This is a genomic window from Massilia sp. LC238, from assembly GCF_000735635.1.
Lineage (GTDB): Bacteria > Pseudomonadota > Gammaproteobacteria > Burkholderiales > Burkholderiaceae_D > Telluria > Telluria varians.
Map to the genome: position 1 here is coordinate 1 of NZ_JNNN01000005.1, position 54,993 is coordinate 54,993.

The 54,993-nt window shown below is 65.6% G+C and carries 59 protein-coding genes, 1 tRNA gene and 1 riboswitch (1 of these 61 only partly in view); of the genes, 30 read left to right on the forward strand and 30 right to left on the reverse strand.

Going from position 1 to position 54,993, the window contains the following annotated elements; all coding sequences use genetic code 11:
* Positions 1-153 precede the first annotated feature (153 nt).
* Positions 154-2,073, reverse strand: coding sequence for a lytic transglycosylase domain-containing protein (locus FG94_RS00870; protein ID WP_036205925.1), 1,920 nt, complete (start codon positions 2,071-2,073; stop codon positions 154-156).
* Between the two features lie 215 nt (positions 2,074-2,288).
* Here FG94_RS00870 and FG94_RS00875 point away from each other — a divergent pair, with 215 nt between their 5' ends.
* On the forward strand, positions 2,289-2,828 hold the full coding sequence (locus FG94_RS00875) for a 5-formyltetrahydrofolate cyclo-ligase (RefSeq protein WP_036205926.1): 540 nt from the start codon (positions 2,289-2,291) through the stop codon (positions 2,826-2,828).
* Between the two features lie 205 nt (positions 2,829-3,033).
* On the opposite strand, the gene metF is transcribed toward FG94_RS00875, so the two are convergent.
* The 4 genes from metF to metK all read right to left on the reverse strand — a co-directional run bounded on the left by metF (position 3,034) and on the right by metK (position 7,228).
* Positions 3,034-3,864 (reverse strand): methylenetetrahydrofolate reductase [NAD(P)H], encoded by an 831-nt coding sequence (gene metF / locus FG94_RS00880; RefSeq protein WP_027868192.1) that lies wholly within the window; start codon positions 3,862-3,864, stop codon positions 3,034-3,036.
* Entirely contained in the window at positions 3,851-4,207 is a 357-nt protein-coding gene (locus FG94_RS00885; protein ID WP_027868191.1) for a phage holin family protein, read from the reverse strand. The genes metF and FG94_RS00885 overlap by 14 nt, the downstream gene beginning before the upstream one ends.
* Positions 4,208-4,326: 119 nt before the next feature.
* Positions 4,327-5,739 carry an adenosylhomocysteinase gene (gene ahcY / locus FG94_RS00890; RefSeq protein WP_036205927.1) on the reverse strand — a complete coding sequence of 471 codons (1,413 nt, stop codon included), beginning with the start codon at positions 5,737-5,739 and terminating at the stop codon, positions 4,327-4,329.
* 28 nt (positions 5,740-5,767) lie between these two features.
* A riboswitch (S-adenosyl-L-homocysteine riboswitch) is annotated at positions 5,768-5,840 on the reverse strand.
* A 221-nt stretch (positions 5,841-6,061) separates the two neighbouring features.
* Positions 6,062-7,228, reverse strand: a complete 1,167-nt coding sequence (gene metK, locus FG94_RS00895; protein WP_036205928.1) for a methionine adenosyltransferase — start codon at positions 7,226-7,228, stop codon at positions 6,062-6,064.
* A 176-nt stretch (positions 7,229-7,404) separates the two neighbouring features.
* Between metK and FG94_RS00900 the strand changes: the two genes are divergently transcribed.
* The 4 genes from FG94_RS00900 to FG94_RS25735 all read left to right on the forward strand — a co-directional run bounded on the left by FG94_RS00900 (position 7,405) and on the right by FG94_RS25735 (position 11,008).
* Positions 7,405-8,268, forward strand: coding sequence for a lysophospholipid acyltransferase family protein (locus tag FG94_RS00900; RefSeq protein WP_267872323.1), 864 nt, complete (start codon positions 7,405-7,407; stop codon positions 8,266-8,268).
* Complete coding sequence (locus tag FG94_RS00905; RefSeq protein WP_036205930.1) at positions 8,265-9,128, forward strand: lipid A biosynthesis acyltransferase; 864 nt, start codon at positions 8,265-8,267, stop codon at positions 9,126-9,128. Before FG94_RS00900 ends, FG94_RS00905 begins: the two co-directional genes overlap by 4 nt.
* Positions 9,129-9,176: 48 nt before the next feature.
* Positions 9,177-10,028 (forward strand): diaminopimelate epimerase, encoded by an 852-nt coding sequence (gene dapF / locus FG94_RS00910; protein WP_036205931.1) that lies wholly within the window; start codon positions 9,177-9,179, stop codon positions 10,026-10,028.
* 449 nt (positions 10,029-10,477) lie between these two features.
* Positions 10,478-11,008 (forward strand): lysozyme inhibitor LprI family protein, encoded by a 531-nt coding sequence (locus tag FG94_RS25735; protein WP_051995938.1) that lies wholly within the window; start codon positions 10,478-10,480, stop codon positions 11,006-11,008.
* 39 nt (positions 11,009-11,047) lie between these two features.
* Here the strand turns inward: FG94_RS25735 and FG94_RS00920 are convergent, their stop codons facing one another.
* Entirely contained in the window at positions 11,048-12,667 is a 1,620-nt protein-coding gene (locus tag FG94_RS00920) for an SEL1-like repeat protein (protein ID WP_036205932.1), read from the reverse strand.
* Positions 12,668-13,140: 473 nt separating this feature from the next.
* Here FG94_RS00920 and FG94_RS00925 point away from each other — a divergent pair, with 473 nt between their 5' ends.
* The 13 genes from FG94_RS00925 to FG94_RS00985 all read left to right on the forward strand — a co-directional run bounded on the left by FG94_RS00925 (position 13,141) and on the right by FG94_RS00985 (position 25,289).
* Positions 13,141-14,193 (forward strand): porin, encoded by a 1,053-nt coding sequence (locus tag FG94_RS00925; protein WP_036205933.1) that lies wholly within the window; start codon positions 13,141-13,143, stop codon positions 14,191-14,193.
* A gap of 216 nt (positions 14,194-14,409) precedes the next feature.
* Entirely contained in the window at positions 14,410-15,690 is a 1,281-nt protein-coding gene (locus FG94_RS00930; RefSeq protein WP_036205934.1) for a porin, read from the forward strand.
* Positions 15,691-15,897: 207 nt separating this feature from the next.
* Complete coding sequence (locus FG94_RS00935; RefSeq protein WP_036205935.1) at positions 15,898-16,563, forward strand: DUF484 family protein; 666 nt, start codon at positions 15,898-15,900, stop codon at positions 16,561-16,563.
* A 20-nt stretch (positions 16,564-16,583) separates the two neighbouring features.
* On the forward strand, positions 16,584-17,504 hold the full coding sequence (gene xerC / locus FG94_RS00940; protein WP_081925704.1) for a tyrosine recombinase XerC: 921 nt from the start codon (positions 16,584-16,586) through the stop codon (positions 17,502-17,504).
* Positions 17,505-17,730: 226 nt separating this feature from the next.
* Positions 17,731-18,795 (forward strand): GTP-binding protein, encoded by a 1,065-nt coding sequence (locus FG94_RS00945; protein WP_036205937.1) that lies wholly within the window; start codon positions 17,731-17,733, stop codon positions 18,793-18,795.
* Positions 18,796-19,047: 252 nt separating this feature from the next.
* On the forward strand, positions 19,048-19,500 hold the full coding sequence (gene dksA / locus FG94_RS00950; RefSeq protein WP_027867513.1) for an RNA polymerase-binding protein DksA: 453 nt from the start codon (positions 19,048-19,050) through the stop codon (positions 19,498-19,500).
* Positions 19,501-19,698: 198 nt separating this feature from the next.
* Positions 19,699-20,979, forward strand: coding sequence for an STAS domain-containing protein (locus tag FG94_RS00955; RefSeq protein WP_036205938.1), 1,281 nt, complete (start codon positions 19,699-19,701; stop codon positions 20,977-20,979).
* Positions 20,980-21,152: 173 nt separating this feature from the next.
* Entirely contained in the window at positions 21,153-21,689 is a 537-nt protein-coding gene (gene hslV / locus FG94_RS00960) for an ATP-dependent protease subunit HslV (protein ID WP_036205939.1), read from the forward strand.
* Positions 21,690-21,703: 14 nt separating this feature from the next.
* On the forward strand, positions 21,704-23,038 hold the full coding sequence (gene hslU / locus FG94_RS00965) for an ATP-dependent protease ATPase subunit HslU (protein ID WP_036206001.1): 1,335 nt from the start codon (positions 21,704-21,706) through the stop codon (positions 23,036-23,038).
* A gap of 37 nt (positions 23,039-23,075) precedes the next feature.
* Entirely contained in the window at positions 23,076-23,279 is a 204-nt protein-coding gene (locus FG94_RS00970; protein WP_036205940.1) for a hypothetical protein, read from the forward strand.
* Between the two features lie 182 nt (positions 23,280-23,461).
* The gene (locus FG94_RS00975; protein ID WP_036205941.1) at positions 23,462-24,196 is read left to right on the forward strand and encodes a helix-turn-helix transcriptional regulator; all 735 of its coding nucleotides are present in this window, start codon (positions 23,462-23,464) and stop codon (positions 24,194-24,196) included.
* Positions 24,193-24,603 carry an ASCH domain-containing protein gene (locus FG94_RS00980; protein ID WP_229445804.1) on the forward strand — a complete coding sequence of 137 codons (411 nt, stop codon included), beginning with the start codon at positions 24,193-24,195 and terminating at the stop codon, positions 24,601-24,603. Before FG94_RS00975 ends, FG94_RS00980 begins: the two co-directional genes overlap by 4 nt.
* A 50-nt stretch (positions 24,604-24,653) precedes the next feature.
* Positions 24,654-25,289: an SAM-dependent methyltransferase gene (locus FG94_RS00985; RefSeq protein ID WP_036205942.1), complete on the forward strand. Its 636-nt coding sequence runs from the start codon at positions 24,654-24,656 to the stop codon at positions 25,287-25,289.
* Here FG94_RS00985 and FG94_RS25740 read toward each other — a convergent pair.
* The 19 genes from FG94_RS25740 to gpmA all read right to left on the reverse strand — a co-directional run bounded on the left by FG94_RS25740 (position 25,273) and on the right by gpmA (position 43,005).
* The gene (locus FG94_RS25740) at positions 25,273-25,953 is read right to left on the reverse strand and encodes a hypothetical protein (protein ID WP_152570800.1); all 681 of its coding nucleotides are present in this window, start codon (positions 25,951-25,953) and stop codon (positions 25,273-25,275) included. The genes FG94_RS00985 and FG94_RS25740 overlap by 17 nt on opposite strands.
* Before the next feature lie 51 nt (positions 25,954-26,004).
* A complete protein-coding gene (locus FG94_RS00995; protein WP_051995943.1) occupies positions 26,005-26,502 on the reverse strand; it encodes a TMEM175 family protein in 498 nt (165 codons plus the stop codon).
* 212 nt (positions 26,503-26,714) lie between these two features.
* Positions 26,715-26,987: a hypothetical protein gene (locus tag FG94_RS01000; protein ID WP_036205943.1), complete on the reverse strand. Its 273-nt coding sequence runs from the start codon at positions 26,985-26,987 to the stop codon at positions 26,715-26,717.
* 91 nt (positions 26,988-27,078) lie between these two features.
* Positions 27,079-27,813 carry a hypothetical protein gene (locus FG94_RS01005; RefSeq protein WP_036205944.1) on the reverse strand — a complete coding sequence of 245 codons (735 nt, stop codon included), beginning with the start codon at positions 27,811-27,813 and terminating at the stop codon, positions 27,079-27,081.
* 22 nt (positions 27,814-27,835) lie between these two features.
* The gene (gene gspF / locus FG94_RS01010; protein WP_036205945.1) at positions 27,836-29,056 is read right to left on the reverse strand and encodes a type II secretion system inner membrane protein GspF; all 1,221 of its coding nucleotides are present in this window, start codon (positions 29,054-29,056) and stop codon (positions 27,836-27,838) included.
* Positions 29,057-29,074: 18 nt separating this feature from the next.
* Positions 29,075-30,496 carry a type II secretion system ATPase GspE gene (gene gspE / locus FG94_RS01015; RefSeq protein WP_036205946.1) on the reverse strand — a complete coding sequence of 474 codons (1,422 nt, stop codon included), beginning with the start codon at positions 30,494-30,496 and terminating at the stop codon, positions 29,075-29,077.
* A 7-nt stretch (positions 30,497-30,503) separates the two neighbouring features.
* The gene (gspD, locus tag FG94_RS01020) at positions 30,504-32,864 is read right to left on the reverse strand and encodes a type II secretion system secretin GspD (RefSeq protein ID WP_051995945.1); all 2,361 of its coding nucleotides are present in this window, start codon (positions 32,862-32,864) and stop codon (positions 30,504-30,506) included.
* Positions 32,864-33,637 (reverse strand): type II secretion system protein N, encoded by a 774-nt coding sequence (gene gspN / locus FG94_RS01025; RefSeq protein ID WP_036205947.1) that lies wholly within the window; start codon positions 33,635-33,637, stop codon positions 32,864-32,866. The genes gspD and gspN overlap by 1 nt, the downstream gene beginning before the upstream one ends.
* Positions 33,634-34,176, reverse strand: coding sequence for a type II secretion system protein GspM (gene gspM / locus FG94_RS01030; RefSeq protein ID WP_051995948.1), 543 nt, complete (start codon positions 34,174-34,176; stop codon positions 33,634-33,636). The genes gspN and gspM overlap by 4 nt, the downstream gene beginning before the upstream one ends.
* The gene (gene gspL / locus FG94_RS01035; protein ID WP_051995950.1) at positions 34,173-35,417 is read right to left on the reverse strand and encodes a type II secretion system protein GspL; all 1,245 of its coding nucleotides are present in this window, start codon (positions 35,415-35,417) and stop codon (positions 34,173-34,175) included. Before gspL ends, gspM begins: the two co-directional genes overlap by 4 nt.
* A 16-nt stretch (positions 35,418-35,433) precedes the next feature.
* The gene (gene gspK, locus FG94_RS01040; protein ID WP_036205948.1) at positions 35,434-36,468 is read right to left on the reverse strand and encodes a type II secretion system minor pseudopilin GspK; all 1,035 of its coding nucleotides are present in this window, start codon (positions 36,466-36,468) and stop codon (positions 35,434-35,436) included.
* Positions 36,468-37,103: a type II secretion system protein J gene (locus tag FG94_RS01045; RefSeq protein ID WP_036205949.1), complete on the reverse strand. Its 636-nt coding sequence runs from the start codon at positions 37,101-37,103 to the stop codon at positions 36,468-36,470. Before FG94_RS01045 ends, gspK begins: the two co-directional genes overlap by 1 nt.
* Entirely contained in the window at positions 37,100-37,471 is a 372-nt protein-coding gene (gspI, locus tag FG94_RS01050) for a type II secretion system minor pseudopilin GspI (RefSeq protein ID WP_027867498.1), read from the reverse strand. The genes FG94_RS01045 and gspI overlap by 4 nt, the downstream gene beginning before the upstream one ends.
* Positions 37,472-37,482: 11 nt before the next feature.
* Positions 37,483-37,971: a type II secretion system minor pseudopilin GspH gene (gspH, locus tag FG94_RS01055; protein ID WP_051995952.1), complete on the reverse strand. Its 489-nt coding sequence runs from the start codon at positions 37,969-37,971 to the stop codon at positions 37,483-37,485.
* 8 nt (positions 37,972-37,979) lie between these two features.
* A complete protein-coding gene (gene gspG, locus FG94_RS01060; protein ID WP_036205951.1) occupies positions 37,980-38,423 on the reverse strand; it encodes a type II secretion system major pseudopilin GspG in 444 nt (147 codons plus the stop codon).
* Positions 38,424-38,559: 136 nt separating this feature from the next.
* Entirely contained in the window at positions 38,560-39,324 is a 765-nt protein-coding gene (locus FG94_RS01065) for a molybdopterin-synthase adenylyltransferase MoeB (RefSeq protein ID WP_036205952.1), read from the reverse strand.
* Positions 39,325-39,337: 13 nt separating this feature from the next.
* Entirely contained in the window at positions 39,338-40,819 is a 1,482-nt protein-coding gene (locus FG94_RS01070) for a S41 family peptidase (protein WP_036205953.1), read from the reverse strand.
* Positions 40,820-40,836: 17 nt separating this feature from the next.
* Entirely contained in the window at positions 40,837-42,249 is a 1,413-nt protein-coding gene (locus FG94_RS01075; RefSeq protein WP_036205954.1) for a murein hydrolase activator EnvC, read from the reverse strand.
* A 9-nt stretch (positions 42,250-42,258) separates the two neighbouring features.
* Positions 42,259-43,005 carry a 2,3-diphosphoglycerate-dependent phosphoglycerate mutase gene (gene gpmA, locus FG94_RS01080; protein WP_027867493.1) on the reverse strand — a complete coding sequence of 249 codons (747 nt, stop codon included), beginning with the start codon at positions 43,003-43,005 and terminating at the stop codon, positions 42,259-42,261.
* Between the two features lie 87 nt (positions 43,006-43,092).
* Between gpmA and FG94_RS01085 the strand changes: the two genes are divergently transcribed.
* The 5 genes from FG94_RS01085 to FG94_RS01105 all read left to right on the forward strand — a co-directional run bounded on the left by FG94_RS01085 (position 43,093) and on the right by FG94_RS01105 (position 45,950).
* Positions 43,093-43,494, forward strand: a complete 402-nt coding sequence (locus tag FG94_RS01085) for a rhodanese-like domain-containing protein (protein ID WP_036205955.1) — start codon at positions 43,093-43,095, stop codon at positions 43,492-43,494.
* A gap of 20 nt (positions 43,495-43,514) precedes the next feature.
* Positions 43,515-43,784: a glutaredoxin 3 gene (grxC, locus tag FG94_RS01090; RefSeq protein ID WP_036205956.1), complete on the forward strand. Its 270-nt coding sequence runs from the start codon at positions 43,515-43,517 to the stop codon at positions 43,782-43,784.
* Positions 43,785-43,915: 131 nt separating this feature from the next.
* A complete protein-coding gene (secB, locus tag FG94_RS01095) occupies positions 43,916-44,374 on the forward strand; it encodes a protein-export chaperone SecB (protein ID WP_027867490.1) in 459 nt (152 codons plus the stop codon).
* 78 nt (positions 44,375-44,452) lie between these two features.
* Positions 44,453-44,893 (forward strand): SH3 domain-containing protein, encoded by a 441-nt coding sequence (locus tag FG94_RS01100; protein WP_036205957.1) that lies wholly within the window; start codon positions 44,453-44,455, stop codon positions 44,891-44,893.
* A 25-nt stretch (positions 44,894-44,918) separates the two neighbouring features.
* Positions 44,919-45,950, forward strand: a complete 1,032-nt coding sequence (locus FG94_RS01105) for an NAD(P)H-dependent glycerol-3-phosphate dehydrogenase (protein WP_036206016.1) — start codon at positions 44,919-44,921, stop codon at positions 45,948-45,950.
* Between the two features lie 191 nt (positions 45,951-46,141).
* Here FG94_RS01105 and FG94_RS01110 read toward each other — a convergent pair whose 3' ends face one another.
* Genes FG94_RS01110 through mscL form a run of 4 tightly spaced genes read right to left on the reverse strand, consistent with a single transcriptional unit; the run spans position 46,142 to position 48,896 of the window.
* A complete protein-coding gene (locus FG94_RS01110) occupies positions 46,142-46,516 on the reverse strand; it encodes a cupin domain-containing protein (protein ID WP_036205958.1) in 375 nt (124 codons plus the stop codon).
* Between the two features lie 11 nt (positions 46,517-46,527).
* On the reverse strand, positions 46,528-47,241 hold the full coding sequence (locus FG94_RS01115; RefSeq protein ID WP_036205959.1) for a DUF2461 domain-containing protein: 714 nt from the start codon (positions 47,239-47,241) through the stop codon (positions 46,528-46,530).
* Between the two features lie 18 nt (positions 47,242-47,259).
* Positions 47,260-48,435, reverse strand: coding sequence for a Do family serine endopeptidase (locus FG94_RS01120; RefSeq protein ID WP_036206018.1), 1,176 nt, complete (start codon positions 48,433-48,435; stop codon positions 47,260-47,262).
* Between the two features lie 47 nt (positions 48,436-48,482).
* The gene (gene mscL / locus FG94_RS01125; protein WP_036205960.1) at positions 48,483-48,896 is read right to left on the reverse strand and encodes a large conductance mechanosensitive channel protein MscL; all 414 of its coding nucleotides are present in this window, start codon (positions 48,894-48,896) and stop codon (positions 48,483-48,485) included.
* Between the two features lie 228 nt (positions 48,897-49,124).
* On the opposite strand from mscL, the gene petA reads away from it, so the two are divergent.
* The 7 genes from petA (at position 49,125) to FG94_RS01160 (ending at position 54,477) form a co-directional block, all read left to right on the forward strand.
* Positions 49,125-49,739 (forward strand): ubiquinol-cytochrome c reductase iron-sulfur subunit, encoded by a 615-nt coding sequence (petA, locus tag FG94_RS01130; protein WP_036205961.1) that lies wholly within the window; start codon positions 49,125-49,127, stop codon positions 49,737-49,739.
* A gap of 1 nt (position 49,740) precedes the next feature.
* A complete protein-coding gene (locus FG94_RS01135) occupies positions 49,741-51,156 on the forward strand; it encodes a cytochrome b N-terminal domain-containing protein (protein WP_036205962.1) in 1,416 nt (471 codons plus the stop codon).
* 22 nt (positions 51,157-51,178) lie between these two features.
* Positions 51,179-51,940 (forward strand): cytochrome c1, encoded by a 762-nt coding sequence (locus tag FG94_RS01140; protein WP_027867482.1) that lies wholly within the window; start codon positions 51,179-51,181, stop codon positions 51,938-51,940.
* Positions 51,941-52,039: 99 nt separating this feature from the next.
* Positions 52,040-52,651, forward strand: a complete 612-nt coding sequence (locus tag FG94_RS01145) for a glutathione S-transferase N-terminal domain-containing protein (protein ID WP_026354566.1) — start codon at positions 52,040-52,042, stop codon at positions 52,649-52,651.
* Positions 52,652-52,780: 129 nt separating this feature from the next.
* On the forward strand, positions 52,781-53,263 hold the full coding sequence (locus FG94_RS01150) for a ClpXP protease specificity-enhancing factor (RefSeq protein WP_036205963.1): 483 nt from the start codon (positions 52,781-52,783) through the stop codon (positions 53,261-53,263).
* Between the two features lie 25 nt (positions 53,264-53,288).
* Positions 53,289-53,364: transfer RNA gene (locus FG94_RS01155), tRNA-Thr, on the forward strand.
* A 189-nt stretch (positions 53,365-53,553) separates the two neighbouring features.
* A complete protein-coding gene (locus FG94_RS01160; RefSeq protein ID WP_081925706.1) occupies positions 53,554-54,477 on the forward strand; it encodes an ATP-binding protein in 924 nt (307 codons plus the stop codon).
* Positions 54,478-54,493: 16 nt separating this feature from the next.
* On the opposite strand, the gene FG94_RS01165 is transcribed toward FG94_RS01160, so the two are convergent.
* Positions 54,494-54,993, reverse strand: partial view of a glycoside hydrolase family 104 protein gene (locus FG94_RS01165; protein WP_229445805.1) — the 3' portion only. 49 nt of this gene lie beyond the right edge of the window; the window shows 500 of its 549 coding nt (coding positions 50-549); the start codon falls outside the window, past its right edge; it ends in the stop codon at positions 54,494-54,496.

Below are 54,993 nucleotides of genomic sequence, written 5' to 3' on the forward strand. Positions count from 1 at the left end.
CTCCCAGCGCTGTAGCGTCTTGACCGTGATTCCCAGCAGCTTCGCTGCGTGTCCAATCGCTAAAGTGCTTTCCATGATCATTATTCGACACTTGGGTGCACATTAAGTTCGACTAGGGTCTAGCTCCTTCATTGGGGCCGAGGGCCCCGTGCGTCAGGGGAGGATGGACGCCCGCTCGCGCGGCTGCACGGGACGCAGGCGCGTCCGGATCGACTGCGGCTTGTTCTCGAACATGGCGGCGTAGTTGGTGGCGTTGGCCAGCACGTTGCGCACGTAGCCGCGGGTTTCGGAGAACGGGATCGATTCGACGAAGATCGCCCCTTCCATTGGCTGGTCCAGCACGCCGCGCCAGGCGCGCGAACGCGAGGGCCCGGCATTGTAGGCGGCCGTGGCGAGGATTTCGTCGCCGTCGAAGTTCTCCAGCACCATGTTCATGTAGTTGGCGCCGAGCGTGATATTGGTCCGCAAGTCGTTTAGCATGCTGTGCACGAAATTGTCCATCCCGATCTTGGCCGCCACCCACTTGCCGGTGGCCGGCATCACCTGCATCAGGCCGGAGGCGCCGACGCCGGAACGCGCATCGGTAATGAAGCGCGATTCCTGGCGGATCAGGCCGTAGACCCAGGCTTTATCGAGGCCCAGGCCCTGCGCGGTCGGGTGCAGGACGTCCAGGTGCGGCGCCGGGAAACGCTGTGCGTAGTCGAGCTCGGTACGCGTGCGCAGTGAGGTTTCGACGGTACGGTCGAGCAAATCGTTGCGGCGAGCGATCTCGCCGGCAGCCAGCAACTGACGGTCAGACATGCCGCGCAGCGCCCAGTTCCATTCGCGGTTGCCGTCGGCGCGCAGGCGCAGGGCGTAGAACTTCAGGGCGCGTTGCAGGCTCGGGTTGGCATTGCTGGATGCCAGTTCTTCGTTGCTGATCGGCTGGGCCGGCGGCGGCGCCACCACCTGGCGGCCGAGGTCGTCCAGCGCGAGCTGGCCGTAGAAATGGTGCTGGCTGGCGATGCGCTCGAAACCGGCATTCGCCTCCGCCATGCGGCCGTCGTGCTTGTCGGCGCGCGCCAGCCAGTAGACCCAGGCGCTGTCGGCGCGCAAATTTGGCGGCATCGCCTCGATGGTGGCGCGTACGGTTTTCCAGTCGCTGCGGCGCAGGGCGATGCGGGTCTTCCACTGCAATTGCTCATTGGTGAGCTGGATGCCGTTGGCGCGCTGCCAGTAGGTGGCGGCGTCCGGCGACAGGGCAATCGAGGCGGCGTGGGCGATGCTGGCCCAGCCGGTCGCGCGTTCCTGCGCGCTCAATTGCGGGCTGTTCTTTTCCAGGGCGACCGTGGCCAGCTTGAGGCTGGTGCGCGCCATGCGGCCGACCGCCACCAGGTAGACGGCGCGCTCGGCGCGGGTCTTGCCGATGCCGCGCGCCATCGCCACCGCCGGCGTGTCCACCGCCTGGGCGGCGCGGGTATCGGAGGCGCCGAGCAATGCGGCGGCGCGCCGCGCCGGACCGGTGGCATTGGCCTCTCCCGCCAGGCGCAGCTGCCACAGCAGGTCGTCTTCGCTGAACTGGCGGCTTTGCGCCAGCTGCGCGATCAGGGCGGCGCAGGCCTCGCCGTAATTAGCCGGGCTGAGCAGCACAGCGCGCGCTTCCTGCGCCACCGCTTCGCCGCGGCTGGCGCGCGCCAGCAGGGTATAGCAGCGCAGTTGCAGGTTGCTGCCGGCCAGCTGGCCGACTTCGCGCTCGAACGTGGCCCAGTCACCGCGGCGTCCGAGTTCGAGCAGCCACTCGCTGCGCATCAGCTCGGCGGCGGCCGTGCCCTCGTGGCGGCGCAGCACCTCGCGGATTTCCTCGGCCGTGGCGTTGGCGCCGGCGCCGCTCATCCTGGGTTTCAGCCGATAATAGTCGACATAGGACGCCAGCGGATAGTCGGGCGGCAGGCGCGATGCGAGGGCATTGGTGCGCGCGGCGTCATTCTGGCGCGCGGCTTCGCGCAGCAGCAGGAAGGTGTCGTCGTCGGCACGATTGTCTTGGGCCGGCGGGGCGCCGGGTGCGCCCGGCACGGTCGGTGCGCCGGATGGCACCGGCGGTACGGCCTGCGGCGCAGATTCTGCGTGGACTGTGCTAGAAGACAGCGTCCACAACGAAAACACAACAGCAAGGGCGACCGGCAGCGAGCCGGTTGTCAATCTCGATTGAAACATCCACAACTCTCAATATACGCTGCATTCAAACCATGACCGGCGAATCAAGAATACCATGTGCCCCCGGGCTACTACCAGAAACAGGCGCAAGCGCCATGCTCGATAAGCCACAGTTGCGCCGGACGCTCAAGGAGCGGCGCCGCGCCATCGACCACGCCACCAGGCTTGCCTGGGACGACCGCATCGGAGCGCGCGTGCTGGCATGGTGGCATGCCCGTCCCGGGACCACGCTGGGTGTGTACTGGCCGCTGGCGGGCGAACCCGACCTGCGTCCAGCCTACGCGGAATTGGCGGACGCAGGCGTACGGCTGGCCTTGCCTGTCGTGCTGGCGCGCGATACGGCGCTCGGATTTGCCGAATGGGTGCCGGGCGAGCCGACCGTGGCGGACAGCCTGGGCGTGGCGGTGCCGGCGGAATTGCGGATGGTGGACAGGCCGGATGCGCTCCTGGTGCCCTGCCTGGGTTTCGATGCGCGCGGCTACCGGCTGGGGTACGGGGGCGGGTTTTACGACAGGACGCTGGCCCTTGAACCGCGTCCGAGAACCTTGGGGATTGCTTATTCCTGCCAGCTGGCGGAATTCGAGATCGGGGAGTATGACATCCCGCTCGATCAGATCATTACGGAAGTGGAATGAGGTTGATCGCCTGAACACCCAACCGTAGGGTGGGCGGCTCCACCCGGTGTGTGATCAGTTCAGACGGTAGCGCCGCCCACGCGTTCAACCAGCGGAAGAATCGACGCGCGGGCAGCATTACCGAAGTTTGAACGCGTGGGCGGCATTTGCGATAGCTTGATGCAGCTATCTCGATGTAGCCGCCCACCCTACAAAAACAAACAGCCTACTTCACCAGCCTTTGCCAGATCGCGGTGGTCGCCGCGGCCTGGTTCATGCTGTAGAAATGCAGCCCCGGCGCGCCGCCCGCCAGCAGGCGCTCGCACAGGCTGCTCACCACGTCCAGGCCGAAAGCCTTGATCGAGGCGGTATCGTCACCGAAGCTGGCCAGCTTGTTGCGTACCCAGCGCGGGATCTCGGCGCCGCACATGTCGGAGAAGCGCATCAGCTGCGTGTAGTTGGTGATCGGCATGATGCCCGGCACCACCGGCACGTCCACGCCCAGCTTGCGGGCGTTGTCGATGAAATCGAAGTAGGCGTCCGCGTTGTAGAAATACTGGGTGATGGCGGAATTCGCGCCGGCCTGGATCTTGCGCGCGAAGGCCTGCAGGTCGTCCTGGGGCGAACGGGCCTGCGGATGCATTTCCGGATAGGCCGCCACTTCGATGTGGAACCAGTCGCCGGTTTCCTTGCGGATGAACTCGACCAGCTCGTTGGCGTAGCGGAACTCGCCGCCGCCGCCATAGCCGCTCGGCAGGTCGCCGCGCAGCGCCACCACGCGGCGGATGCCATTGTCCTGGAACTGCTGCAGGATAGCGCGCAGCGATTCGCGGGTGCCGCCGACGCAGGACAGGTGCGGGGCCGCTTCATGGCCGGCCGATTTGATCTCGAGCACGGTCTGCAAGGTGCCCTGCTGGGTGGTGCCGCCGGCGCCGAAGGTCACCGAGAAATAGGTGGGCTGCAACTCGGCCAGCTTCTGGCGCACGACGCGCAGCTTTTCCGCGCCTTCCCCGGTCTTCGGGGGGAAGAACTCGATACTGAAATTAGGAGTTTCCATCTTTGTCTTTGAGGAGCAAGGTAGAAAGCGCCCACGAAATGATGCTGTACAAAATCGCTGCAATGAAGGCCGACCAGAATCCGGCAACATTGAACCCGTCGATCCACTGCGACACCAGCCAGAACAGGAAGGCGTTGATGACGAGGATGAACAGGCCCAGCGACACCACCGTCACCGGCAGAGTCAGGATCACCAGGATGGGACGGATCAGGGTATTGACCAGCCCGAGCACGAGCGCAGCGATCAGCGCGGTCGTGAAATTGGTGACGGCGACGGAGGACATCAGGAACGGCAGGGCCATCAGGGCCACGGCATTGATCAGCCAGGTAATGAGCAAGCGCATCGTATCGACTTTCGTGGTACGCGGGCGCTTTTACCACTTGCGTGGTGAAAACGCCCGGCTGTTGAAAAAACGGGCGCTGGTTCGTGGAAAACGCAGCGCCCGCATTGACTACCTATTGATTAATAACGGTAGTGGTCCGGTTTGTACGGACCTTCCTGCTTCACCGAGATGTAGGCGGCCTGCTCTTCGGTCAGCGTGGTCAGCTGGGCATTGAGCTTCTTGAGCTGCAGGCGGGCGACCTTCTCGTCCAGGTGCTTCGGCAGGGTGTAAACGCCGACCGGGTACTTGTCGGTGTTGGCGAACAGTTCAATCTGGGCGATGGTCTGGTTCGCGAACGAGGAGCTCATCACGTACGACGGGTGGCCGGTGCCGCAGCCCAGGTTCACCAGGCGGCCTTCGGCCAGCAGGATGATGCGCTTGCCATCCGGGAAGATCACGTGGTCGACCTGCGGCTTGATGTTTTCCCACTCGTATTTCTTGAGTGCGGCGACTTCGATCTCGTTATCGAAGTGGCCGATGTTGCAGACGATGGCCTGATCCTTCATCTTGAGCATGTGCTGCTCGGTGATGACGTGGTAATTGCCGGTGCAGGTGACAAAGATGTCGCCGTGTTCGGCGGCGTAGTCCATGGTCACGACGCGGTAGCCTTCCATCGCGGCCTGCAGGGCGCAGATCGGGTCGATCTCGGTAACCCACACTTGGGCCGACAGCGCGCGCATGGCCTGGGCCGAACCTTTACCCACGTCACCGTAGCCGGCGATCACGGCGATCTTGCCGGCGATCATGACGTCGGTCGCGCGCTTGATGCCGTCCACCAGCGATTCGCGGCAGCCGTACAAGTTGTCGAACTTCGACTTGGTGACCGAATCGTTGACGTTGATCGCCGGGAAGGCCAGCTTGCCTTCCTGGTGCATCTGGTACAGGCGGTGCACGCCGGTGGTGGTTTCTTCGGTCACGCCGAGGATGCACGGCAGGCGCTTCGAGTACCAGGCCGGATCACGTGCCAGGCGGCCCTTGATCGAATTGAACAGGCAGATTTCTTCTTCCGAGCCCGGCTTGTCCAGCACCGAGATGTCCTTTTCCGCACGCACGCCCAGGTGCAGCAGCAGGGTGGCGTCGCCGCCGTCGTCCAGGATCATGTTGGCGTGGTTGTCCGACGGCCATTCGAAGATGCGGTGGGTGTATTCCCAGTACTCGTCCAGGGTTTCGCCCTTGACGGCGAACACCGGGGTGCCGACCGATGCGATGGCGGCGGCGGCGTGGTCCTGGGTCGAATAAATGTTGCACGATGCCCAGCGTACTTGCGCGCCGAGGGCTTCCAGGGTGCGGATCAGGACCGCGGTCTGGATGGTCATGTGCAGCGAACCGGCGATGCGCGCGCCCTTGAGCGGCTGGGCAGCAGCGTATTCCTCACGGATCGCCATCAGGCCCGGCATTTCGGTTTCTGCAATGCGGATTTCCTTCTCGCCCCAGGATGCCAGGGAGATGTCTGCGACGTGGAAATCGTTGATGTCTTTGAGTACGGCGCTCATCACGCCCTCCTTTCAATGGTTGAAAAAAGTAACGTGAGCGCGGTTGCTGATATCCGAGCCTGGCGAAGATGGGAATCTTCGTCGCAACGCTCCTCGGAATTCATAAGTTTAACACGAGTGGCTACGCGATGTGGCCGCTGGCGTTGTTTGGGAAGCTTTGGTTTATGGTGTAAGGATGCTAAATCACTGCGCCAGGGAATTGGGTTCCGGCCTTCGCCGGAACGACGTGCTTACAGTACCACTTAAGGATGAGCCGTCGTCCCGGCGCAGGCCGGGACCCAAGTTTGCGTGTGTACTAATAACGCACGCGTTAGCTACAGACTTACGACAGGCCGGCTTCGGCGCGCAGCAGCGCCGCCTTGTCGGTGCGCTCCCAGGTGAACTCCGGCTCTTCGCGGCCGAAGTGGCCGTAGGCGGCGGTCTTGGCGTAGATCGGGCGCAGCAGGTCGAGCATCTGGACGATGCCTTTCGGGCGCAGGTCGAAGTGTTCCATCACCAGCTGGGCGATCTTTTCGTCCGAGATGAGGCCGGTGCCTTCGGTGTACACGGTGATGTTGATCGGACGGGCCACGCCGATCGCGTAGCTGACCTGCACCTGGCACTGGCGCGCCAGGCCGGCGGCCACGATGTTCTTGGCGACGTAGCGCGCGGCGTAGGCTGCCGAGCGGTCGACCTTGGACGGATCCTTGCCCGAGAACGCGCCGCCGCCGTGCGGGGCTGCGCCGCCGTAGGTGTCGACGATGATCTTGCGGCCGGTCAGGCCGCAGTCGCCCTGCGGGCCGCCGATGACGAAGCGGCCGGTCGGGTTGACCAGGAACTTGGTGCCGCCAAGCCATTCACGCGGCAGGACCGGCTTGATGATCTCTTCGATGACCGCTTCTTCGATCTGCGAGTGGGTCACGTCCGGGTGGTGCTGGGTCGACAGGACCACGGTGTCGACGGCGACCGGGCGGCCGTCGACGTAGCGCAGGGTGACCTGCGACTTGGCGTCCGGACGCAGCCATGGCAGGCGGCCGTCCTTGCGCAGCTGCGACTGGCGCTCGACCAGGCGGTGCGAATAATAAATGGCGGCCGGCATCAGTTCCGGGGTCTCGTCGCAGGCATAGCCGAACATCAGGCCCTGGTCGCCCGCGCCCTGGTCCAGATCCAGGCCCGCGCCTTCGTCCACGCCCTGGGCGATGTCCGGCGACTGCTTGTCGTAGCAGACCATGACGGCGCAGCCACGATAGTCGATGCCGAAATCGGTGTTGTCGTAGCCGATGCGCTTGATGGTGTTGCGCGCTACCTGGATGTAGTCGACGTTGGCGTGGGTGGTGATTTCACCCGCCAGCACCACCAGGCCGGTGTTGCACAGGGTTTCGGCGGCGACGCGGGCGCGCGGATCCTGTTCCAGGATGGCGTCGAGGATACTGTCGGAAATCTGATCGGCGACCTTGTCGGGGTGGCCTTCGGAAACGGATTCGGAAGTGAAGAGGTAGTCGTTGGACATGGTGGCTCCGGTTACTGCTGTGTTAAGTACTTGCCGCAGCAACGGTTGCCTGCGACGCTTTAGCGACATTTATATTCCGCTTCGCAAGTTGTCTATTAACTCGGCGGATCCTGCATAAAGTGGTATTTTACGCTTCCTTCGAGAATTTTGCTCTACCGAGCAGCGCTCTTTCAACCCTGGTCAATCGCATGTTAGTTTTTTTATTCCGTGCACTATCGGTATTTCCATTGCCGTTTCTGCATGCTCTCGGCGCGGCCCTCGGCTGGCTCGTCTATTTAGCTTCCGGTTCGTACCGCCGGCGCCTGCGCGCCAACCTGGTCCAGGCCGGCTATGAACACCACCTGAACGCCGCCGTCGCCGAAGCCGGCAAGGCCATCATCGAACTGGCCTTCGTCTGGTGCGCCGACCCGAAACGCGTGGCCCGCCATGCCAGCGTTGAGAATTGGGACCTGGTGCAGCAGCGCCTGGATGCCGGCAAGGGCATCGTGTTCCTGACGCCACACCTGGGCTGCTTCGAGATGACGGCCCAGCAGATCGCGCTGCAGACCGCCCTCACCGTCATGTACCGCCCGCCGAGGAAGAGCGCGCTGAAACCCCTGGTCGAAGGCGCCCGTGCGCGCCACAACCTCAAGCTGGCGCCGGCGACCCTGTCCGGCGTGCGCATCCTGGCCAAGACCCTGAAATCCGGCGAACCGATCGGCCTGCTGCCCGACCAGGTGCCGCAGGAAGGCGAAGGCGTGTGGGCGCCCTGGTTCGGCCGTACTGCCTACACCATGACCCTGCCTGCAAAATTAGCGCAGCTGGGCAAGGCCGACATCCTGCTGGTGTATGCCGAGCGCCTGCCGCGCGGCCGCGGCTACGTGGTGCGCTTCGTGCCCTTCGAGGGCAGCCTGGAAGGCAACGCAGCGGACCAGGCGGCCTCGATCAACCGCGCCATGGAGCAGCTGATCGCGCGCTGCCCGGCGCAGTACTTCTGGAGCTACAACCGCTACAAGCAGCCGGAAGGCGTGGCCGGTCCGGAAAGCGAGGCCGCGGCATGAGGCTCCTGCTCGGTATTTTGTGGCTGCTGCACTTCCTGCCGCTGCCCATCCTCGGTCGCCTCGGCGAAGCGGTCGGCAGCCTGATGTTCCTGATCATGGGCAAGCGCCGCCGCATCACCCTGACCAATCTGCGCCTGTGCATGCCCGAGAAATCGGAGAGCGAACGCCATGCGATCGCGAAACAGCATTTCCGCGCCTACGCGCGCAGCATCTTCGAGCGTTCGATCCTGTGGTGGGCGCCGGAAGCGCGCGTGCGCAGCTACATCCACGTCGAGCCGGGCGTGCCGAAGGCCGAGATGGAGGCGGGCCCGACCATCCTGCTGTGCCCGCATTTCGTCTGCCTCGACGTGGCCGGCGTGGCCTCGCGCGTGATTCCGGTGTGCAGCATGTACGTGCCGCAGAAGAACGAAGCCTTCGACAAACTGCTGCGCCATGGTCGCGAACGCTACGGCCCGGTGCGCCTGGTAACGCGCAAGGAAGGCATCAAGCCGATCCTGCGCGCGCTGCGCGACGGCCTGCCCTACTTCATGCTGCCCGACATGGACTTCGGCGAGAAGGATGCCGAGTTCGTGCCCTTCTTCGGCATCCCGGCCGCCACCCTCACCGCACTGGGCCGCATCGCGGCCACCACCGGCGCCAAGGTGATCCCGGTGGTCGCCACCTACTTGCCGAACTACCAGGGCTGGCGTGTGCGTTTCTACCCGGCGTGGGAAAATTACCCGGGCGACGACATGGTCGAGGCGACCCGCCGCATGAACGCCTTCATCGAGGAGCGCGTGCGTGAGGCGCCGGCGGAGTACTTCTGGACCCATAAGCGCTTCAAGACCCGCCCGCCCGGCGAGCCCTCGTTCTACGACTAATTAAGCTGCGCTAATCCTTTTGGGATTTAATTAAGCTGGACTGAACCTATGAAACTGAAATTCACCAAGATGCACGGCGCGGGCAACGACTTCATCGTCGTCGACGCCATCCACCAGGACGTGAACCTGAGCACCGAACAATGGCGCCGGCTGGCCGACCGCCGTTTCGGCATCGGCGCCGACCAGATCCTGGTGGTGGAGCGCCCGGTGAGCGAGGGCGTCGATTTCCGCTACCGCATCTTCAACAGCGATGGGGGCGAGGTCGAGCAGTGCGGCAACGGCGCGCGCGCCTTTGCCCGCTTCGTCAGCGACAAGGGTTTATCCGGCGAGCGCAGCATCCGGGTCGAGACCATGAAGGGCATCATCGCCCCGCGCCTGGAAGAAGACGGCGGCGTGACGGTGGACATGGGCGCGCCGCGCCTGGACCCGGCCGAGGTGCCATTTGATGCCGCCGGCCTGGACGGCTCGCTTGAGGCCGAAGACACCACCTGGCCGCTGTCGGTGGACGGCAAGACCGTGTTCGTGTCGGTGGTCTCGATGGGCAACCCGCACGCGGTGCAGGTGGTCGACGATGTCGATACCTTCCCGGTCGAGAGCATGGGGCCCGCGATCGAAACCCATGCGCGCTTCCCGAAGAAGGTAAACGCCGGCTTCATGCAGGTGCTGGACCGCCACCACGTCAAGCTGCGCGTGTTCGAACGCGGCGCCGGCGAGACCCTGGCCTGCGGCACCGGCGCCTGCGCGGCCGTGGTGGCTGGCATCCGGCGCGGCCTGCTCGATTCGCCGGTGCGCGTGTCGGCGCGCGGTGGCGAGCTCAGCATTGCTTGGGCGGGCGTGGGCCAGCCGGTCTATCTCAGCGGTCCGGCGGTGACCGTGTTCGAGGGCGAAGTCGAGGTCTGAAACGGGTCTGGCGCCGACCTCGGACCGGGGCCCGGCGCACATTCGGAGAAGTCGATGCGCATATTACTACTCATCCTTTTCGCAAGTGCTTGCGCCCTGGCCGAAGCAGCGCCGGCACGCAAATCGTGCGGAACGTTTTCTTCTCCCTACTCCGTATCGTCTCCCCTGACGATCGCAGAGATCGAAAAGCACGAAATGCAGAAGACCACTGCCATGCTGAAAATGCGGGCGGACCTTCCCAAGGTCCCGTTTGCTTTCATGCATGGCGAGTGGCTCAGCTTTAAATCCAGGCTTCGACCTGGCGACGAGATTGTCGCTTTCAACTCCGGGGGGGGATTCCTGGCACCATCTTGCGGGAGAAATGGGCTACGCAATGCTGCGCCGTGGCTGCGTCATCGAGACTTTCGTGACAATGCGAAATTGATACGGTAAAGAAAAGGTCCCGAAATATGAAGATGCAAGGAAGGTGGCAACTTGCTGGCCTCAAGGGCGGTACGTGGTTGCACCTATTGGTGCTTGCCCTGCTGTGCGCTTGCTTCTTTCAGGTGAATGCAGCCGAGGTACCAGCTTCACCGGAAGATATTGCTCAGCAAAAGCAAGAGCATTGTGGCGACGGAAACATGTTGCAGATGAGCTTGTGCATGAGCCGAGAGACCAGGGAATCCGACGACCGCCTGAACCTGGTGTATGCAGGGCTGATGAAGGCACTTGCCAAGCCGCACAGCTTGCAAGCTGCACAGCGCAGATGGATCGCATTTCGCGACGCCGAATGCAAACTCCGGACTGAAGCCACCCAGGGCGGCAGCATCCACAATTTTTCGGTCAATCTATGCCGGATGCGACTGACCGAGCAGCGCATCGCGACGCTCGAGGATATTCGCCCATGCAATGGCTGCGTCGAATTCAAGGCCAGGTATAACGGAGCGGAGGAGTTCAGTCTGCCCAAGCGGAATCGCATTCCGGCATCCAGGGATCTGTAACGGGACGAAGTATTACCCTTGCCAGCAGGCGCCTCGCGATCAGGCCGCCAGGCCGATCTCCGCCGTCCCATCCCCATCGTCCTCGCCTTTGGCGGGCATGCCAACCAGCGTCCGCAGCCGGTACAGCCGCTGCCGGTAATTCCCCTCCGGCCCCGACGGCCCGCAATCGATCCCTTCGAACAGGCGCGCGACGCGATCGAGCGCATGGCGTTCCTGCGCCGTCTCGACCAGCACCAGGCGGCGCTTGCTGCGGCCGTAGCTGGCGCGGATGTCGATCACCAGGCAGTGGCCCTGGTCGGCGGCGGACACGTCCAGCAGCAGCGCTTCCGCCCGTGACAGGCTGAACAGCGCCGCGAGTTCCAGCCGCGCGTGCAGCAGCGGGTGCGCCTGCAGCGCTTCCTCGTGCCCGGCCAGCAGCTTGCCGGTCTCGACATAGGGGGGCGTGTCCAGGCGCGGGGCGATCTTGCGCAGCAGCACCAGCGCCTCGGCGCAGCCCTGGGCGGCCGCCTTCTGCAGCCAGTAGGCGGCGCGGACGTCGTTGTTCTCGTTCTCGCGGCGCGCCCGCCAGGCGTTGTGTCCGCATTCGAGCTGGGCGTCGCGATAGCCCATCTCGGCCGCGCGCTCGAGGTAGCGCTGGGCATCGGCAACATTGCGTTGCGAGAACTCGGGCTTGATATAGATGCGCGACAGGGCGTACCAGGCCTGGGCCAGGCCCTGTTCGCCCGCCAGGCTCAGCCAGCGGATCGCCTTCTTGAAATTGGCGGCGCCACCACCGCCGGCGATGCGGCGGCCGTCGACACCCATGCGCGCGCAGCGCAAGCCCATCGCCAGCTGGGCGTGGCGGTCGTGTTCGGCCGCGGCGAGCTCCCAGAAGCACAGCGGTTCGCCCGGCGCAGGCGTGATGCCATGCCGGACCGCGTGTTCGGCCTGCCCGCCTTCGTGGAAGGCGCTGTCGTCGAGCAGGCGCGCGACGCGCGACAGCAATGCGATGTCGGCCGGCGCCAGCCGCTGCACGCCATCCTGGCTGGCGGCGGTACGCACGAGCGTGCGCGCCAGCGGCAGCGCGCGCGCCAGGTAGTCGTCCCAGCGCCCGGCGTCCCAGGCCTGCTCGAGCACGGCGGACTGGGCGGCGGCGACGCCGCTGTCGGCCGCGCGCCGCAGCCAGGCCTGGGCCGAGACCAGCGCAGTCCCGGCACCGGCAGCCGCGCCGGCCAGCCGTCCCGGTGCGGCGTCGCGCCGGCGCGCCAGCAGCCATTGGGCATCGGGAAAGCCGGCGCGGGCGGCGTCTTCGAGCGCACGCAAGGCCTTGGCGGATCCGGGAGTATCGGGGGTGGCGCCGGGGGCGCTGCCGTCGCCCAGCACCAGCTGCGCGAACACGAGCCCCGCATGCACGCTGCCGTCGTCATAGGCGCGTTCGTACCAGGGGGCGAGCGCCCCGGCGCTGGGCTGGGCCAGCGCGAGCGGGATATGGTTGCCGATCAGTTGCCAGGCCTGCCGGCATTCCTGCCGCGCGGCGCGCTCGAGCCAGTGCAGCGCGGTCGGCAGGCTCTGCGGCAGACCGGCGCTGCCGAACAGGTAGAGCTTGCCCAGCTCGAGCTGGGCAGCGGCCTGCCCGGCACGTGCGTTGCGGATGATCGCCAGTTCTTCGCGGTTCGCCATTGTTGCTTGTCTTGGTATGGAATCGGCCAGCGCGGTCAGGCGGACTGGAGCGGGAATCACGCTCGAACGATGGCAAGAAAAGGCGCTGCCGCAGGACGGCCCCACACCAAAAAGTTTGCCAATATACAAGGATTCCCGACCTGCCGTCGCCGCGCACCTCGGTTTGACGCAGAGTCTACGGCGTCATTGCGGCCGTTCTGCTCGAATTCCGGCCTTCCTTGAGGCGGCGCAAACTGCTCAATTGATGAGCTCGACGCTTACTTTGAAGCAATTTGTTACATCTTCGTGATCTGCGTTTCAAAAATACAACAGCACGATTGGATTTATTGGCTTTCGACCAACCCCGCCCTTCATAATTGACAAAACCGACAATCTTGACGACTCAAGGATTTAAGGTGCAGTTATCCGGGCATTCAGTTTTTTAGGCCTCAATGCCGGGATAGCTGAGATTCACTTAAGAAAAAGGAAACACAATGAAACACTCCCTCCTGGCCGCAGCACTGCTTGGCGCATTCGCTGCCGGCACCGTGCACGCACAAACTTCGGTCCAGATCTACGGCACCATCGACGCAGGCGTCATCAAGCGCAGCGGCGAAAGCCTCAACATCGGCAAGCGCGCCTCGAACACCCTCGGTTTCAAGGGCACTGAAGAACTGGGTAACGGCCTCAAGGCACTGTTCCAACTGGAAATGCGTTACGAGCCGGACACCGGCACCAATGAAATCGGCAGCAACGGCACCCAGCGTCCGCTGTTCCAGGGCCAGAGCCGCGTCGGCCTGCAGGGCGACTTCGGCATGGTCCGCATCGGCCGCGGCCTGACCCCGTTCCACGAAACCGTGGGCGCCTTCGAACCCTTCCACGCTTCGCCGAGCCCGGCTGGCTTCTGGACCGACCTGGCCGTCGCCGGCTACAGCTCGCAGCCGCTGGACGTGCAGGGCTATTCGAGCAACCGCTTCTCGAACGCGGTCTGGTACAACTCGCCGGTCACCAGCGGCTTCCAGCTGAACGCCGCCATCGCCACCAAGGAAGGCGGCGGCGGCCCGGCCGTCATCGGCCGCGGCACCCCGGCAGCCCCGCAGTACCCGGTGGGCGCCGAAGCATCGGCCAACCCGTTCTCGATCACCGGCACCTACAACAACGGTCCGGCAGCCTTCATGGCCGGCTACGAGCGCAACGCCATCGAATCGAAGGTCTGGTCGATCGGCGCCTCGCTCTCGGCCACCCCGGAACTGAAGCTGATGGGCCTGTACACGAAGCAGGACCAGGAGCACAACCGCTTCGCCAACGCCAACACCACCGCATGGGTGCTGGGCGCGAACTACACCATGGGCCCAGGCAAGTTCCTGGCCGGCTATGGCCAGAAGGACGTCGATGGCCTGCAGAAGGTCAAGCAGCTGTCGCTCGGCTATGAATACAGTCTGTCGAAGCGCACCTACCTGTACATCGATGCGTCGCGCAAGAAGGGCATCAACGCCCTGCAGTCCACTGTCAACCACTACGACGTGGGCGTGAATCACTCGTTCTAAGCCGTATCCGGAGGACAGGCCCGCGGCCTGTCCTTCCAAGGGGCGGACATGGGCAACCATGCCCGCCCTTTTTTTGCCCTGTTTTTGTAGTTTTTAAGCAACGCCGGTCAAGACGCCGGGGCCTCCTGCATCCGGGGCCTGTACAGTGCACTGAAGCAATGGCATATTGGCAAGGCGCGTAACAAAACGCTCGTTCGCAAAATTAATGGAGACCCAATGAAGAAAAGTATCCTGGCCGCGCTGCTCGGCACCTGTTTCGCAATCCCGGCCTTCGCGCAGACCAGCGTGCAGATCTACGGTATCGCCGACGCCGGCGTCATGTGGCAGAAGGGCGGCCCGACCAAGATCTATAGCGGCGGCGCCGACGGTTCGCGCATCGGTTTCAAGGGCACCGAGGATCTCGGCAACGGCTACAAGGCAATCTTCAATCTCGAAGCACGCGTCGAGCTCGACACCGGCACCCAGCAGCCGACCCTGATGAACGACAATCCGGGCACCTACCTGCTGCGCGGCATGAACGGCATCCCGCCGGCGATCCTGGGCCGCCTGCAATCCCTGATCCAGCCGCCGGGTGGCCCGGCCGTCAACCAGGAGCGCGCCCTGTTCGACCGCACCGCCATGGTCGGCCTGATCACCCCGGTGGGCGCCGTCCTGCTGGGCCGCATGTACACCCCGGGCTATGAAGTCTTCAACAAGGCCGACACCTTCGAATCGGGCACCGGCGGCACCTGGGGCCACGTGACCGGCGGCACCGCGGGCTTCACCGCACTGGGCGCCGACATCCGCTCGCAGGAAGCCATCCAGTACCGCATCGCCCTGCCGAACGGCATCGGCGCTTCGCTGATGTACGGTCCGAAGGGTTCGGGCTACCTGGGCCGCTACAACAAGTTCCGTGCCGGCGCCGTCACCTATACCGCCAACGGCCTCGACGTCGGCATCGGCTACAACCACGGCTACGACCAGCAGAACCGTCCGAGCCTGCGCACCACCACCGTGGGCGGCTCCTACCAGCTGAACGAGACCTGGAAACTGTTCGCCGGCTTCCACAGCCAGCGCAACACCAACTCGGTGCTGATGGCCGACTACACCGCAGGGTGGGACGCGGGCGTGACCCCGGTGCTGACCCAGCAAGGCGTGCCAGCGGCTAACCAGGCTGCGCTGCGCAACATCTTCGTGAACGCACTGCGCAACAATACCCAGCAGGACGCCAACAGCTACCAGGTGGGCGCACACTACAAGATCGGCAGCGGCCGCATCATGGCCCAGTACGCGCACCAGAACGACCGCACCGCCACCAACAGCGACGCCAACCTGTACGCGATCGGCTACGACCACTTCCTGTCGAAGCGCACCGACCTGTACACCGTCGCGGCCTTCATCAAGAACAAGGGCCTGGCACAGTACTCGCCGGGCACCTCGGGCAACCCGGGCGGCTTCACCGAGACCCCGGGCGCAGACGGCCGCGCACTGCAAGTCGGCATCCGCCACCGCTTCTGAGAGGGCGCCCAACAATTCCCCCCATGGCTGCGTTGCATCGTCTCGCCGTACTAGCGTACTGTCTTCGACGATGCGCCTTGCCCTGGGGGTTTTGTTGAACGCCCAAACAGAGCAGAGAGACGCCCTCCTGGGCGTCTTTTTTTATGTCCGTTGCTCTACTGCCCGTCAGGTAGAATGGCGGACGGATATCTTTCACCTCGAGCTTTCATGACCACCGATACGATCGACGCCAACGCCGTTGCCCAATACCTCATCGACCACCCGCAATTCTTCGAGGAGCACGCCGGCCTGCTGGGCGAAGTGAAGCTGTCGAGCCCGCTGACCGGCCGTGCCGTGTCGCTGCAGGAGCGCCAGATGGAGGTCATGCGCGACAAGTACCGCGTCCTCGAACTGCGCCTGGCCGAGCTGACCCGCCGCGCCGAGGAAAACCACGCCATCGCCAACCGCTTCCACGCCTGGAACCAGGCCCTGCTCGCCTCCAGGGGCGACGCCGCCATGCCGCGCGACCTGGTCGACGCGCTGCGCACCGAATTCATGGTGCCGCAGGTGACGCTGCGCTTGTGGAACCTGAAGCCGGAGCATGCCGACGCCTGGTTCGCCAATGGCGTGTCGGACGATGCCCGTCTGTTCGCAGCTAGCCTGCGCGCGCCCTACTGCGGCCTGAACAACGACTTCGAAGCGGTGCGCTGGCTCGACGACCCGGCCGCGGTGCGCTCGACCGTCCTGATGCCGCTCACGGCCGGCGGCAAGACCTTCGGCCTGCTGGTGCTGGGCGCGCCGAACGACGATCGCTTCACCGCGACCATGGCGACCGACTTCCTGGTCCACATCGCCACCACCGCCAGCACTGCGCTGGCCCCGCTGCGCGCCTGACGGCCATGGAGGCAGCGGCGATGGACTGGCCGACCCGCTACCTGGGCGAGCTGGCCACCCAGCGCCAGCTGTCGCCGCACACGGTCGCGGCCTACCGCCGCGACCTGGCGGAACTCGCTACCCTGGCCGGTCACGAAGACTGGCCGACGTTGACCCACCACGACATCCGCCGCTTCGCGGCGAAAATGCATGCCGGCGGCCAGTCGGCACGTTCGATCGCGCGCAAGCTGTCCGGCTGGCGCGGCTTCTACGACTGGCTGTCGCGCCAGATGCCCCTGCCGGCCAACCCGGTCGAGGGCGTGCGGGCGCCACGCCGCCCGAAAACCCTGCCCAAGGCCCTGTCGGTCGACGACGCGGTGCAGCTGATGGAAGCCAATGCCAAGGGCCATTCCGAGCCGGCCGAGCTGTGCGACCGCGCCATGTTCGAGCTGCTGTATTCGAGCGGCCTGCGGGTGTCGGAACTCGCCGGCCTGGACATGGTCTATACCGAAGCCGGCAATGGCATGCCCGCCTCGCTCGGCTGGCTGGACCTGCAGGCCGGCGAAGTGGTGGTCACCGGCAAGGGCGGCAAGATGCGGCGCGTACCCGTCGGTGCGCCGGCGCGCTCGGCACTTTCCGCCTGGCTGGCCGTGCGCCCCGCGCCGCGCGACGGCAGCGCCGCGCTGTTCCTATCAAGTCGCGGCAGCCGCATCACGCCGCGCGTGGTGCAGACCCGCCTGAAGGCGCATGCGCTGCGCGCAGGCACGCCGGTGCACGTCCACCCGCACGTGCTGCGCCACTCCTTTGCTTCGCATGTGCTGCAATCCTCGGGGGATCTGCGCGCGGTGCAGGAACTGCTGGGGCACGCGAGCATTACCTCGACGCAGATCTACACGGCCCTCGACTTCCAGCATCTTGCCGCTGTCTACGACAAAGCCCATCCAAGGGCCAAGGCAAAGTAAAACGCCCAAGACGATTGCAACGTCCAAGAAGGCCACCAGTGCAAGGCGGGTCGTCGAGACAGTACGTTAGTACGGCGAGACGACCCAACGCAGCAATGGGGGACTTATTGGACGTTGAGCTGTGTCAAGACGCTGCACGGTTGGTTGATGGTGAAGTTGCACGAAATCCGGCATAATCCCCCGATTCTCCCGCCTTGATGCGGGCGCAACTGACGGCAAAGCGAACATGGAACCCATCCCAAGCACCATCCTCACCGGCTTCCTCGGCGCAGGCAAGACCACTCTCCTCAACCGCATCCTGCACGAGGAGCATGGCCTGCGTATCGCGGTCATCGAGAACGAATTCGGCCAGGAAAACATCGACAACGACATCCTGGTGCGCGACACCGGCGAGCAGATCGTCGAGATGAACAACGGCTGCATCTGCTGCACCGTTCGCGGCGACCTGATCGTGGCCCTGACTAACCTGGCCCAGAAGCGCGCCGCCGGCGAGATCGCTTTCGACCGCGTGGTGATCGAGACCACCGGCCTGGCCAACCCGGGTCCGGTGGCGCAGACCTTCTTCGTCGACGAAGAAGTGGGCGCTAACTACATGCTCGACGCCGTGGTGACCGTGGTCGATGCGCGCCACGCGATGGACCAGCTGGACCGCCACGAGGAAGCCCAGCGCCAGGTCGGCTTCGCCGACAAGATCCTGCTCTCCAAGACCGACCTGGTCGATGCCGCCGCCGTCGATGCCTTGACGTCGCGCCTGCACCGCATCAACCCGCGCGCCCCGATCTCGCTGAGCGACTTCGGCCGCGCCCCGATTTCCGAGGTGCTGGACCTGCGCGGCTTCAACCTGAACGACAAGCTCGAGCTGGATCCGGACTTCCTGCGCGCCGAGGAAGGCCACGATCACGACCATGATCACGAGCACGGCGAACACTGCGGCCACGACCATGCCCATGGCGAGGCCTGCAATCACCACGACCACCACCACAGCCACCACACCGACGACATCGCCGCCTTCGTCTTCAAGAGCGAACGCGCCTTCGACCCGGAACGCCTCGACCAGTTCCTGGGCAGCATGGTGCAGGTCTTCGGACCGCAGATGCTGCGCTACAAGGGCGTGCTGTCGATGGCCGGCGCGGACCGCAAGGTCGTGTTCCAAGGCGTACATCAAATCATGGGCAGCGACCTGGGCGCAAAGTGGGGCGAAGGCGAGACCCGCGGCAGTAAAATGGTGTTTATTGGTAAAAATTTACCAAAAGACGTATTTATCAGCGGACTTGAACAGTGTTTGGTATAAACTACATCAGTTTTGCGGGCAAGTCCGGGCCCGCCTGACGACCTGCCACGGTAGTTGGCAGGCCGGGCGCCAGCGCTAGCGCGCCGGCGCATCCGGGCATCGTCCCACCCGCCAGCCGCATGCGGGCCCGGGACAGGCAGTGAAGGACGGCAGCCGCCGTCCGGGGCAGCAAGCCTTGGCAGGCGCCTGTTGTAAAGGTGCTAATGTTGAGTTTGCTGCTAATATGAAAACCTCTGTCGTATCGAAGGCATCATGACTAAAACAACGAAACCGAATACCGCCGCGCAGCTCGAAGAACGCCTTCTGACGGAAGAAGAAATTCGGGCGATGAGCGACGACGACTACATGAATCCGGCACAGCTCGCGTTCTTCCGCAACCGCCTGCAGGAACTCGAGAAGGAACTGCTGAAGAATGCCGGCGAGACCACCGAACACCTGCGCGAAACCGTGCTGGTACCGGACCCGGCCGATCGCGCGACCATCGAAGAAGAACACGCGCTGGAACTGCGCACCCGCGACCGCGAACGCAAGCTGCTCAAGAAGGTCCAGCAATCGCTGCAGGCCATCGAGAACGGCGAGTACGGCTACTGCGACGAAACCGGCGAACCGATCGGCGTCCCGCGCCTGATCGCCCGTCCCACCGCGACCCTGTCGCTGGAAGCCCAGCAGCGCCGCGAACTGAAGCAGAAACTGTACGGCGACTGATTCCCGTCCACCCCTACCGAAAAAAGCATGCACCGCAAGGCGCATGCTTTTTTGTTTTGTGAAGCGCAGGATGCGTCGTGCATACGTTTCATTTCCTATGGGATACACTAGCAGAAGTGCGCGTGTGCGCAGCACGTGCCGCTCGCAGCCGTGCTACCGTCGTGGCTTGCCGGACTTGTTCAATTATCCATTGGGACCATGGGGCTGTTCTCCTTCCTGAAGAAAAAGAGCGACACGCCAGCAGACGAGGAACTTCTCGTCGTGGACACGCGCCTGCGCGCCGGCGAGCCCTCGCGCCTGGAGTCGGAAGCCGAACGCGAACGCCAGCGCGCCATCGCCCGCGCCACCGCGGCCAAGATCGACGAGATCGAGCTGGAAATGAGCTCCGCCATCTTCGACGACGAACCGGCCTGGGGCAGCACGGCGCGCCGCCCCGCCGCAGCGGCTGCCGTCCCTGAGCCTGCTCCCGGCCTGGACGAGCTGCCCGACGCCGCGGCCGTGCCCGCCACCGCGCCGGCCGTCGAGGAAGGTGCCATCCTCTACGCCAACGGCCAGGCCGCCGCCGCCGAAAGCCTGCTGCGCGACAGCCTGGCGGACTTCGGCCGCATCGAGCGCCTGCCCTGGTGGATGCTGTTCGACCTCTACCAGGCCACCGGCCAGGGAGCCCGCTTCGAGAGCATCGCCATCGACTACGCCAGCCATTTCGAGACCTCGCCGCCGGCCTGGCAGCCGCCGCCCCCTGCGCAGGACGTCCCCCAGCTCACCGGAGTGGCCGCCACCGAAAGCTTCGGCCCCGTCCTCGACGGCGGCATCGCCCCGCGCCTGCAGCGCCTGCTCGCCGCGCATGCGCCGCTGGTGCGCGTCGACGTCGGCGCGGTGCGCAGCGCCGATGCGACAGGCTGCACCCTGCTCCTGAAGGCGCTGCAAACGCTGCGCAAGGAAGGACGCGAACTGGTGCTGGCCGGCGCCGACGCCCTGATGGCGACCCTGCGCCCCATGCTGGCGGTCGGCGACCGTACGGCCGGCGAAGCGCCCTGGCTGCTGCTGCTGGAATTGCTCCTGCTGTCCAACCGCGAAAAGGATTTCGAGGAATCGGCGATGGATTACTGCGTCACCTTCGAGCTGTCGCCGCCCTCGTTCGAGACGCCCAGGCATGTGTCGACCGCGGCCCCCGCCCCGGTGGCGGGCGACCGCTTCCTGCTGCCGCCGCTGGCACTGGGAGAGTGCGCGGCACTGCTGGACGCCGTCGACGCCTACGCCGAAGGGCGCGAGATCCTGGTGCTGGACTGCTCGCGCCTGGCGCGCATGGACTATGCCTGCGCCACCGCGCTGCAGGGCCGCTTGCGCGCGCATACGGAACAGCAACGGCGGGTCGAGCTGCGCGACCTGAACCACGTGGTTGCAGCCCTGCTGCGCCTGCTCGGTTATACGCACGACGAGGGTGGAGCAGGCATCCGTCTTTACCCGCACCGGTATTGACCGAGCCGCCCCCTTGTCCATGGATAACACGGTGTCCACGTTACGTGGACAGCGCGTAAAAATGGACTGTGGTACTTCAGGTTTCATTCGACATCGCAATTAAGGCTGAGCTCATCTTGCAATTCCGAGCACCCACCCCATCTGCGGGTGGCTAGACAACCACGAGGCTAAAAATGGAACAATTTCACGGCACCACCATCGTCAGTGTGAGGCGCGGCAGCCAGGTCGCGCTGGGCGGCGATGGCCAGGTCACGCTGGGCAACGTCGTCATGAAGAGCTCGGCGCGCAAGGTGCGCAAGCTGTACCAGGGCAAGGTCCTGTGCGGATTCGCCGGCGCCACCGCCGATGCCTTCACCCTCCTCGACCGCTTCGAAGCCAAGCTGGAGAAGCACCAGGGCAACCTGCTGCGCGCCTCGGTCGAACTGGCCAAGGACTGGCGCACCGACCGCATGCTGAGCAAGCTCGAGGCAATGCTGCTCGTCGCCGACCGCGAATCGACCCTGGTCATCACCGGCAACGGCGACGTGCTGGAGCCGACCGACGGCCTGGGCGCGATCGGCTCGGGCGGCGTGTACGCCCAGTCGGCGGCCAAGGCCTTGTACGAGAACACCGAGATGTCGCCCGAAGAGATCGTGAAGAAATCGCTCACCATCGCAGGCGAGCTGTGCATCTATACCAACCTGAACCACATCATCGAGACCCTGGAATGAACCAGTCCCCCATCATGAACATGACCCCGCCCGAGATCGTCTCGGAACTGGACAAGCACGTGGTCGGCCAGGGCAAGGCCAAGCGCGCGGTCGCCATCGCGCTGCGCAACCGCTGGCGCCGCCAGCAGGTCGCCGAGCCGCTGCGCCACGAGATCACGCCGAAGAACATCCTGATGATCGGCCCGACCGGCGTCGGCAAGACCGAGATCGCGCGCCGCCTGGCCAAGCTGGCCGACGCGCCCTTCATCAAGATCGAAGCGACCAAGTTCACCGAGGTCGGCTACGTCGGCCGCGACGTCGACACCATCATCCGCGACCTGATCGACATCGGCGTGAAGCAGACCCGTCTGAGTGAGCAGAAGAAAGTGCGCCAGCGCGCCGAGGATGCGGCCGAAGACCGCGTCATCGACATCCTGGTACCGCCGGCGCGCGACTTCGGCTTCAACGTGAACAACGGCGACAGCAAGGAAGGCGACGCCACCCGCCAGACCTTCCGCAAGCGCCTGCGCGAAGGTTCGCTCGACGACCGCGAGATCGAGATCGACGTGGCCGACGCGGCCCCGCAGATGGAAATCATGGCGCCGCCGGGCATGGAAGAAATGACCGAGCAGATCAAGTCGATGTTCGCCGGCGTCGGCAACGCACGCAAGAAGCCGCGCAAGATGAAGATCAAGGAAGCGATGAAGCTGCTGGTCGACGAGGAAGCCGCCAAGCTGGTAAACGAGGACGAGCTGAAGCAGAAGGCGATCGCCAACGTCGAGCAGAACGGTATCGTGTTCCTGGACGAGATCGACAAGATCGCCACCCGTTCCGAACACGGCGGCGCCGACGTCTCGCGCGCCGGGGTGCAGCGCGACCTGCTGCCGCTGGTCGAAGGCACGACGGTGAACACCAAGTACGGCATGATCAAGACCGACCACATCCTGTTCATCGCCTCGGGCGCGTTCCACTTATCTAAACCTTCGGACCTGATCCCGGAGCTGCAGGGACGCTTCCCGATCCGCGTCGAACTGGAATCGCTGTCGATCGAAGACTTCAAGAGCATCCTGACCTCGACCGACGCCAGCCTGACCAAGCAGTACGAAGCGCTGCTGGCCACCGAAGGCGTGAAAGTCGTCTTCACGGATGACGGCATCCATCGCCTGGCCGAGATCGCGTTCTCGGTCAACGAGCGCACCGAGAACATCGGCGCGCGCCGCCTGTACACGGTGATGGAAAAGCTGCTCGAGGAGATCTCGTTCACGGCCGGTCTTGAAAAGGACCAGACGGTCACCCTCGACGCGGCCTACGTCAACGCACGACTGGACGCGCTGTCGGTCAACGAAGACCTGTCGAGGTACGTGCTGTAATGCGCGTACTGTAATTTCTTGAAAAGGAGGACTGGCGATGGCAAACAAGGCACTGGCGACGCGGCAGAAGATGCGGCTGCGGGTGGAGCCATCCCAGAACTTCGGCAAGCCGCGCAATCCGATCGCGGCGCTGGCCAAGGCCCGCTCGGCGGGGGCGCACGCCAAGCCGCTATCGAGCGAACGGCAAGAGGCCAGGCGCATGCTGAAGAAGGCGAAGCTGGTCGCGGACGACGATGAATAACTGAGCCGCTTCTTCCTTTCGACATACTTTCCCCTTGGCGGGCCGCGCAAGCGTGCCCGCCTTTTTTACGTCCGTCCCTGCCGCCTGCGGCTGCGGTGTGGTATCGCCGCCCGCACGATCTTGCTTACTCGACAATTCACAGGTACATTCAGTCGACATGTCATATTTACTGCAGGAACACCATGAGTTCACCGGAACTGGTCCTCGACGTGCTGCGCGCCGAACTGCGCACCGCCAACATCACCTACAAAGACCTGGCCGGGCGTATCGGCGTCAGCGAATCGAGCGTCAAGCGCATGTTCGGCCAGAAGGACATGGCGCTGTCGCGCCTGGCCCAGATCTGCCAGGTGACCGGCATCGCACTGGAAGACGTGCTGCGCCGCGCCGCCGACTCGCGTCCCCAGGCCGACTTCCTCACCCTGCCGCAGGAAACCTCGCTAGTCGCCAACCCGCGCCTGCTCCTGATGGCGATCTGCTGCCTCGGCCACTGGTCGCTGGGACAGGTCACCGAGACCTATCGCCTGACCGAGCCGGAATGCATCACCCTGCTTGCCGAACTCGACCGGCTCGGCCTGATCGAACTGAAACCGCTGAACCGCTACAGCCTGCGCGTCTCGAACGCCTTCCGCTGGCTGCCGGACGGCCCGGTACAGCGCTTCTTCCGCGAGCACGTGGTCGAAGACTATTTTGCGGGCAGGTTCGACCGTCCCGGCGAGGCGCTGATGTGCCTGCCCGCGCGCCTGTCGAGCGCCAGCGCCCAGGAGCTGGCCTCGAAGATCGAGCAGCTGGCCGGTGAACTGGCGCGCCTGCACCGCAACGACCGCCGGCTGCCGTCGCAGGAGCGCGACGGCTATACGCTGCTGGTCGGCTTCCGGTCCTGGGAATTCGCGGCCTTTACCGCATTGCGGCGCGCATGACAGCGGCGATCGATACCGGCCGGCGCAAGCGCCTGACCTTCCGGGGCGCCGACGAGAACGACGACAGCCTGCCGCGCGCCGTGATGGCGGGCCGCAAGACGGTCACCGCCGACACGGTCGAGGACTATTACAAGCCCTACGGCGAATACGGCGACGGCAGCTACGAAGCGGGCGACCTGATCGAAGTCTACGACCTGAAGCAGCGCCTGCGCTGCCTGATCCGCGCGACCAAGGTGCAGCGCATCCGCTTCGGCGACATCCCGGAAGAAGTCTGGCGCGGCGAGACCTTCGCCAGCGCACGCGAATTCCAGGAAGTGCACATCCGCTGCCTGCCGCAGTACGAGCTGCACGACGACTTCGAATTCGTGACCCTGCATTTCGAGTTGGTCGCGGTGATCGAGGCCTGAGGTCGTTCCGGCCTGCTGTATCATGCGCATCCTGAAAACGAAAGCCGCGCATGCTCACCATTACCATCAAGCAGGGCAAGGAAAAGGCCATCCTGGCCGGCGACTCCTGGATTTATCTTTCCGCCATCGACAAGGTCGAGGGCAAGCCCGCCGAGCGCAACAAAGCGGGCGCCACGGCCATCGTGCAATCCTCGTCGCGCCAGTTCCTGGCACGCGCGGCCTACAACGCCAAGTCGCAGATCGCGGCCCGGGTCTGGACCCTGCGCGAGGACGAGCCGGTCGACCACGCCCTGATCAAGCGCCGCGTACAGGCTGCCGTGCAGGCGCGCGCCGACGTGTTGCGTGACGCCGATCCGGAGGCGCTGGTCCAGCTCATCGACGGTGACCAGAGCGGCTTGCCCGGCCTGCTGGTGCACAGCTACGGCGGCGCCGCGGGCTACCTGGTCTGCCAGTTCAATGCCGCCGGGGTCGACCTGTGGAAGGTGCCTGTCGTGCAGGCGCTCATCAAGGCCACCGGCTGTCCGAATGTGTACGAGCGCAGCGACGAACTGGTGCGCAAGGCCGAAGGACTGCCCGTCACGCGGCGGGTGCTGGCCGGCGAGGAACCGCCCCAGCGCCTGATGGTGCGCGAAGGCGGCCGGCTGCTGCCGATGGACATTCGTACCGGGTTCACCTATCCGCGCTGATCCTCACATAGACACCCGTGTGCCGGACGTTGATGCCGCCGCAGTCACCATCATCGTCCGCCACGAGATAGCGTCCGATCCGGGTAAGCACCACCTGGCACGCCCCCTCGGCGGCGCTGGCCTTGGCTCCCTGCACCTCCAGCACGCCGTGCATGCCGCCGAAGTTCGCGCGTGGCTCGCCATTCGGTCCGGCGCCGCCATCCCAGCGCAGCGTCGACTCGATCTGCATCCGGCCAAGGCCTGGCGCCGGCCAGATCCGGATAGTGCCGGCGCCGTCCGACCAGGTGCCGAGCCAGTCGCGCACCGGATCGAGCGGAGCCGCCGGAAGCAGGTCTAGCTTGGCTGCCGGGATCCATCCCACTGACTCGTGCTTCCGGCCCTGGTACCAGACGCAGGCGAAACCGGCAGTCCGCTTGCTGACCAATACTTCGTCACCCGGCACGAGATAGGCTGGACGCTTGCATGCGGCGCATTTCGAGGGGCAGCCGTCGTAGTCCTCGAGAAAATGCACTTTCTCGTTCTTCGCGCCCTGGACGACGCCCAGGCCCAGGTCGTCCTGCTCGAGGGGAAAGCCGCCGTTGCGGCAAAAATCCGCATCGGACACCTGGGCAGCGCAGGCAAGCGGCGTGATCAGCAGGCAGATCCAGGCGAAGATGCGGGTCATGTTCATCTGGACCAGTATATCGGCTGGCCAAACAGGAATTGTCACCGGTGCTCACCGCGGCTTGCAGGCTTCCGGCATCAGCCACAGCAGCGCCAACAACACATGGATCACTGCACCGAGCGGCGCATACCAGAACGACAGCCCGATCGCCAGCGCGTACAGCCCGATCGACAAACGGTTCTTGCGGCTGCCCCAGGAGTGCACGTGGCCGGCATCCGCATCCACATCCAGGCGCCACGACAGCAGCATGAATGAGACCGAGCACAGCAGCAGCACCGCGCCGTACAAGGCCACCGCTACTTCCACCATCGGATGTTCGCCGGCCCAGGCCGTCACGTAGGGAATCAAGGACATCCAGAACAGCAGGTGCAGGTTGGCCCACAGGCCGGCGCCGTCGACCTTCCTGACCCGCTCAAACAGCGCATGGTGGTTGACCCAATAGATGCCGACGTAGACGAAGCTGAGCGCATAGCGCAGCCAGCTGGACAGTACTTCCGCCAGGTCGGCGGGCGGGTAGGCCTGGATCTGGATGCTGCAGCAGCCGGTCATCTTCGGCAAGATGGAAGGGTAAATCGATCACGCGGCAGGGCGGGCACCGGCTGGGTCCGCGCTGCGATGGGTCGGCAGCTCAGTTGCGCTTGACGACGGCGCCGCCCTGGATCACCACGGCCGGCGTTTCCAGCAACTGCACGTTTTCCAGGGGGTTGCCCTGCACCGCCACCAGGTCGGCGTAGCGGGCAGTCTAAGGCGCCAGTGGCGCGTTAGACGGTCATGCCGGGCAGGGCGATACGGGTGCCGGCCTCGCCGGGCGCAGCGGCGGGCGTGGCGGACGCGGGCTTGACGCTGACGATGCGGCCGTCGCGCACCAGAATCTCGGGGTTCTGGACCATGCGGCCGGTGCGCACGTCCAGCAGGCGGTCGGCGGTGATGGTGACTTCGGCGGCCTGTGCGGCAGACCAGCTCAGGGCAGCCAGGCAGGCCAGGACGATGCGCGAGACCAGGGGTGTGGCGCGCAGGACATTCGGACGTTTCAAGGGCTGGCTCCGGCATGATGAATTAACAAGATGCAAGCTTACACAGGGATATGCCCTGCCCGTCCAAAAAAAACGCCGCATCGCTGCGGCGTTACTGGGTCGGGTTCGGTTCCCCCACCGGGCTGTTCACCGCCCGGGTCGAGGGCGGCATCTGCACCTGGTTCGGCGGCGGGTTCTGGCCCTGCTGTCCTTGCTGCTGTCCCTGCTGCCCTTGCTGCGGCTGGGTCATGGTCGGATCGGGCGGCGGCGGTGCCTCCTGGTTCGGCAGCGCGGGTTCCGGGGTGGTCAGCGCGACCCCGCCGCCCGGTTGCTGCTGCATGTTTCCGGGCGCGGCCACGACGCCCGGCGCGGTCTGCGGCTCGACACCCGGCGGCGGCGCGGCGGCCACCGGCTGCGGCATCGGTGGCGCCATGCCGGGCTGGCTGGAGGCGCCCGTGTCGGGCGCCAGGTCGACGCGTTTCATGACGCCGCCTTCGGACAGCATCACGTATTTCGGATGCACCTCGGCCACCGTCACGCCCGGCACGATCTCGCGGCCGATCCGCACCGCCTTCGGCGGCGAACCCTCGGCCACCAGGATCACGGCGCTGTTGCTGCCGGCCGAGACGACGCCGGTGAGCTGGTAATTGGAGATCGCCACCGCGGTCGGCTGGCCGCCGAACAGGTAGGCGGCGGCTTCCGGGTTCGGCTCGGCCATGGCCACGGCCGGCGCCGGCGCCAGCGGACGCTGCTCGGGCTTGTACAGCTGCAGGAACCAGTAGGCGCTTGATGCCACCAGCAGGATCAGTGCGAGCAGGGTGAGGAGGAGAGGCAGACGCTTGTTCATGGTTTCCTTCTTGTTCTTGTATTCAGCGTACCAGTTGGTTGATCTCGATGATCGGCATCAGGACCGCCAGCACGATCAGGAGCACCACCAGGCCCATGGCCAGGATCAGCACCGGCTCCAGCAGGCCGGCGATGGTGAGCGTGCGGCGCTCGAGGTCGGCCTGCTGCGAGTTGGCCGCGCGCTCGAGCATGCTGGGCAGCTCGCCGGTGATCTCGCCGGCGCGGATCATGTGCACCAGCATCGGCGGAAAGTGCTTCTGCGCCGACAGAGCGCGCGCCAGGCTCACGCCTTCGCGCACGCTGCCGGTGGCCTGTTCGACCAGTTCGCGCATCGCCACGTTCGACAGGGTGTCGCGGCTGGTCTCGAGCGCGCGCAGGATCGGCACGCCGGAACCGGTGGTGATCGCCAGCGTGCTGGCGAAGCGCGCCGTGTTCAGGCTGCGCTCGAACTTGCCGTACACGGGTGCATTGAGCAGCCAGGTATGCCAGCGCCGCTTGAGGTCGGGATTGCGCAGCGCGCGCCGCCACAGCCAGAAGGCGCCGATGAGCAGGATGCCGACATAGATGCCGTAGGCCCGCACGAAGTCGGAAATCACCAGCATCATCACGGTGAGGAAAGGCAGCTTCTGCTTGGTGTTGGCGAACACCGAGACGATCTGCGGCACCACGTAGGTGAGCAGGAAGATGACGATCGCAAAGGCCACCACGGTGACGATGGCCGGATAGGTGAAGGCCAGGCGCACCTTCTGCACCAGCGCGTTGCGGCGCTCGATGTAGTCGGCCAGGCGCGACAGCACGCGCGAGAGCTGGCCGATCTGCTCGCCGGAAGACACCAGGGCGCGGTAGATCTCGGCGAAGTCGCGCGGGTGGCGCGACAGCGCGCTGGAGAAGGCCACGCCGCCGATGACTTCGGAGCGGATCGAGGCGATCAGGTCGCGCACGTAGGGGCGTTCGGCCTGCTCCAGCAGCGCGGTGAAGGCCTGTTCCAGCGGCAGGCCCGCCTCCAGCAGGCTGGCCAGCTGGCGCGTGAACAGCGCCAGCTCGACCTGCGACAGGCGCTCGCCGAAGCCGCGCGAGCGCGCCACGCCGGCTTCGTCCACCTGGGCCGCGATCTGCTCGACCGACAGCGGCGTCAGGCCCTGGGTGCGCAGGTCGGCGCGCGCCGAGCGCGGGCTGTCGGCGTTGACCACGCCCTTCTTGGTCGCGCCGCCGGCGTCGACGGCCTCGTAGCGGAATGCTGGCATGGTTTACATCCTCTTCCGCTAGTCCTTGGTCACGCGTACCAGCTCGGCGCGCGTGGTGGTGCCGTCCGCCAGCCAGCGTTCGCCGTCTTCGCGCATCAGCCTCATGCCCGACTTCTGGGCGGCGACGCGAATCTCGGCTTCGGAGGCCTGGTTGTGGATCTGGGCGCGGATCTCTTCGGTGGTTTCCAGCAGCTCGTAGACGCCGACCCGGCCGTGGTAGCCGGTGTGGCCGCAGCGCTCGCAACCCACCGCGTGCCAGCCGGTGGCGTCGCTGACCTTGCAGTGCGTGCACAGTTTGCGCACCAGGCGCTGCGCCATCACGCCCAGCAGCGACGAGGACAGCAGGAACGGCTCGATGCCCATGTCCAGCAGACGGGTCACGGCCGAGGCCGCGTCATTGGTGTGCAGGGTGGCCAGCACCAGGTGGCCGGTGAGCGAGGCCTGCACCGCGATCTGCGCCGTTTCCAGGTCGCGGATCTCGCCGATCATGATCACGTCCGGGTCCTGGCGCAGGATGGCGCGCAGGGCCTTGGCGAAGCTCATGTCGATGCGGGCGTTGACCTGAGTCTGGCCGACGCCGTTGAGGTCGTATTCGATCGGGTCTTCCACCGTCATGATGTTGGTGGTGGACGCGTTCAGGCGCGACAGCGCTGCGTACAGCGTGGTGGTTTTACCGGAACCGGTCGGGCCGGTGACCAGCACGATGCCGTGCGGCTGGTTGATCAGGCGGTCGAACTGCGGCAGCATGTCCGGCGCCATGCCCAGGTGACTCAGGTCGAGGCGACCGGCTTCCTTGTCGAGCAGACGCAGCACCGCGCGCTCGCCGTGGCCGGTCGGCAGGGTCGAGACGCGCACGTCGACCGGTTTGCCGCCGATGCGCAGGGTGATGCGGCCGTCCTGCGGCAGGCGCTTCTCGGCGATGTCGAGCTGCGACATGATCTTGATACGCGAGATCAGCGAGGCGTGGATCGCCTTCCTGGGGCGCACGATGTCGCGCAGCGCGCCGTCGACGCGGAAACGCACGACCGAGGTCTGCTCGAAGGGTTCGATGTGGATATCGGACGCGCCTTCGCGCAGCGACTGCGTCAGCAGTGCGTTGATCATGCGGATGACCGGGGCGTCGTCCGAGGATTCCAGCAGGTCTTCGATGGCGGGCACGTCCTGCAGCAGGCGGGTCAGGTCGAGGTCGGCATCGAACTCGTCCACCACCTGCGAGGCGTCGCCGCCGGCGCCGGCATAGGCCTTGGCGATGGCGTCGTCGAGCTCGCCGCGATCGAGGCGGCGCAGGGTGATGCGGCCGAAGCGGCGCGAGACTTCCGCGATCGCGCTGGGCGCCGTGGCGCCGGACACCAGCACCTCGACGGCCTGGCCCGGTTCGTCACCGCCGCGCGCCAGCACGCCGTGGTCACGGGCGAAGGCGAAAGGCAACAGATTGTTCATGGTCAGCTTATTTCTGGTTCGATGGCGTCACCGGACGAAACTGGGACTGCGGCGTCGCCGCCTGGTTCTGCTGGCGCTGCTGGCCTGGCGGCACCGGTTGGCCGCTGGCCGCGCCCGGGGCGCTACCGACGACCGGCGCCGCCTGCACCGGCGCGGTGGCCATGGTGCCGCCGACGGGCGGCTGGCCACCCGTCAACGGCGGCAGCTGCGGCGCGCCGAGATCGCGCATCAGGATCGTGTCTTCCTGGCTGGCCTGGCCCGAGGCGCCGACGGCGCGCATGTATTCGTAACGGTCCATGGCCAGCGAATGGGAAGCTTCCTTGCTGCGCACCACGACAGGACGCAGGAACACCATCAGGTTGGTCTTGACCCGGGTGCGGTTGCGGTACTTGAATAGGTTGCCCAGCACCGGAATGTCGCCCAGGCCGCGTACTTTCTCTTCACCGTCGCCTTCGGTGTCCTCGATGAGGCCGCCGAGCACGATGATCTGGCCGTCGTCGGCCAGCACATTGCTTTCGATCGCGCGCTGGTTGGTGGTCAGGCCCTGCGGCGCGTTGCGGGTGGCCGGGTCGACGCTCGAATTTTCGTGGAGGATCGCCATCTTGATGGTACCTCCCTCCGAGATTTGCGGGCGCACCTTGAGCAGCAGGCCGACGTCCCGGCGGTCGACGGTCTGGAACGGGTTGCCGCCGCCGGTCGCGGCGGTGGTCGTGTACGAGCCGGTGATGATCGGCACGTTCTGGCCGACCTTGATCGTCGCCAGCTCGTTGTCCAGGGTGATCATGTTCGGTGTGGACAAGATGTTGGCATTGCCATCGTTTTCAAGGGCGCGCGCCACCGCGCCCAGGCCCAGCTCGCCGCCCACCTGGCGGAACAGGCCGAAGGTCAGGCCGCCCGGGATGCTCGGCACCGAGGTGCCGGACAGGCCGGTACGCGCGGCCGCGGCCAGGTTGACGATGTTGCTGCCCTGGGCACCGCCGGTGAAGGACTGGACGCCGCCGACGCGGTACTTGCTGTCGCTGTCGCCCGAGGCGCCGATCCACTGCACGCCGAACTCCGAGGCCTTGTTGGAGGTGACTTCTACCACCAGCGCCTCGATGTAGACCTGGGCGCGGCGCACGTCGAGCTGGTCGATGACGCTGCGCAGGTTGCGGTACACGGCGTCCGGCGCGGTGATGATCAGGCTGTTGGTCGAGGCATCGGCCTGGATGAAGCCGGAGCCCTGGCCGCCGCCGGCGCCGCCCGCGGTGAGCTGGCTCTGCTGGCCGTAGGTGCCGCCGGTGCCGGAACTGGCGAGGCTGCCCTGCTGGCCCTGCTGGCTGCCGAGTCCGCCCTGGCCGGTGGCGCTTCCGCCCATGCCTGCGGAACCCGCCTGGATCGAGCCGCCCGAGGTGCCCTGCTGCTGCACCGGCACCGCCGACGCGTCCTGCGACACCACGGCGCGCAGGGTCTGGGCCACGCGGCTGGCGTCGGCGTTCTTCAGGTAGACGACGTGGATGTTGCCCTGCGTCGAGGTCTGCTGGTCGAGGCGCGCGATCAGGGACTTGGCCAGGTTGGCGCGCGCCTGCGAAGGGGCGCGGATCACGACCGAGTTGGTACGCGGGTCGGCCAGCACGGTGACGCGGCCGGAGTCGCCGCCGGCGCTCGGTTCCATCAGGCGGGTGACCAGGGCGGCGATGTCGCTGGCGATCGCGTTGCGGATCGGGATCACGTCGAGGTCGGCCGCCACCGGCGCGTCGAGCGCGGCGATGATCTTGGCCAGGCGGCGCAGGTTGTCGGCGTAGTCGGTGATGACCAGGGTGTTGTTGCCCGGGTTCGCCATGATCGAATTGTTCGGCGAAATCAGGGGGCGCAGCACGGCGGTGAGATTCGCTGCCGATTCGTAGGAGAGATAAAACACCTGGGTGGCGATCTGGTCGCCGGTGGCGCGGCTGGCGCGCACGCCGCCGACCTGGGTCGGCGAGGACTGGGCCTTGGCTTCGGCTTCCGGCACCACCTTGGCATAGCCGTCGCCGCTGGTGACCACCGCATAACCCTGCAGGCGCAGGGTCGAGGTCAGGAGGGCGAAGGCCTGGGTCTTGGTCAGCGATTTTTCCGACACCAGCGTGATCGTGCCCTTGACGCGCGGGTCGATGATGAAGGTCATGCCGGTGTAGTGGCCGATCGCCTTGATCACCGATTCGATGTCGGCGTTGACGAAGCTCAGCGCCGCGGCGTTCGCACTGTCCTGGGCATGGGCAACTGCTGGAAGGAATGTTCCCGCCGTGGTCGCGGCGAAGCAGCACAGCATGGCGCCGGCCGCAACGCGGCGCAGGCTCGGCAGACGGAGGTGGGGTCGAGCAAAGGTGGTGCGAATGTTGTTGGTCATTATCTGAACTCGAGTGCGATTATGTTTTTGCCGTTCACCATGCGGCGCTGGCCCAGCAGGTTGAGCATATTGCCCAGCGTCTGTTCGTATCCTTCGGCGGCCGACGCCTGGCCGGAAAAGCGCAGGCGGCCATTTTGCAGCATACCCGAGCCCGTCAATACGAGCGCACCGCGTACGGTGCGCAGGTTCAGGTCGGCCTGGCTGCCGCGCCAGTCGAATGCCATTTCATAGCTGCCCAGCGGCCGGATGGGCGACATGCGCGAACCCATGTCGGTCATTGTCAATACCGTACGACCCTGCACCGCCACCGTATTGGGCTGGCGCAGCAGGTCGAGCGTATTCCAGACCAGCCGGATGGTGCCGCTCGGCGCCAGCGTGTTGAGCGGCGCGCCCAGCCCCGCCAGGCCCTCGGCCGGCAGCAGCAGTTCGCCGCTGCTCACCTGCCATTGCGACCAGCTGCCGTCGATGCGGACCGGGCGTGCCAGTGCTTGCGGGTTTTCCAGTTCCATGTGGACTTGGCCCAGCATCACCAGCGGCGACAAACGCCATGCGAAGCGTCCCGGCAGCAGCGGCGTCACCGCCCCGCCCTCGCCCGGCGCCCCGCCCACGAAGGCTGAGCCGTTCCAGAGCGTACCTTGCGCATCCCCCAGAGTCAAACGACCGCCGGTCTGCTGTTCCACGATCGGCCCCAGCCAGGAAGCGGGCAGGAAGGCCAGCACCGTGACGAGCACGGCCAGCACGACCGGCACTGTCCACAACAGCAGGCGCCTCATTGGGCCGGCGCGCTGGCCTGGCGCAGCGTGAGGGTGGCGTCGACCTGCCCCACCGCGCTCAAGGCGGTAAACGTGGCGTCCTGCACCTGCACGCGGTTCTCGCGGCGCTGGGCATCGAGCCAGGACACCAGGTTGGCGAAGGACACGCCGTTGAACTGGATCTTGGCGTATTCGCCGGTCATGGTGACCGAGCCGGCCTTGAGGCCACGCTGGGCCATGCGGGCGTTCAGCGCCTCCGAGCTCATGGGCGCTACCGACGGCGCCGGCGTGGCGGCCAGGGCCTGGGCTTCGGCGGCCATGGTCTGCAGCTGGGCGGCCTGCTGGCGCAGCGCGGGCAGCGAGCGTTTCAGGCTGTCGCGCCCTTCGATGGCCGGCGCCAGCAGCAGCGCATAGACCAGCGACACCCCCACCACGGCGCCGCCGACGGCCAGGAACTTGCGTTCCTGGTCGGTACGGCCCAGCCACCAGGTGAGCGCACGCTCGCGCAGGGCGCCGAATTTCGCGCCGAACTGCGCGCCGATGTTTCCTGCTGCCTTCATTGTGCTGCTCCCGTGGTGGCTGCCTGTGCGGGCGCACCTGCGGCACCCGTGCTGCGGATGACCCAGGTAGCCGGTGCGCTTTCTTCCAGACTCATGTTGCGTGCTTCCAGGATCGAACGCAGCTGCGCCGTGGTGGCGGGGTCGACGGTGTCAGGTTTGACGCGCACGGTGAGCGTGCGTTCGCGGAACTCCATTGACGCAAGCGTGGGCGGACGCCCGAGGCCGCGGACCGCCTCGCCGAGCTGGCCGGCGATCCAGCCGAACTCGTCCGGGCTGACCTGGCCGCTGGCGGCCTTGGCGCGCGCGATGTTCTGGCGCATCTGGGCCACCGGGTCGATCACCGGCTGGGCCGGGTAGGCGCTGCGGAAGGTCTGGGACATGCCCTGGCGTACCGCGTCGGCCTCGCGCTTCAGGCGCAGCCATTCGATGTTGACGCCGATGATGTTGACCACGATCGCGGCGAGCGCGAGGCGGATCGGCCAGCGCCAGCGGCTCCAGTCGCGCTGGGCGACGCCGGCAGTGCCGAGGCCCGGTACCAGGTCCATGGTGCTGCTTTTGCTGCCTGCGATCCAGTGCTCCCAGGCTTCGCTTTCCAGCGTGATGCCGGGGCCGGCTTCGGCCAGCAAGGCCTGGTATTCGCCGAGCTGTTCGTGCGGCACGTACAGCACCAGCGGGGCGTCGCCCGCCAGCGCGCGCGCGGTCTGCAGCGCGAGCGTCGGGTTGCCGTCCAGGGCCAGACCCAGGCCCTCGTACTGGCCCTGGCGCAGCAGCAATTCGTTGTTGCCGATGGCGGCGCTGACGCTGCCCGGCAGCAGGGGCAGGCACAGCTGTGCCGGCACGGCGGCGACCGATCGCGCCCCCATGCCGAGCAGGGCCTTCACCAGCGGTTCGAACCAGTCGCGCTGGACCACGCCGACCGGGCGGCGGCCATCCGGCAAGGGAGGACCGGCCACCAGCACGCAATCGAGCGGGTCGCCCAGGATGTGTTCTTCGACCAGGGCCGGGAGGGCCGCGCGCAGGCGGGCGCCGGTGAGCGGCGGAGCCTGGACCGGGATCAGGGTGACGTCGGCGCCGGCCAGCAGCAGCACCACGCGGCGGCTGGCGGCGACCACGTCGCCCAGGTTGCGCAACAGGCCTTCGCCCTGCTGCGCGATGGTGCCGGCATCAAGCACCACCGCAAAGCGGCACAGCGCGCCCTCGCCTTCGGCTCTAGCCGGGTGCCGTATATAAAGAGTAGTCAAACTGTCTCGCTTTCTTCTAGTTCTGGCGGGTCCAGATCACTCGGGTTCCGCCGCCGACGCTGACGACGGGGGTTCGCTCGATCAGCGATTCCGCGTTCAGCGCCGCACGGTCGAGCCGAATACGGCTCTGTACGATAAACCAGCGGCTCTTGATGTCCCAGGTATCGTCCAGCTGCTGGTTGTTTGCTGCCTGGCTCGAGAAATCCGCCGGGGTGCGCCAGGCCGCCGTCTTGCGGCGCGCCACCAGGCTGTTGGCCTGGGACAGCGACATCCCCGGCACGATCGCCGACAGCAGCTCGGCCGGCACGGTATTCACATTCAGTTTCGTCGCCTCGGTTCCGTAGGGCAGCACGATCACGAAGGGGCGCAACTTCGCCATCACTTCCTGGGTGACGCCCTGCACCGCCAGCAAATCGTCCACCTGCATCAGCGGGATCGGCACGCCGTTGGCCGGCGGGACTGGCGGCAAGACGGACGTCGGGTTCGGCGGATTCGGATCCGGCGGGTTGGGATTGGGTGGATTCGGATTGTTCGGATCCACCGGCACCCCCACCTGCTGTCCCTGCGCAACGAAGTCCGCGATCCGGTTCGCCAGGCGCGCATCGAGGCGCAGGTTGTCCAGCAGGCGGCGGAAGATCTCCACCTGTTCCGGCACCTTCTGGCGGTCCTTTGCCAGGTTGACGAGATTGTAGCGCGACGTTGCGTCAATAATATTACCGGACAAGGTCGCGTCGAAGTTTTCCCCTTCGACCCGTTCGCGTTCGATGTACTGGTCGAGCCGGGTCTCGGCCAGCGGGGTGGCCCAGACCTGGTCGAGCGAGGTGTATTGCGAGGTGTAGGCGTCCTGGCGCAGCACCAGGCTGGCCCAGTCGAGGGCGCCGCGCAGGATCCACTTGGTCTGCAGGTGCAGGCGCTGGTTTTCCATCGAGCGCACCTGCACCTGCTGCTGCCAGAACAGGCTGGCGACGATGGAGATGGCGAGCGTGGTCAGCAGCAGCGCCGTGACCACCGCGACGCCGCGCTGGCGCAAGCTGGGTGGCGGCCGCCGCATCAGGTGCCTCCCAGCAGGAAGAACTTGACCATCGGCACGTCCCGGCCCTGCACGACCAGGCCGACCTGCAGGCCGCTGGGGTCTTCGGGCTGGACGCCGTCGGCGATCGGGGCCGGCTCGAGGCGCCACTGGTTGCCCTGCCAGGCCATGATGCTCATGCTGACCAGGCCGCTTTGCAGCGCCACCGGCGTCGACGCTTCCGAGGGCGCATCGCTGCCGGCCGCCTGCCACAGCACCTCGAGCTGGGCCAGGTCGCGGGTGCCGCGCGATTCGCGCCGGATCAGCTTGCCGTCCACCAGGCGGTAGGACACCACGACCATCTGCGAGGGTTCGTTTTCGTTGTAGACCTTGCGCACCAGCATGAAGCGCCCTTCTTCCCAGACCAGGTTGGGACGGCGGCCAATGATCTCGCGCCCGGCCAGGTGCTCGCAGTCGCTCTGCATCTGGGCGAAGGCCAGCTGCATGCCGCGCGTGGTTTCCATCTCTTGCGTCAGCGCGATGCGGGCGCGCACGATGCCGTCCAGCCCGCGCCAGCCGAGCACGGCCAGGATGGCAAGGATGCTGATCGCCACCAGCAGTTCGACCAGGGTGAAGCCGCGGCGACGGCGCGAGCGTTGTGGGATGCCGGGTGTCATGTCCGCGAGGGCCTCAACACGAGCTGAACCAGTTTGACGATACGGCGCGTCGGACGTTCGGCGTCATACACCGAGACTTCGATCCGGCGCAATTGCGGATTCGGGCTGGTCAGGACTTGCTCTTCGCAGATCAAGTTGAGCTCGCCTTGCGGGCAGGGAAAGTTGCGCTTGCCGACTTCGGGCCATTCGCGGCCGAGGCGGATCTGCACCAGCCGGTTCTCGGCCGACCAGGTGGCCATCATGGCGGCGCGCAGGCCGTCGCTGTTGGCGGTCAGGCTGCCCACGGCGCGCAGGCCGGCGCCGAGCGCGGTGCCGACGATGACCAGGGCCACCAGCACTTCAAGCAGGGTGAATCCACGTGCGCGCATCGCTGTCACCTTCATTCGACGGTAAAGTGGCCGATGCCGTCGGCACGGATCGCGACCGCGTTGCCGGCGGTGGCGAGGGTCAGCACGAAGGGCTTGTCGACCGGCTCGCGTCCGAAGGTGATGCGCACGGTGCTGGGATCGCTGCTCATGCTGGGTTCGAGCACCAGTTGCAGGGGAGCGCCGCGGAAAGTGCGTTCGCGCAGCAGGTCGTCGCGGGTGACCGGCTCCCAGCCGGTGTCGTTGCGCACCACGAAGCGGTAGCGCTCGCCGTTGGCCTCGAAGGCCACCTGGCGGTTGCGCACGATGGCTTCGTCACGCGCCAGCTGCAGCAGCAGGGCCAGGCGCTGGGCCTCCTGCTGCAGGTTCTGGCGCGGAGAAGGGATGGCGTTGAGCGAAGCCAGGCCCAGCGTGATGCCGATAATGACCATCACGACCAGCAGCTCCACCAGGGTGAAGCCGGCGCTCGCCGGGCGGCGAGCTGGGGCGCCCACGGCCCGCATTGGAAACCTTATTCCCAGGAACCGACGTCGGCATCCTCACCGGTACCGCCGGGCTGGCCATCGGCGCCCAGCGAGAAGATGTCCACTTCGCCATGGATGCCCGGCGACAGGTACTGGTAAGCATTGCCCCACGGGTCTTTCGGCAGCTTTTCCATGTAGCCGCCGTCTTTCCAGCCGTTCGCGGCCGGGCCCGAGGTGGGCTTGGTGACCAGGGCCTGCAGGCCCTGCTCGCTGCTCGGGTAGCGCTGGTTGTCCAGCTTGTAGAGCTTGAGCGCCTGCGACATGGTGGCGATGTCGGTCTTGGCGGCGGTCACGCGCGCTTCCCCGGTGCGACCCAGCAGTTTCGGCACGACCAGGGCGCCGAGAATGCCGATGATCACCACGACCACCATGATCTCGACCAGGGTGAAGCCGCGTGCGCGGCGCTGCTTGCGTTGCGAATCAATGTGCATGGATGCTCTTTGTAAGTATGTCGGTCAGGGCTGACAGTATAAGCCTACACGCAGGGCGGGGCTACCGCGTGCACTGGAGAAATTGTAAGCCGAAGAGCAAGTTTAATTCTGTCTTAAAGCAGTCTTGTTTTTGTACTCATTGTCCTCCGCCGGGCCGAACCTTGCACACCGGACAGGCAGGCTGGCGCGCCACCTTCAGGGCAGTCCACTCCATGGCGCGGCCGTCGAGCAGCAGCAGGCGGCCGGCCAGCGGCTCGCCAATGCCGGCCACCAGTTTCATGGCTTCGGCGGCCTGCATGGCGCCGACCACGCCGACCAGGGGCGCGAACACGCCCATGGTGCTGCAGGCCACGTCCTCGAAGTTGCTGTCTTCGGGGAACAGGCAGGCATAGCACGGGGCTTCCGGCCGGCGCGTGTCGAAGACCGACAACTGGCCGTCGAAACGAATCACGGCGCCGGAGACCAGCGGCTTGCGTGCTTCGACGCAGGCACGGTTGACGGCGTGGCGGGTGGCGAAGTTGTCGCTGCAGTCGAGTACGACCGTCGCCGCACGGACGAGTTCCGCCAGGCGCGCGCCGTCCACGCGTTCGCGCAGCGCGGTAACCTCGATGTCGGGGTTGATGGCCAGCAGGGCCGCGCGGCCGGAGTCGACCTTGGCCTGGCCGATCCGCTCGGTGGTGTGCATGACCTGGCGCTGCAGGTTGGTCAGGTCGACCTCGTCGTCGTCGACCAGGGTAATGCGGCCGATGCCGCTCGACGCGAGGTAGAGCGCGGCGGGGGAGCCAAGGCCGCCCGCGCCGATGATCAATGCGTGCGCGTCCAGCAGGCGCTGTTGGCCCTCGATGCCGATCTCGTCGAGCAGGATGTGGCGGGAGTAGCGCAGGAGTTGGGTGTCGTTCATCGGGCCAGGCCGATTATTTCTTGGCCGGCGCCTTGATCTCCGGCGGCTTCTGCTCCGTCCCCGGCAGCGTCTTCGGCGCCGCCGGCTTCTCGGCTTCCGGCTCCGACTTGGCCAGCTGTACCGGCTGTCCCTTGAAGTGCTTGATCGCCTGCGCCAGCTGGAAGTCGTCCTTGCTGCCGTAGTCGAGCGGCTTGCGGTCTTTCAGCTGGGCGATCGCGCGCTGCTGGGCGTCGAGCGCTTCTTTCTGGTCCTTGGCGGCCTGGGTTTTCCCGGCCTCGCCTTCGCTGGCCAGGTGGCGCTGCAGGTCGGCCTCGCGCACGCGCAGCACGGCCAGCGCGTCGCCCTCGGGGGTCTCGTCCACGCGCATGTCGGGAACGATGCCGGTGGCCTGGATCGGGCGGCCCTTCGGGGTGTAGTAGCGCGCCGTGGTCAGCTTGACGGCGGTGTCGGGCGACAGCTGGCGCAGGGTCTGCACCGAGCCCTTGCCGAAGGTCTGGCTGCCCATGATGATGGCGCGCTTGTAGTCCTGCAGGGCGCCGGCCACGATCTCGGAAGCGGAGGCAGAGCCGCCGTTGACCAGCACCACCATCGGCACCGTTTTGAGGCCGGCGGGCAGGCCGGCCAGCGGATCGGCGCCGCGCTGCGAATAGAATTCGCGGCGGCCGTAGAACTGCTGGTTGGAGTCCGGCAGCTGGCCCTTGGTCGAGACGATCAGCTGCTCAGGCTGCGGCAGGAAGGCCGCCGACACGCCGATCGCGCCCGGCAGCAGGCCGCCCGGGTCGTTGCGCAGGTCGAGCACCAGGCCCTTGATCTCGGGGTTCTCGGCGTACAGGGCCTTGGCCTTCTTGGCCAGCTCCTCGACGGTGTTTTCCTGGAACTGGCTGACGCGCAGCCAGGCGTAGCCCGGCTCGATCATTTTCGCCTTGACGCTGGCGACCACGATTTCCTGGCGCTGCACCGGCACCACCCAGGGCCGGTCCTCGCCGCGGCGCGCGATGGTGAGCGTGACCTTGCTGCCGGCCTTGCCGCGCATGCGCTTGATCGCTTCGTCGAGCGACATGTTGCGCACCGGGACGTTGTCGATGCGGGTGATCAGGTCGCCGGACTTGATACCGGCCTTGTGCGCGGGGGTGTCCTCGATGGGGGCGACCACCTTGACGTAGCCGTCTTCGCTGGCGACCTCGATGCCGACGCCAACGAACTTGCCCTGCACCGCTTCCTTCATCTCCTTGTAGGCCTTCTGGTCCAGGTAGACGGAGTGCGGGTCGAGCGAGGCGACCATGCCGCCGATGGCTTCGGACAGGAGCTTCTTGTCGGAGACCGGCTCGACGTAGTCGGTCTTGATCAGGCCGTAAACGTCGGCCAGCTGGCGCAGCTCGTCGAGCGGCAGCGGCGAGCCGACGTCTTTTTGCGCGTGGGCCGAGAACTGGAAGGAAGCGGCCACGCCGGCCACCATGCCCAGTCCGATCAGCCCGATATTCTTTGCTTTGCCCATCGCTATTCCCTTGTTTCCTAGAATTTGATCCAGCCTGAAGGATCGAAGGCCTTGCCGCGATGCCTGAGCTCAAAGTATAGCCCCGATTCCTCGATACCGCCGGTATTGCCCGCGCTCGCGATCACCTCGCCGGCGCGCACCATGTCGCCGGGGCGCTTCAGCACCGCCGAGGTGAAGCCGTAGGTCGACAGGTATTCGCCGCCGTGGTCGATGATGATCATGTTGCCCCAGCCGCGCATCCATTCGGCGTGCACCACCCGTCCCGGTCCGACGGCGCGCACTTCGGCGCCTTCCGGCGCGGTGAAGAACATGCCTTTCCAGGTCAGGCTTTCGGTACGACGGGCGCCGAAGCGGGCGCGGATGTTGCCGCTGATCGGCGCCGTCAAACGTCCCTTGAGGGCGGCGAAGGCGCCGGCCGGCGCCGGCGGGGCCAGCGGGACCTCCTGCTCCACCGCGCTCGGGCGGGTTTCAGGCGGCTTCTGCTCGGCCACCCGCGGCGGCGGCTCGGGCTCCGGCTTGGGCGCCGGCTTGCCGCTCTGGCGTGCGATGCGCTCGCGCTCGGCCCGCTCGGCGGCGGCCTTGGCGCGGGCCAGGGCGCGCGCCTTCGCTTCCGCTTCGGCCTTGGCCTTGGCCGCGGCCAGGGCGGCCTGGCGGCGCCGTTCGGCCTCGGCCTGCTCGCGGATCAGGCGCGACAGGCGGTCCACCAGCTCGGTCATGCGCTGTTCGTCGCGCTGCAGGCGGTCGGCCTGCTTGCGCTGGTCGGCCAGTTTGGTCGACAGGTTCTGCAGCAAGCCGGCGCGCTTGGCCTTTTCCTTTTCCAGCGTTGCTTTCTGTTCCTGCTGCTCGCCGGCGATTTCCTGCAGCTCCAGCTGGGCGTTCTCGACCTTGTCGCGGTTGGCCTCGACTTCGGCCAGGTTGGCGCGCAGCGAGTCCAGCAGTTTTGCCTGGGCCTGCGACACATAGGCCATCATCTGCAGGTCGCGGTTGATGCGGTTCGGGTTGTCGCCAGACAGAAGGAGCTTGATCCGGTCTTCGTTGCCGGCCACGTAGTGTTCACGCAGCAGTTGTGACAATTGTTTCTTTTGATTAACAATTGTTTGCTGCAAGCCTTCACCCTGTTTCGACAGCTCATTCAGGCGCGTACTGGTTGCGTCCTGTTCCTCGGCCAGGTCGCGCAAGGCGCGGTTGGCATCGGAGATGGCGGCCTCGGACGCCGCCAGCTCGTCGGCAGCGTCGGCCCGCGCGTCCTCGGTGCGGGCGATGTCGCGCTTGATCGCTTCCAGCTTCTGCTGGATACCGGTGCGCTGCTTCTCCGCGGTCACTTTCTGGCGGCTGCGTTCGGTCTGGCGTTGGGCAAAAGCGGGTTCAAGCAGGGCGACGGCCAGCAGCGCGCCCAGGAGCGCGCTGCCGGCGAACTTCGTGAATGGCAAACGCAAGACTTATTTCGCCTTCCCTTGGCTGGCCACGGCCGCCACGGCGGCGGCGATCGCTTCCTGGTCGCCCAGGTAGTAGTGCTTGATCGGCTTCAGGTCCGCATCCAGTTCATACACCAGCGGCTGGCCGTTCGGGATGTTCAGGCCGACGATGTCGGTGTCGCTGATGTTGTCCAGCATCTTGATGATGGCGCGCAGGCTGTTGCCGTGGGCCGAGATCAGGATGTTCTTGCCGGCGCGGATGGCCGGGGCGATTTCCTCGTCCCAGCACGGCATCACGCGGGCCACGGTGTCCTTCAGGCATTCGGTCAGCGGGATCTGCTCTTTCGCCAGGGCCGCGTAGCGCGGGTCATTGAAGGAGGTACGCGGATCGTTTTCTTCCAGCGCGGGCGGCGGCGTGTCGTAGCTGCGGCGCCAGACCAGCACCTGCTCGTCGCCGAATTTTGCTGCCGTCTCGCCCTTGTCCAGGCCCTGCAGGGCGCCGTAGTGGCGCTCGTTCAGGCGCCAGTCGTTCTTCACCGGCAGGTACATCATGTCCATCTCGTCCATCGCCAGCCACAGGGTGCGGATCGCACGCTTGAGCACCGAGGTGTAGGCCACGTCGAAGGTGAAACCGGCTTCCTTGAGCACGCGGCCGGCGCTCCTGGCTTCGTTGATGCCCTTCTCGGTCAGGTCGACGTCGGTCCAGCCGGTGAAGCGGTTTTCCAGGTTCCAGGTAGATTCGCCGTGGCGCATGAATACGATTTTGTACATAAGCTCTTCTCAAGAAAAAATGCAATTGAAATCCGGTCCAGCATCTATTTTATAATGCGCCGATTCAGTTCAACCAACGGAACCCTTGTGAATTTCATTCTCGATAATATCTTCATCGTAGCGATCGCCGTGATTTCCGGCGGCGCCCTGCTCTGGCCGGCCCTGGGCCCGCGCGGCAAGCGCGTCACCCCGCTGCAAGCCACGCAGATGATCAACCGCGGCAAGATCCTCGTGCTCGACGTGAGGACTGCCGAGGAATATGCCGCCAGCCACCTGCGCGACGCGAAACACATCCCGCTGGCAGACTTGGACAAGCGGATCGGCGAGCTGGAGAAGTCGAAGAACCGCACCGTGATCGTCGTCTGCCAGACCGGCGCCCGCGCCGACAAGGCGGCGCGCCAGCTGCAGGCGGCCGGCTTCGAGGACGCGCATGCGCTCGAAGGCGGCCAGGCAGCATGGATCGCGGCCGGCTTGCCGGTGACTAAATAATTTATGGGAAAGGAAGCATCATGACCGCACACGTCGTTCTCTACCACACTGCCAGCTGCCCCTACTGCGTCCGCGCCGAGCGCCTGCTCGAAGCCAAGGGCGTGACGGACATCGAACGCATCCGCATCGACCTCGATCCGGAGCAGCGCCAGATCATGATGCAGCGCACCGGCCGCCGCACCGTGCCGCAAATCTACGTGGGCGACACCCACGTCGGCGGCTTCGACGACCTGTACGCACTCGACCAGGCCGGCCGCCTGGATCCGCTGCTGAAGGGCCAGCAAGCTTGATTTGACGGGCTTTGGGGTCCGTGGCGCTGGGGGTATTGCATCAGAATTGATTTTGATACAATTGCCCTCGCGTTTGACCAAAGTACCGGGACGGCGCGTCCGTCCACCATCATTTAAAACGAAAGCGTTCCATGTCCGACGAAAACCTGCAACCAGTATTCCAAATCCAACGCGTCTACCTGAAAGACATGTCGCTGGAACAACCGAATTCCCCGTCGATCTTCCTCGAACAGGAAGCCCCGACCATCGAAGTGTCGCTGGACGTCGGCGCCGAGTCGATCGCCGAAGGCATCTACGAATCGACCGTGACCATCACCGTCACCGCCAAGCTGAAGGACAAGGTCGCTTTCCTGGTCGAAGGCAAGCAGGCAGGCATCTTTGAAGCCCGCAACATCCCGGCTGACCAGATGGATCCGCTGCTGGGCATCGGCTGCCCGAACATCGTCTACCCGTACCTGCGCGCCAACATCGCTGACGTGATCAGCCGTGCAGGCTTCCCGCCGGTGCACCTGGCCGAGATCAACTTCGAAGCCTTCTACCAGCAGCGCCAGCAGGCAATGGCCCAGGCCGCTACCACCCCGGCACAATAAGTTGTTCCCATCCACGGGCGCCGCTCCTTGCGGTGTCCGTGCCTCCGGCGCCCCGGTCACTTCGTCCTTCGGCCCGCCATGATTCCATCCCGTCTCCTTGCAAGCGTGCTCCTGCTGGCGGCACCGTCCGCATTCGCCTTCGACTTCAAGAGCGTGGGCGCGGCCCCGGTGATCCTGTACGACACCCCGAGCACCAAGGGCGCCAGGATGTACATCGCCCCGCGCGGCATGCCGCTGCAGGTGGTGTCGAGCTACGCCGAGTGGGTCAAGGTCCGCGACGCCAACGGCGACCTGGCCTGGACCGAAGCCAAGGGCCTGAGCCCGCGCCGCAACCTCGTGGTTCGCACGCCCGGAGCCAAGGTCTTCGCCGGCCCCGACGAGACCAGCAAGGTCCTGATGACGGCCGACAGGGGTGTCCTGCTCGAACTGGTCGACCCGACCGCCCTCACCTGGATCCGGATTCGCCACCGTGACGGCATCGACGGCTATGTCCGTGCGAACGACGTCTGGGGCCTGTGATGCCCCGCAGTTTTAGCTAATGCGCATGCAACAACAGAAAACTCCTTCCAAGATCACCGTCCTGGGCGCCGGCGCCTGGGGCACGGCCATGGCCATCGCCCTGGCCGCCCGCCACGACGTGCTGCTGTGGGGCCGCAATCCCGAGCAGATGGCCGAAACCCAGGCAGCGCGCGAGAACCTGCACTACCTGCCCGGCTACCCGCTGCCTTCCTCCTTGCGCGTGAGCGCCGACTTCGAGGCCGCGCTGGCCCACGTGGCCGGCGCCTCGGCTGACGAAGCACCGCTGCTGATCCTGGCTTGCCCGGTGGCCGGCCTGCGCCCCCTGCTGGGGCAGCTGAAGGGCCGCGCCATTCCGAACGTGGTCTGGCTGTGCAAGGGCTTCGAAGCCGGCACCGGCCTGCTGCCGCACCAGGTGGCGGCCGAGGTACTGGGCGACAGCGTGCCGGCAGCGGCGCTGTCCGGCCCCTCCTTTGCCCAGGAAGTGGCGCGCGCCCTGCCCTGCGCCCTGACCGTGGCCTCGACCTCGGCGCCGCTGCGCGAGCGCGTGGTCGCCGCGGCGCACGCCGACAACATGCGGGTCTACGCCTGCGACGACATGGTCGGCGTGGAAGTGGGCGGCGCGGTCAAGAACGTGATGGCGATCGCCACCGGCGCTTCGGACGGCCTGGGACTGGGGCTGAACGCCCGCGCGGCCCTGATCACCCGCGGCCTGGCCGAAATCACCCGCCTGGGCGTGCACCTGGGCGCGCAGGCCGGCACCTTCATGGGCCTGACCGGCATGGGCGACCTGATCCTGACCTGCACCGGCGACCTGTCGCGCAACCGGCGCGTCGGGCTGGCGCTGGCGCAGGGCAAGCAGCTGGACACCATCGTGGCCGAACTGGGGCACGTGGCGGAAGGCGTGCCGTGCGCGAAGGCGGTGCGCGAACTGTCGCGCAGGCTGGGCGTGGAGATGCCGATTACCGAGGCGGTGGCCGCGGTGCTGTTCGATGGGGTGAATGCGACGGAGATGGCGCAGCGCTTGCTGGCGCGGGATCCGAGGGATGAGTTGGCGTGAACTAGTGGCTGCTCAGGCAAAATTGGGGGATCAATGCCAGTGGCATTGATCCGCCTTCGCCGGTACGACGGTCTTTCAGTTAACTGAAGTGGTAGCGCCAGCGTACTCGCATACTTAAACAACGTCATCCCGGCAAAGGCCGGGATCCAAATTCGTCGCGTACCGCTAACGTACCAGAGCGCAGCGCACCCTCAGTTCCCCGACCCACGCGGATCATTCGTCGGCCCCCCCGTGCGCACCGGCCCCAGCAGGATGGTCATCAAGGCCACCGCATCCTTGTTGGCGCGGATCGCATGCGGCTCGCCGCCCGCCAGATACACCATCTCGTTCGGCCGCAGGATCGTGGTGCGCCCGTGCGCGTCGAAGGCGATTTCTCCTTCCAGGCACACCAGGGTCATTTCGCCCTCGACCCGGTGCTCCGGCATCGGCTTTTCCTTCGGCAGCACCAGCCGGATCAGTTCCATGTGCTCGGTCTTGATGAGCGCAATCGACGTGAAATGGGCGATGTCGTCGTCGCCGCGCTGTAATACGATGCGCTCGCCCGAAACTGCATGTTGCAAGGCCATGGTCGCCCTCCTTATTCGCTTGGTTCCTGTTCTTCCCGCGGCTCCGGCACCTCATCTGGCACACTTCGCAGCCAGGTCACCAGCGGGAACGCATCCTTCATTCCGCTCGCCAGCTGCGGCACCAGCAACTCGGGTGAGTTGAGCAGCAGCGGCACCTCGACCCAGACGAAATAGCTCTTCAGCTTCAGGTACTCGACCAGCGGGTGGTTCGGGTCGACGCCTTTCGGACGCCGCTGCAGGACGTCTTCGAACTGCAGGTCGCCATAGGTCGCGCGGAGATGCTTATTCTTCAACATTTTGCTGAAGCCTGTCGCATCGTTGACCACGTGCTGGCGGATCGCCTTCAGGCGGTGCGCCGGCGGCAGGTATTCGCCCGCGCCGAACAGCAGGTTGCCGTTGGCCTCGATATGGAAGTAATAGGTCGGGCCGCCCGCCGCACTCGGACGGCGCTTGTTGAGCGGCGCGATGCCGGCCGAGAAATGGGTTTTGTAGGGCCGCTTGTCCTTGGCGAAGCGCACGTCGCGGTGGATGCGGAACAGCGCCTTCTTGGGATCGCAGCCGGCCACCTGCTTGTCGAAAGCGCCCAGCTCTCCGATCAATTCGGTGACCACTTGCAGGAATTCGGCCCGCAGGATGTCGTAGCGTGGTTTGTTCCAGAGGAACCAGGGACGGTTGTTGTTTTCGCTGAGCTCGCTTAAGAATTGCGTCAGGTCACGCAGGTGCATGAAGAGGTCCGAAAAAAGTTACTGGGGCTGGCGCGGACGCTTGCCGACGGTGACGTCGAGCGTGGACTCGCGGTTCTTGCGCAGGATGCGCAGCGGCGCCTTTTCGCCCGGCTCGAGCTGGGCGATCAGGTTGAGCATCTCGCTGGTGTTGGCCACGTTCTTGCCGCCGACCGCGACCAGGATGTCCCCGGGACGCATGCCGGCGCGGTCGGCCGGGCCGCCGCGCACCACGCCGGCGATGATGGCGCCGCTCGAGCGGCCCAGGCCGAAGCTTTCGGCCAGTTCGGGCGTGATGTCCTGCGATTCGATGCCGATCCAGCCGCGCACCACCTGGCCGTGCTTGACGATCGAGTCCAGCACCATCTTGGCGGTGCTGACCGGGATGGCGAAGCCGATGCCGACCGAGCCGCCGGTCTGCGAATAGATGGCCGAGTTAATCCCGAGCAGCTGGCCGTTGGTGTCGACCAGCGCCCCGCCCGAGTTGCCGAAGTTGATCGCGGCGTCGGTCTGGATGAAATTCTCGAAGTGGTTGATGTGCAGGTTGTTGCGCCCCAGCGCAGAGATGATACCGAGGGTGACGGTCTGGCCGACCCCGAACGGATTGCCGATGGCCAGCACCACGTCGCCCACCCGCGCGCCTTCCGGATCGCCCAGCACCATCACGGGCAGCTTGCGCTCATTGATGCGGATCACGGCCAGGTCGGTTTCCGGATCGGTGCCGACGATGCGCGCCGCCGCCTTGCGACCGTCCGCCAGGCCGACCTCGATGACGTCGGCGCCTTCGATCACGTGGTTGTTGGTCAGGATGTAGCCGTCGCCGCTGACGATCACGCCCGAGCCCAGGCTGGCCAGCTGCTCGTCGGGCGGCATCCGGTCGCCGAAGAAGCGGCGGAAGAAGGGGTCCTTGAGCAGCGGATGCGTCTCGCGCGTGGCCTTGCTGGTGAGGATGTTGACGACGGCCGGCATGGCGCGCCCGGCCGCCTCGCGGTAGCTGCCGCTGGCCGGCACGCTGGCCCCTTGCAGCACCGGCACCTGCTGGCCGGCCGGGCCGAGCGCCACCCGCGCGGGCGCGCGCTCCAGCCAGTCCGGGCGCATGGCGGCGACCACGAAATACAGCGCCAGCGCGACCGTGACGGCCTGCGCGAACAGCAGCCAGAAGCGCCTGAACGCTCCCGGCTGGCGCCGCGGGCGCATGCCCGGCGGCTTGAGTTCATGGACGCTGTCGCTCATGGCTTGCTTTCTCAGGGCTTCTTCAGGGAGTCGCGGATGTCGCGCAGCAGCAGGATCTCTTCCTTCTCGGCCGGCGTCGGCGCCTCGACCGGGCCACGCAGGCGGTTCACGACGCGCACCATCTGGAAGATGACAAAGGCGAGCAGGATGAAGTTCAGCAGAATGGTGAGGAAGTTGCCGTAGGCGAGCACGGCGCCCGCCTTTTGGGCCTCGGCCAGCGGCAGCGCGGTGTCCTGGCCATTCAGGGGCAGGTAGTAATTCGAGAAATCGAGGCCGCCGAACAACATACTGATCGGCGGCATGATGACATCCTTCACCAGCGAATCGACGATGCGGCCGAAGGCGCCGCCGATGATCACGCCGACCGCAAGATCGACGACGTTGCCGCGCATGGCGAAGGTTTTGAACTCTCCCATCATTGACATGTTTGTTCCCCTTAGGTTGTTTTTGAGTCATGCGATTTCATGATACCCCAAGCGACAATGCTACGGATGCACACGCAGCTTTGTGGTCTAACAGGAGGGTCAATTCCACGCGGATGTGTCCGCTTGATAATTTTTTTCCAATCGGTATTGCCGTTCACATATAATTTTGTGTTGCTGGAAGCTCTTTATTGATTCTTAAGATTCGTATTTTCACGGAGTGGGGTTGGTATGAGTATTGAAAAGCAGGTCGATTCAGGCCGACGCGGACTGCTCGTCGCGACATGCGCTGCTGGTGGCGTCGTCGGGGTGTCCACGGCGGGCGTTCTTGTGAGTACCTTCCAGCCGTCGGAGCGGGCGAAAGCCGCCGGCGCCCCGGTCGAGGTCGACATCTCCGACGTCAAGCCAGGCGATATGAAGGTGGTCGAATGGCGCGGCAAGCCGGTCTGGATCCTGCGCCGCACCCCGGAGATGATGGCCACCCTCGAGAAGGACACGGCCGAACTGGCCGACCCCAACTCCGAAAAAGAATACCAGCTGCCCACGCCGGAATACGCCAGGAACCCCTGGCGCGCGCGCGAAGACCACAAGGAAGTGCTGGTCACGGTCGGCATCTGCTCCCACCTCGGCTGCTCGCCGTCCTCGCGCCTCGCGTCCGGCCCCCAGCCGAATCTGCCCGACAACTGGCCGGGCGGTTTCCTGTGCCCCTGCCACGGCTCGACCTTCGACCTGTCGGCGCGCGTCTTCCGCAACAAGCCGGCGCCGACCAACATGGACGTCCCGCCGTACATGTACCTCTCCGATAACAAGCTGATCATCGGCAAAGACGAGAAAGGCGAGGCATAACATGGGCGGCCCATTCAAAGAAACCCAAGTCCCGGCCAACGCGGGCGCAGGCACCAGGGCACTGGCCTGGGTCGACGACCGCTTCCCGCTGTCGAAGCTGTGGAACGACCAGTGGGGCAAGTACTACGCGCCGAAGAACTTCAACGTCTGGTACCTGTTCGGTTCGCTGGCCATGCTGGTGCTGGTGCTGCAGATCGTCACCGGCATCTTCCTGACCATGCACTACAAGCCGGACGCCAACCTGGCCTTCGGCTCGGTCGAATACATCATGCGCGAAGTGCCGTGGGGCTGGCTGGTGCGCTACATGCACTCGACCGGCGCCTCGATGTTCTTCATCGTGGTCTACCTGCACATGGCGCGCGGCCTGATGTACGGCTCCTACCGCAAGCCGCGCGAGCTGATCTGGCTGTTCGGCTTCGGCATCTTCCTGTGCCTGATGGCCGAAGCCTTCTTCGGCTACCTGCTGCCATGGGGCCAGATGTCGTACTGGGGCGCCCAGGTGATCGTCAACCTGTTCGGCGCGATCCCGGTCATCGGCCCGGACCTGTCGCTGTGGATCCGCGGCGACTACGTCGTGTCGGACGCCACCCTGAACCGCTTCTTCGCCTTCCACGTCATCGCCCTGCCGCTGGTAATCCTGGGCCTGGTGGCGGCGCACCTGATCGCGCTGCACGAAGTCGGCTCGAACAACCCGGACGGCATCGAGATCAAGGACAACCTGGACGCGGACGGCCATCCTGTGGACGGCATCCCCTCGCACCCCTACTACTCGACCAAGGACTTCTTCGGCGTGGCGGTGTTCCTGACCATCTTCTCGGCGGTCGTGTTCTTCGCGCCTGAAATGGGCGGCTACTTCCTGGAGTACAACAACTTCCTGCCGGCCGACCCGATGAAGACTCCGCCGCACATCGCGCCGACCTGGTACTTCACGCCGTTCTACTCGGTGCTGCGCGCCACCACCGCCGACTTCATGTACGTGCTGATGGCCGCGATCGCCGCCTACGTCGTGTTCATCTGGCTCAAGTCGCGCCTGGCCTACAAGACCAAGATCGCGGTGGCCGTGATCGGCCTGGTCCTGATCGTCGGCATGCTGCCGCAGGTGCTGGATGCGAAGTTCTGGGGCGTGGTGCTGTTCGGTTCGTCGGTGGTGATCATCGCCTTCCTGCCGTGGCTCGACCACTCGCCGGCGCGCTCGATCCGCTACCGTCCGGACTGGCACAAGTACGTGTACATCCTGTTCGGCCTGTGCTTCGTGGCCCTGGGCTACCTGGGCACCCAGCTGCCGACGCCGGCCTACACCATCATCTCGCAAGTGGCGACCCTGCTGTACTTTGCGTTCTTCCTGTTGATGCCGTGGTGGAGCACGATGGGCCGGTTCAAGCCGGTCCCGAATCGCCTGACCTACTCGGCACACTAATCACGGACCAAAGGACAGACACATGAAATTTGCGAAGAAACTGATCGCGGTCCTGGCCCTGGTGCCGGGACTGGCATTCGCCGCGGAAGGCGGCTTCCCGCTCGAGCCGGCACCGGAGCGCAGCGACCTGGCCTCGCTGCAGAACGGCGCCAAGCTGTTCGTGAACCACTGCCTGAACTGCCACTCGGCGTCCGCCATGCGCTACAACCGCCTGCGCGATATCGGCCTGACCGAAGAGCAGATCAAGAACAATCTGTTGTTTTCACAAGACAAGGTTGGCGGCATGATGACCACAGCCATGCGCCCGGACGACGCCAAGACCTGGTTCGGCGCCGTGCCGCCGGATTTGTCGGTGATGGCGCGCGCGAAAGCCTCGCCTTCGGGCACCGGCGCGGACTACCTGTACACCTACCTGCGCACCTTCTACAAGGACGACGCCCGCCCGACCGGCTGGAACAACATGGTGGTGCCGAACGTGGCCATGCCGCACGTAATGTGGCAGGAACAGGGCGTGCGCCAGGCGAAGTTCCAGGACGTGCCTGACCCGCACGAAGCCGGCAAGACCCTGCATAAGTTCGTCGGTTTCGAAGCGGTACAACCGGGTACGATGACCCAGCAGGAGTTCGACACCGCCACCGCCGACCTGGTTGCCTACCTGGTGTGGATGGCTGAGCCAGCGCAAGACACGCGCAAGAAGTTGGGGGTTATCGTGTTGCTGTTCATGACAGGATTTGCCTTCCTTGCTTGGCTTTTAAACAAATCCTACTGGAAAGAAGTGAAGTAAATTCGCTTTCATTGCCCGGTTGGCTATAATACGGGCAATCATTTTTCGGGGTGAATCGCTAGGCGCTTCACCCCATTGTTTCTTAAGGAACTATAAACCATGATGGTTCTCTACTCCGGCACCACGTGCCCGTTCTCCCAACGCTGCCGCCTGGTCCTGTTCGAAAAGGGCATGGACTTCGAGGTGCGCGACGTCGACCTGTTCAACAAGCCGGAAGACATCTCGACCATGAACCCCTACGGCCAGGTGCCGATCCTGGTCGAGCGCGAACTGATCCTGTATGAGTCGAACATCATCAACGAATACATCGACGAGCGCTTCCCGCACCCGCAGCTGATGCCGGCCGACCCGCTGATGCGCGCGCGTGCCCGCCTGATGCTGTTCAACTTCGAGAAGGAACTGTTCGTCCACGTGCACACGCTGGAAAGCGAGCGCAACAAGACGAACGACAAGAGCCACGACAAGGCCCGTTCGGAAATCCGCGACCGCCTGACCACGCTGGCTCCGCTGTTCCTGAAGAACAAGTACATGCTGGGCGACGAGTTCTCGATGCTGGACGTCGCGATTGCCCCGCTGCTCTGGCGCCTGGACCACTACGGCATCGAGCTGTCGAAGACCGCAGCCCCGCTGATGAAGTACGCCGAGCGCATCTTCTCGCGTCCGGCCTACATCGAGGCGCTGACCCCGTCCGAGAAGGTGATGCGCCGCTGATGCCATGTGCGGGCGGGTCCTCCCCGTCCGCATCTTGCGTCACTCGATTCGATACGCGCCGGTTTCGGACGCCGCCCAGGCGAATCCGGTAAACTGGCGCGGTCAGGTATAGCTTTTTTTATCACATCCATGTCAGAGATCTCCACCAAGCCCTATCTGCTGCGCGCCATCTACGAGTGGTGCACGGACAGCGGCTACACGCCCTACCTCGCGGTCAAGGTCGACGCCGCCACGACGGTGCCGATGGAATACGTCCGCAAAGGCGAGATCATCCTGAACATCAGCTACGGCGCCACCTCGGGCCTGAAGATGGACAACGACGCGATCCACTTCCGGGCGCGCTTCAATGGCGTCTCGCGCGAGCTGTACATTCCGGTGCAGAACGTGCTGGCGATTTATGCGAACGAGAATGGGCAGGGGATGGCGTTCGAGGTGAACGTGACGGCGTCGGAGATGGCGCCCTCGTCTGCCGAGGAAGCTTCTGCGCCGTCGCTGTCGGCGGTGCCGGGCAAGCAGGCGGAAACGCCGGCGGCTGAAACCGCTTCCACGCCGAGCGATGACGACGAGCCGCCCAAGAAGGGTGGGCGTCCAACGTTGACACGCATCAAATAGCGTATAATCGTTGTTCCAAGATTAAGCCGACTTAGCTCATCAGGTAGAGCAGTTGATTTGTAATCATCAGGTGGCGGGTTCGAGTCCTGCAGTCGGCACCAACTTCCCAGGCATTGAGCCCAGCCATTTGGCTGGGCTTTTTGTTTTCCGTCCTTCTACAAGCTCGCCCGAAAGCCGGGAAACAACAAATGCGCGAAGCAGGACAATTCCGGGTCAAATGTGCGGAGCCGCTTAGTATTACAGGGCTATAATCTACTTGTTAAATTTCTCCCATCGCATCCGATGACCTGATGGAAGTCTCGCGCATCACGCAGGGGCGCATGCAGCTGCGCCGCAGCGCGGTCGAACTGTCCGCACTGGTGACGGGCGCCGCCCAGGACCTGGCCGCGACCATGGAAGCGGCAGGCCATACGCTGCGGCTGTCGATTGCGCCGCCGCCGGTCACCGTGGACGGCGACCCGACGCGTCTGTCGCAGGTCGTGCTGAACCTGCTCACCAATGCGGCCAAGTACACGCCGGAGGGCGGCCTGATCGAACTCCAGCTTGCCTGCGACGGGGACATGGCCGAGATCCGGGTAAGCGACAACGGCATCGGCATCCCGGCCGACGCGCTTGCCAATATCTTCGACATGTTTTCGCAGCTCGAACCCGCGCTGGAGCGCTCCAGGGGCGGACTCGGCATCGGCCTTGGGCTGGTACGCGGCATCGTGGAACTTCATGGCGGCAGCATCGCGGCGGACAGCGCCGGCCCGGGCCAGGGCAGCACGTTCAGCGTGCGCCTGCCGCTGTCGATGGCGGCCGCCCGTCCCGCGGAGGCCGCCCCGGCCGGCGCCCTTCCGGCCCGGGTACGGGTACTGGTCGTGGACGACAACGAGGATGCTGCGCAGATGCTGGCGATGGCGCTCGAGTGCTCGGGCTGCGAGACCCAGGTCGCCCATTCGGCCGCCCAGGCGCTGGAACTGCTCCCTGCCTTCGCGCCCGCGGCGGCGCTGCTGGACATCGGCCTGCCGGACATGAACGGCTACGAGCTGGCCCGCCGCATGCGCCAGCTGCCCGCCGGCGCGCATGCCATGCTCATCGCCACCACCGGATGGGGCCAGCAGAAAGACCGCGAACGCGCCTTCGAGGCCGGCTTCGACCACCATATCACCAAGCCGATCGACTTCGAACTGCTGCAGCCCTTGCTGCAAGGGCTCGCGGCGCGCGATAGCTGATGGATCGCTTTGCCGCTCAGGCGACGCTGCCGCCCGCATCGCGGTAGGCGGAGAGAAAGCGATCGAAGCTGACGTAGCGTTGCGGCGGGTAGTGGTTGCGCTGCCCCGGTCCTTTCGGCAGCGCGGCCCAGATGCGCGCGACCTTCGGCATGACCTCCGCAATCGCGCCCTGCTTGATCGCGTCGATGATGCCCAGGCTGCGCAGGATCTCCACCGCAATCAGGTCTTGCGTACGCGGCGAAAAATCCCGAAGTCCGAGCTTGGCGCCATGATGCTGCCAGGTGGGACGGGTGATCTGGTACATGCCGGCCGCGGTGGACTTGCCGCCGATACCAGGCCCAGGATGGGTCGACATATCGGTGAAGCGCCAGCGATCGTCCGACCTTCCCTTCAGCGCGCCATACCGGAAATCATAGCCGCCGCCTTCGGCTGCCGCGATCGCCTTCAGGAAGGCGGCGACGTTCGGATGGGTGAGATGCTCCTCGTTCTCTGCCAGGAGCGCTTCGGCGCGCGACG

Bases quoted from the DNA above. Each gene is read 5' to 3' on its own strand.
- FG94_RS00875 (WP_036205926.1), top strand. From the start codon at position 2,289: ATGCTCGATAAGCCACAGTTGCGCCGGACGCTCAAGGAGCGGCGCCGC.
- metF (WP_027868192.1), bottom strand. From the start codon at position 3,864: ATGGAAACTCCTAATTTCAGTATCGAGTTCTTCCCCCCGAAGACCGGG.
- FG94_RS00885 (WP_027868191.1), bottom strand. From the start codon at position 4,207: ATGCGCTTGCTCATTACCTGGCTGATCAATGCCGTGGCCCTGATGGCC.
- ahcY (WP_036205927.1), bottom strand. From the start codon at position 5,739: ATGAGCGCCGTACTCAAAGACATCAACGATTTCCACGTCGCAGACATC.
- metK (WP_036205928.1), bottom strand. From the start codon at position 7,228: ATGTCCAACGACTACCTCTTCACTTCCGAATCCGTTTCCGAAGGCCAC.
- FG94_RS00905 (WP_036205930.1), top strand. From the start codon at position 8,265: ATGAGGCTCCTGCTCGGTATTTTGTGGCTGCTGCACTTCCTGCCGCTG.
- dapF (WP_036205931.1), top strand. From the start codon at position 9,177: ATGAAACTGAAATTCACCAAGATGCACGGCGCGGGCAACGACTTCATC.
- FG94_RS25735 (WP_051995938.1), top strand. From the start codon at position 10,478: ATGAAGATGCAAGGAAGGTGGCAACTTGCTGGCCTCAAGGGCGGTACG.
- FG94_RS00920 (WP_036205932.1), bottom strand. From the start codon at position 12,667: ATGGCGAACCGCGAAGAACTGGCGATCATCCGCAACGCACGTGCCGGG.
- FG94_RS00925 (WP_036205933.1), top strand. From the start codon at position 13,141: ATGAAACACTCCCTCCTGGCCGCAGCACTGCTTGGCGCATTCGCTGCC.
- FG94_RS00930 (WP_036205934.1), top strand. From the start codon at position 14,410: ATGAAGAAAAGTATCCTGGCCGCGCTGCTCGGCACCTGTTTCGCAATC.
- FG94_RS00935 (WP_036205935.1), top strand. From the start codon at position 15,898: ATGACCACCGATACGATCGACGCCAACGCCGTTGCCCAATACCTCATC.
- xerC (WP_081925704.1), top strand. From the start codon at position 16,584: ATGGACTGGCCGACCCGCTACCTGGGCGAGCTGGCCACCCAGCGCCAG.
- FG94_RS00945 (WP_036205937.1), top strand. From the start codon at position 17,731: ATGGAACCCATCCCAAGCACCATCCTCACCGGCTTCCTCGGCGCAGGC.
- dksA (WP_027867513.1), top strand. From the start codon at position 19,048: ATGACTAAAACAACGAAACCGAATACCGCCGCGCAGCTCGAAGAACGC.
- FG94_RS00955 (WP_036205938.1), top strand. From the start codon at position 19,699: ATGGGGCTGTTCTCCTTCCTGAAGAAAAAGAGCGACACGCCAGCAGAC.
- hslV (WP_036205939.1), top strand. From the start codon at position 21,153: ATGGAACAATTTCACGGCACCACCATCGTCAGTGTGAGGCGCGGCAGC.
- hslU (WP_036206001.1), top strand. From the start codon at position 21,704: ATGAACATGACCCCGCCCGAGATCGTCTCGGAACTGGACAAGCACGTG.
- FG94_RS00970 (WP_036205940.1), top strand. From the start codon at position 23,076: ATGGCAAACAAGGCACTGGCGACGCGGCAGAAGATGCGGCTGCGGGTG.
- FG94_RS00975 (WP_036205941.1), top strand. From the start codon at position 23,462: ATGAGTTCACCGGAACTGGTCCTCGACGTGCTGCGCGCCGAACTGCGC.
- FG94_RS00980 (WP_229445804.1), top strand. From the start codon at position 24,193: ATGACAGCGGCGATCGATACCGGCCGGCGCAAGCGCCTGACCTTCCGG.
- FG94_RS00985 (WP_036205942.1), top strand. From the start codon at position 24,654: ATGCTCACCATTACCATCAAGCAGGGCAAGGAAAAGGCCATCCTGGCC.
- FG94_RS25740 (WP_152570800.1), bottom strand. From the start codon at position 25,953: ATGACCCGCATCTTCGCCTGGATCTGCCTGCTGATCACGCCGCTTGCC.
- FG94_RS00995 (WP_051995943.1), bottom strand. From the start codon at position 26,502: ATGACCGGCTGCTGCAGCATCCAGATCCAGGCCTACCCGCCCGCCGAC.
- FG94_RS01005 (WP_036205944.1), bottom strand. From the start codon at position 27,813: ATGAACAAGCGTCTGCCTCTCCTCCTCACCCTGCTCGCACTGATCCTG.
- gspF (WP_036205945.1), bottom strand. From the start codon at position 29,056: ATGCCAGCATTCCGCTACGAGGCCGTCGACGCCGGCGGCGCGACCAAG.
- gspE (WP_036205946.1), bottom strand. From the start codon at position 30,496: ATGAACAATCTGTTGCCTTTCGCCTTCGCCCGTGACCACGGCGTGCTG.
- gspD (WP_051995945.1), bottom strand. From the start codon at position 32,864: ATGACCAACAACATTCGCACCACCTTTGCTCGACCCCACCTCCGTCTG.
- gspN (WP_036205947.1), bottom strand. From the start codon at position 33,637: ATGAGGCGCCTGCTGTTGTGGACAGTGCCGGTCGTGCTGGCCGTGCTC.
- gspM (WP_051995948.1), bottom strand. From the start codon at position 34,176: ATGAAGGCAGCAGGAAACATCGGCGCGCAGTTCGGCGCGAAATTCGGC.
- gspK (WP_036205948.1), bottom strand. From the start codon at position 36,468: ATGCGGCGGCCGCCACCCAGCTTGCGCCAGCGCGGCGTCGCGGTGGTC.
- FG94_RS01045 (WP_036205949.1), bottom strand. From the start codon at position 37,103: ATGACACCCGGCATCCCACAACGCTCGCGCCGTCGCCGCGGCTTCACC.
- gspI (WP_027867498.1), bottom strand. From the start codon at position 37,471: ATGCGCGCACGTGGATTCACCCTGCTTGAAGTGCTGGTGGCCCTGGTC.
- gspH (WP_051995952.1), bottom strand. From the start codon at position 37,971: ATGCGGGCCGTGGGCGCCCCAGCTCGCCGCCCGGCGAGCGCCGGCTTC.
- gspG (WP_036205951.1), bottom strand. From the start codon at position 38,423: ATGCACATTGATTCGCAACGCAAGCAGCGCCGCGCACGCGGCTTCACC.
- FG94_RS01065 (WP_036205952.1), bottom strand. From the start codon at position 39,324: ATGAACGACACCCAACTCCTGCGCTACTCCCGCCACATCCTGCTCGAC.
- FG94_RS01070 (WP_036205953.1), bottom strand. From the start codon at position 40,819: ATGGGCAAAGCAAAGAATATCGGGCTGATCGGACTGGGCATGGTGGCC.
- gpmA (WP_027867493.1), bottom strand. From the start codon at position 43,005: ATGTACAAAATCGTATTCATGCGCCACGGCGAATCTACCTGGAACCTG.
- grxC (WP_036205956.1), top strand. From the start codon at position 43,515: ATGACCGCACACGTCGTTCTCTACCACACTGCCAGCTGCCCCTACTGC.
- secB (WP_027867490.1), top strand. From the start codon at position 43,916: ATGTCCGACGAAAACCTGCAACCAGTATTCCAAATCCAACGCGTCTAC.
- FG94_RS01100 (WP_036205957.1), top strand. From the start codon at position 44,453: ATGATTCCATCCCGTCTCCTTGCAAGCGTGCTCCTGCTGGCGGCACCG.
- FG94_RS01105 (WP_036206016.1), top strand. From the start codon at position 44,919: ATGCAACAACAGAAAACTCCTTCCAAGATCACCGTCCTGGGCGCCGGC.
- FG94_RS01110 (WP_036205958.1), bottom strand. From the start codon at position 46,516: ATGGCCTTGCAACATGCAGTTTCGGGCGAGCGCATCGTATTACAGCGC.
- FG94_RS01115 (WP_036205959.1), bottom strand. From the start codon at position 47,241: ATGCACCTGCGTGACCTGACGCAATTCTTAAGCGAGCTCAGCGAAAAC.
- FG94_RS01120 (WP_036206018.1), bottom strand. From the start codon at position 48,435: ATGCGCCCGCGGCGCCAGCCGGGAGCGTTCAGGCGCTTCTGGCTGCTG.
- mscL (WP_036205960.1), bottom strand. From the start codon at position 48,896: ATGTCAATGATGGGAGAGTTCAAAACCTTCGCCATGCGCGGCAACGTC.
- petA (WP_036205961.1), top strand. From the start codon at position 49,125: ATGAGTATTGAAAAGCAGGTCGATTCAGGCCGACGCGGACTGCTCGTC.
- FG94_RS01135 (WP_036205962.1), top strand. From the start codon at position 49,741: ATGGGCGGCCCATTCAAAGAAACCCAAGTCCCGGCCAACGCGGGCGCA.
- FG94_RS01140 (WP_027867482.1), top strand. From the start codon at position 51,179: ATGAAATTTGCGAAGAAACTGATCGCGGTCCTGGCCCTGGTGCCGGGA.
- FG94_RS01145 (WP_026354566.1), top strand. From the start codon at position 52,040: ATGATGGTTCTCTACTCCGGCACCACGTGCCCGTTCTCCCAACGCTGC.
- FG94_RS01150 (WP_036205963.1), top strand. From the start codon at position 52,781: ATGTCAGAGATCTCCACCAAGCCCTATCTGCTGCGCGCCATCTACGAG.
- FG94_RS01160 (WP_081925706.1), top strand. From the start codon at position 53,554: ATGGAAGTCTCGCGCATCACGCAGGGGCGCATGCAGCTGCGCCGCAGC.